At 66.7% G+C, this 43,494-nt stretch carries 41 protein-coding genes, 4 tRNA genes and 1 pseudogene; 28 read left to right on the top strand and 18 right to left on the bottom strand.

What is annotated here, in order from left to right; translation table 11 throughout:
- Positions 1–200: 200 nt before the first annotated feature.
- The 3 genes from JZ791_RS26315 to JZ791_RS46605 all read left to right on the top strand — a co-directional run bounded on the left by JZ791_RS26315 (position 201) and on the right by JZ791_RS46605 (position 2,922).
- Entirely contained in the window at positions 201–1,190 is a 990-nt protein-coding gene (locus JZ791_RS26315; RefSeq protein WP_216897915.1) for an alpha/beta hydrolase, read from the top strand.
- Positions 1,191–1,433: 243 nt separating this feature from the next.
- Positions 1,434–1,646 carry a helix-turn-helix domain-containing protein gene (locus JZ791_RS46855; RefSeq protein WP_368858338.1) on the top strand — a complete coding sequence of 71 codons (213 nt, stop codon included), beginning with the start codon at positions 1,434–1,436 and terminating at the stop codon, positions 1,644–1,646.
- Positions 1,639–2,922 (top strand): type II toxin-antitoxin system HipA family toxin, encoded by a 1,284-nt coding sequence (locus tag JZ791_RS46605; protein WP_216897917.1) that lies wholly within the window; start codon positions 1,639–1,641, stop codon positions 2,920–2,922. Before JZ791_RS46855 ends, JZ791_RS46605 begins: the two co-directional genes overlap by 8 nt.
- Positions 2,923–2,954: 32 nt before the next feature.
- Here the strand turns inward: JZ791_RS46605 and dusB are convergent, their stop codons facing one another.
- Genes dusB through JZ791_RS26340 form a run of 3 tightly spaced genes read right to left on the bottom strand, consistent with a single transcriptional unit; the run spans position 2,955 to position 6,291 of the window.
- Positions 2,955–4,103 carry a tRNA dihydrouridine synthase DusB gene (gene dusB / locus JZ791_RS26330; protein ID WP_216897918.1) on the bottom strand — a complete coding sequence of 383 codons (1,149 nt, stop codon included), beginning with the start codon at positions 4,101–4,103 and terminating at the stop codon, positions 2,955–2,957.
- Between the two features lie 48 nt (positions 4,104–4,151).
- Positions 4,152–5,663, bottom strand: coding sequence for a cellulase family glycosylhydrolase (locus JZ791_RS26335; protein ID WP_216897919.1), 1,512 nt, complete (start codon positions 5,661–5,663; stop codon positions 4,152–4,154).
- A gap of 10 nt (positions 5,664–5,673) precedes the next feature.
- Positions 5,674–6,291 (bottom strand): TetR/AcrR family transcriptional regulator, encoded by a 618-nt coding sequence (locus JZ791_RS26340; protein WP_216897920.1) that lies wholly within the window; start codon positions 6,289–6,291, stop codon positions 5,674–5,676.
- 265 nt (positions 6,292–6,556) lie between these two features.
- On the opposite strand from JZ791_RS26340, the gene JZ791_RS26345 reads away from it, so the two are divergent.
- On the top strand, positions 6,557–7,048 hold the full coding sequence (locus tag JZ791_RS26345) for a beta-class carbonic anhydrase (protein ID WP_216897921.1): 492 nt from the start codon (positions 6,557–6,559) through the stop codon (positions 7,046–7,048).
- Here JZ791_RS26345 and ribB read toward each other — a convergent pair.
- The 4 genes from ribB to JZ791_RS26365 are packed head-to-tail and all read right to left on the bottom strand — an operon-like array spanning position 7,042 to position 10,457.
- Positions 7,042–7,977, bottom strand: a complete 936-nt coding sequence (ribB, locus tag JZ791_RS26350) for a 3,4-dihydroxy-2-butanone-4-phosphate synthase (protein ID WP_216897922.1) — start codon at positions 7,975–7,977, stop codon at positions 7,042–7,044. The genes JZ791_RS26345 and ribB overlap by 7 nt on opposite strands.
- The gene (locus JZ791_RS26355; RefSeq protein ID WP_216897923.1) at positions 7,974–9,437 is read right to left on the bottom strand and encodes a purine-cytosine permease family protein; all 1,464 of its coding nucleotides are present in this window, start codon (positions 9,435–9,437) and stop codon (positions 7,974–7,976) included. The genes ribB and JZ791_RS26355 overlap by 4 nt, the downstream gene beginning before the upstream one ends.
- Positions 9,438–9,496: 59 nt before the next feature.
- Positions 9,497–10,003, bottom strand: a complete 507-nt coding sequence (locus tag JZ791_RS26360; RefSeq protein ID WP_216897924.1) for a flavin reductase family protein — start codon at positions 10,001–10,003, stop codon at positions 9,497–9,499.
- Between the two features lie 28 nt (positions 10,004–10,031).
- Entirely contained in the window at positions 10,032–10,457 is a 426-nt protein-coding gene (locus JZ791_RS26365) for an ester cyclase (RefSeq protein ID WP_216897925.1), read from the bottom strand.
- 344 nt (positions 10,458–10,801) lie between these two features.
- On the opposite strand from JZ791_RS26365, the gene JZ791_RS26370 reads away from it, so the two are divergent.
- From JZ791_RS26370 to JZ791_RS26395, 6 genes are all read left to right on the top strand, one after another.
- On the top strand, positions 10,802–11,425 hold the full coding sequence (locus JZ791_RS26370; RefSeq protein WP_216897926.1) for an amino acid synthesis family protein: 624 nt from the start codon (positions 10,802–10,804) through the stop codon (positions 11,423–11,425).
- Positions 11,422–11,973 (top strand): amino acid synthesis family protein, encoded by a 552-nt coding sequence (locus JZ791_RS26375; protein ID WP_216897927.1) that lies wholly within the window; start codon positions 11,422–11,424, stop codon positions 11,971–11,973. Before JZ791_RS26370 ends, JZ791_RS26375 begins: the two co-directional genes overlap by 4 nt.
- 3 nt (positions 11,974–11,976) lie before the next feature.
- Complete coding sequence (locus tag JZ791_RS26380) at positions 11,977–12,708, top strand: alpha/beta fold hydrolase (protein WP_216897928.1); 732 nt, start codon at positions 11,977–11,979, stop codon at positions 12,706–12,708.
- Positions 12,701–14,188, top strand: a complete 1,488-nt coding sequence (locus JZ791_RS26385; protein WP_216897929.1) for an aldehyde dehydrogenase — start codon at positions 12,701–12,703, stop codon at positions 14,186–14,188. The genes JZ791_RS26380 and JZ791_RS26385 overlap by 8 nt, the downstream gene beginning before the upstream one ends.
- Before the next feature lie 54 nt (positions 14,189–14,242).
- Positions 14,243–15,286: an LLM class flavin-dependent oxidoreductase gene (locus JZ791_RS26390; protein WP_216897930.1), complete on the top strand. Its 1,044-nt coding sequence runs from the start codon at positions 14,243–14,245 to the stop codon at positions 15,284–15,286.
- An 82-nt stretch (positions 15,287–15,368) separates the two neighbouring features.
- Entirely contained in the window at positions 15,369–16,061 is a 693-nt protein-coding gene (locus JZ791_RS26395) for a GntR family transcriptional regulator (RefSeq protein ID WP_216897931.1), read from the top strand.
- A gap of 85 nt (positions 16,062–16,146) precedes the next feature.
- Here the strand turns inward: JZ791_RS26395 and JZ791_RS26400 are convergent, their stop codons facing one another.
- Together JZ791_RS26400 and JZ791_RS26405 are read right to left on the bottom strand one after the other, a co-directional pair.
- A complete protein-coding gene (locus JZ791_RS26400) occupies positions 16,147–17,130 on the bottom strand; it encodes an acyl-ACP desaturase (RefSeq protein ID WP_216897932.1) in 984 nt (327 codons plus the stop codon).
- Positions 17,131–17,478: 348 nt separating this feature from the next.
- Positions 17,479–17,551: transfer RNA gene (locus JZ791_RS26405), tRNA-Lys, on the bottom strand.
- Between the two features lie 948 nt (positions 17,552–18,499).
- Between JZ791_RS26405 and JZ791_RS26410 the strand changes: the two genes are divergently transcribed.
- From JZ791_RS26410 to JZ791_RS26435, 6 genes are all read left to right on the top strand, one after another.
- Positions 18,500–19,159, top strand: a complete 660-nt coding sequence (locus tag JZ791_RS26410; RefSeq protein WP_216897933.1) for a TetR family transcriptional regulator — start codon at positions 18,500–18,502, stop codon at positions 19,157–19,159.
- 107 nt (positions 19,160–19,266) lie between these two features.
- Positions 19,267–19,339, top strand: a tRNA-Glu gene (locus JZ791_RS26415).
- 29 nt (positions 19,340–19,368) lie between these two features.
- Positions 19,369–19,442, top strand: a tRNA-Asp gene (locus JZ791_RS26420).
- A 36-nt stretch (positions 19,443–19,478) separates the two neighbouring features.
- A tRNA-Phe gene (locus tag JZ791_RS26425) sits at positions 19,479–19,552 on the top strand.
- A gap of 595 nt (positions 19,553–20,147) precedes the next feature.
- Complete coding sequence (locus tag JZ791_RS26430; RefSeq protein WP_216897934.1) at positions 20,148–20,324, top strand: hypothetical protein; 177 nt, start codon at positions 20,148–20,150, stop codon at positions 20,322–20,324.
- A 128-nt stretch (positions 20,325–20,452) separates the two neighbouring features.
- Positions 20,453–21,154, top strand: coding sequence for a polyprenol monophosphomannose synthase (locus JZ791_RS26435; RefSeq protein ID WP_216897953.1), 702 nt, complete (start codon positions 20,453–20,455; stop codon positions 21,152–21,154).
- Here the strand turns inward: JZ791_RS26435 and JZ791_RS26440 are convergent.
- A complete protein-coding gene (locus JZ791_RS26440) occupies positions 21,151–22,608 on the bottom strand; it encodes an HAD-IB family hydrolase (RefSeq protein ID WP_216897935.1) in 1,458 nt (485 codons plus the stop codon). The genes JZ791_RS26435 and JZ791_RS26440 overlap by 4 nt on opposite strands.
- Complete coding sequence (locus JZ791_RS26445; protein ID WP_216897936.1) at positions 22,601–24,985, bottom strand: glycerol-3-phosphate 1-O-acyltransferase; 2,385 nt, start codon at positions 24,983–24,985, stop codon at positions 22,601–22,603. Before JZ791_RS26445 ends, JZ791_RS26440 begins: the two co-directional genes overlap by 8 nt.
- Before the next feature lie 214 nt (positions 24,986–25,199).
- Between JZ791_RS26445 and JZ791_RS26450 the strand changes: the two genes are divergently transcribed.
- Entirely contained in the window at positions 25,200–26,561 is a 1,362-nt protein-coding gene (locus tag JZ791_RS26450) for a salicylate synthase (protein WP_216897937.1), read from the top strand.
- On the opposite strand, the gene JZ791_RS26455 is transcribed toward JZ791_RS26450, so the two are convergent.
- The 3 genes from JZ791_RS26455 to JZ791_RS26465 form a co-directional block, all read right to left on the bottom strand.
- Positions 26,562–28,181 (bottom strand): (2,3-dihydroxybenzoyl)adenylate synthase, encoded by a 1,620-nt coding sequence (locus JZ791_RS26455; RefSeq protein ID WP_308163105.1) that lies wholly within the window; start codon positions 28,179–28,181, stop codon positions 26,562–26,564. It abuts the gene before it with no gap.
- Positions 28,182–28,276: 95 nt separating this feature from the next.
- Positions 28,277–28,888 (bottom strand): disulfide bond formation protein B, encoded by a 612-nt coding sequence (locus JZ791_RS26460; RefSeq protein ID WP_216897939.1) that lies wholly within the window; start codon positions 28,886–28,888, stop codon positions 28,277–28,279.
- An 8-nt stretch (positions 28,889–28,896) separates the two neighbouring features.
- Positions 28,897–29,061 (bottom strand): DUF5993 family protein, encoded by a 165-nt coding sequence (locus tag JZ791_RS26465; RefSeq protein ID WP_216897940.1) that lies wholly within the window; start codon positions 29,059–29,061, stop codon positions 28,897–28,899.
- 139 nt (positions 29,062–29,200) lie between these two features.
- Here JZ791_RS26465 and JZ791_RS26470 point away from each other — a divergent pair, with 139 nt between their 5' ends.
- The 4 genes from JZ791_RS26470 (at position 29,201) to JZ791_RS26485 (ending at position 32,747) form a co-directional block, all read left to right on the top strand.
- Entirely contained in the window at positions 29,201–30,079 is an 879-nt protein-coding gene (locus JZ791_RS26470; RefSeq protein WP_216897941.1) for an oxidoreductase, read from the top strand.
- Between the two features lie 105 nt (positions 30,080–30,184).
- The gene (locus JZ791_RS26475) at positions 30,185–30,658 is read left to right on the top strand and encodes a carboxymuconolactone decarboxylase family protein (protein WP_216897942.1); all 474 of its coding nucleotides are present in this window, start codon (positions 30,185–30,187) and stop codon (positions 30,656–30,658) included.
- Positions 30,659–30,944: 286 nt separating this feature from the next.
- Entirely contained in the window at positions 30,945–32,036 is a 1,092-nt protein-coding gene (locus JZ791_RS26480) for a 3-deoxy-7-phosphoheptulonate synthase (protein WP_216897943.1), read from the top strand.
- 66 nt (positions 32,037–32,102) lie between these two features.
- Positions 32,103–32,747 (top strand): LysE family translocator, encoded by a 645-nt coding sequence (locus tag JZ791_RS26485; protein WP_216897944.1) that lies wholly within the window; start codon positions 32,103–32,105, stop codon positions 32,745–32,747.
- A gap of 103 nt (positions 32,748–32,850) precedes the next feature.
- Here the strand turns inward: JZ791_RS26485 and JZ791_RS26490 are convergent, their stop codons facing one another.
- A complete protein-coding gene (locus JZ791_RS26490; protein WP_216897954.1) occupies positions 32,851–34,017 on the bottom strand; it encodes a pyridoxal phosphate-dependent aminotransferase in 1,167 nt (388 codons plus the stop codon).
- Positions 34,018–34,134: 117 nt separating this feature from the next.
- On the opposite strand from JZ791_RS26490, the gene JZ791_RS26495 reads away from it, so the two are divergent.
- On the top strand, positions 34,135–34,707 hold the full coding sequence (locus tag JZ791_RS26495; RefSeq protein ID WP_216897945.1) for a GNAT family N-acetyltransferase: 573 nt from the start codon (positions 34,135–34,137) through the stop codon (positions 34,705–34,707).
- A gap of 4 nt (positions 34,708–34,711) precedes the next feature.
- Here JZ791_RS26495 and JZ791_RS26500 read toward each other — a convergent pair whose 3' ends face one another.
- Positions 34,712–35,143: a MarR family winged helix-turn-helix transcriptional regulator gene (locus JZ791_RS26500; RefSeq protein WP_308163106.1), complete on the bottom strand. Its 432-nt coding sequence runs from the start codon at positions 35,141–35,143 to the stop codon at positions 34,712–34,714.
- Positions 35,144–35,185: 42 nt separating this feature from the next.
- Between JZ791_RS26500 and JZ791_RS26505 the strand changes: the two genes are divergently transcribed.
- From JZ791_RS26505 to JZ791_RS26525, 5 genes are all read left to right on the top strand, one after another.
- Positions 35,186–35,428: a hypothetical protein gene (locus JZ791_RS26505; protein ID WP_216897946.1), complete on the top strand. Its 243-nt coding sequence runs from the start codon at positions 35,186–35,188 to the stop codon at positions 35,426–35,428.
- Between the two features lie 51 nt (positions 35,429–35,479).
- A complete protein-coding gene (locus tag JZ791_RS26510) occupies positions 35,480–37,153 on the top strand; it encodes a DNA repair helicase XPB (RefSeq protein WP_216897947.1) in 1,674 nt (557 codons plus the stop codon).
- 72 nt (positions 37,154–37,225) lie between these two features.
- Complete coding sequence (locus JZ791_RS26515) at positions 37,226–37,903, top strand: DUF3239 domain-containing protein (protein ID WP_216897948.1); 678 nt, start codon at positions 37,226–37,228, stop codon at positions 37,901–37,903.
- 40 nt (positions 37,904–37,943) lie between these two features.
- Positions 37,944–38,588 carry a LysE family translocator gene (locus JZ791_RS26520; protein ID WP_216897949.1) on the top strand — a complete coding sequence of 215 codons (645 nt, stop codon included), beginning with the start codon at positions 37,944–37,946 and terminating at the stop codon, positions 38,586–38,588.
- A gap of 112 nt (positions 38,589–38,700) precedes the next feature.
- Complete coding sequence (locus JZ791_RS26525) at positions 38,701–40,125, top strand: M1 family metallopeptidase (RefSeq protein WP_216897950.1); 1,425 nt, start codon at positions 38,701–38,703, stop codon at positions 40,123–40,125.
- Positions 40,126–40,500: 375 nt separating this feature from the next.
- Here the strand turns inward: JZ791_RS26525 and JZ791_RS26530 are convergent, their stop codons facing one another.
- Complete coding sequence (locus JZ791_RS26530) at positions 40,501–42,918, bottom strand: helicase-associated domain-containing protein (protein ID WP_216897951.1); 2,418 nt, start codon at positions 42,916–42,918, stop codon at positions 40,501–40,503.
- Between the two features lie 96 nt (positions 42,919–43,014).
- On the opposite strand from JZ791_RS26530, the gene JZ791_RS26535 reads away from it, so the two are divergent.
- Complete coding sequence (locus tag JZ791_RS26535; protein WP_216897952.1) at positions 43,015–43,203, top strand: hypothetical protein; 189 nt, start codon at positions 43,015–43,017, stop codon at positions 43,201–43,203.
- Positions 43,204–43,296: 93 nt separating this feature from the next.
- Here JZ791_RS26535 and JZ791_RS26540 read toward each other — a convergent pair.
- Positions 43,297–43,494: pseudogene (locus tag JZ791_RS26540) on the bottom strand (resuscitation-promoting factor); the annotation flags it as partial.

Below are 43,494 nucleotides of genomic sequence, written 5' to 3' on the forward strand. Positions count from 1 at the left end.
CCCACCAACGAACCTCACTTCGTCTCGTGCCGACGATCGGAACCGTGCCGCTAGCAGGTCGATAATAATGATTCCGTCCGGCAAAATGCCTGAACGCCGCCGTTCTGGGCGTGGTGCGGCGGTCGGGTGTGCACCCTAATTGCCCCCTATTGGGAACATTTTGCTCGCTGGAAGGGCGGCCGCGAACTTATTCTCACGGAGTGTCAAGATCACGCTTGAATCTGGCTGTGGCGATCGTCATCGCGACAGTGGCGACGCTGCTGAGTGTCGGGTCGCCCGCGGCACATGCCGCCGCGACCATCGACCACATCGTGCAGAAGACCTCCCGCTGGGAGGAGGTCTACGTGAATTCGCCCGCGATGCAGCGGATCGTGCAGCTCGACGTGCTGCTGCCCGCCGATCAGAGCACCCCGCACCCGACGTTGTATCTGCTCGACGGCGACGCGGCCACGAATACGCAGACGCAGAGCACCTGGACCATCAAGACCGATGTGGTGAACTTCTTCGCCGACAAAGACGTGAATGTCGTTATGCCGGTGGGCGGCGGCGGAACCTTCTACACCGACTGGTTGAAGGACGACCCGACGCTGGGGCACAACAGGTGGGAGACCTTCCTGACCTCCGAGTTGCCACCGCTGATCAATGCCACGCTGCACGGCAGCGGCGTGAATGCGGTGGCCGGGCTGTCGATGGGGGGATTCGCCGCGGCGATTCTGGCGTTCCGCTACCCCTCGCTGTACAAGGCGCTCGGGGTGTACAGCGGCTGCATGTACACCAGCAACCTAGGACAAACCCTGGTACGCACCGCCGTGGCCGACCGGGGCGGTGACGCGGACAACATGTGGGGCGGCGCCCTGAACGCACAGTGGCCCGCCCACGATCCGAGTCGGCATTTCCAGGCATACAAGGGCATGGCCATCTACATGTACAGCGGCGACGGCGTCCCCACCCCCTCCGACCTGGCGTCGTTCGACCCCAACTACACCTACCCGACCACCCTCGCCGCGGCCGAGACGATCGAAATCACCGTCAACACCTGCACCCTGGCCATGAAAACTCTGATGACGGCCGAGAGCATCCCCGCAACCTGGCGAGTAGGCCTCACCGGCATCCACTCCTGGCCCTACTGGCAGTACGCCCTCCACGACTCCTGGCCCACCCTGGCGGGCGGACTGGGGTTGCCCGCGTAGCGCAGGCTCGGATTCTCCGACAGCCCGGCGGCACTGCTCATCGGCTACCTTTCTCTTCTTCTCCGCGCTCTTTTGCCCTGCCGCCATCGCCGGGCGATCGAACGAGCCGTGCGAGCCTCCCCGGCACAGGTGCGCGTACGTGCACCGGTACGTGAGGTGCACGTACGCGCACCTCATGTAAGGTGCACGTACGTGCATCATGATGGAGGTGGCTCGATGTTCACAACCCCACGCGAGGCGGGGATGCTGTTGCGGGCACTTCGTGAGGATGCCGGGTGGTCGCGGACCGAATTGGCTGGCCGAGCCCATGTGTCCAAACGATGGCTTGCCGATTTCGAGAATGGGAAGCCATCGGTCTATATGTCGATGGTGATGGACTGCTTTGCTGCGCTCGGGGCGGGATTCGAAGTCGTGTTGATAAATCATCGACCGGATAGGGGGGCACTCGGTGAATAGCCAATTATCGGTGTTTATGGACGGAGTCCTATGCGGGCTTATAGAGCAGACTGCCGCTGGCGATATTCGGTTCACATACGACGATGAGTATCTACGACGTGACGATCCGACTCCACTGTCGCTGTCGATGCCCCTTGCGGTAAAAACCCATAAGAAGCGGTCGATCCTGCCTTTTCTTGATGGTCTGATCACAGACAACGATACGGCGAGAACGGCAATTGCCAACAGATTCGATGTTAAGTCGAGCAACGCGTTTGCGATGCTTTGTCATATCGGTGCAGATGTGGCCGGCGCGCTACAGATTCTCCCAGACGGCGTGCCCCCTACGGATGGAAAAGAGGGCCGTGGCGGATATTCCGTCTTGACCGACGGCGATGTCGCGGATCTGCTGTCGGCTGTGCGAGAAGAATACCGTGACGGCCGCACTTCTGCCGAGGCTGTCGGCCGCTTCAGTTTGGCTGGTGCGCAGCCGAAGGTAGCACTACTGCGCACCGAGGGGGAGCAGTGGGCAATTCCGCACGGCTCGACGCCGACGACGCACATTCTAAAACCTGTTTCAGGTGATTTCGCGCGCATCGACATCGTGGAACATATGACAATGCGGGCCGCAGCGCTGATGGGTTTGGAGGTGGCCGCGACGCGTCTGCGAACCTTCGGTGCGGAGCGGGCGTTCATCACCGCGCGGTATGATCGTATTTCGATTCGCGGGGTGTGGCATAGGTTGCACCAGGAGGATCTGGGGCAAGCACTGTCCGTCCCGCCTTCGAAGAAGTATCAAAGGCAGGACGGCGGCCCGGGGGTAGGAGCGGTCGCGCAGCTATTCCGTGGGCTTCCCCGACTCGAGGATCGGTCGGTAGCGGCGGATGCGTTCTTTCAAGCGCTGATGTTCAATGTGACACTCGAATGCACAGACGCGCATATCAAAAACTATTCGGTGCTGCTCGAGGGGCGTTCGGTGAAGCTCGCGCCGCTGTACGACCTGGCCACGTATGCGCCGTACAAACGTCCTGGATTGACGCCGTACTCTGCTATGAAGATCGGACAGGAATACCGATTCGACAAGATCGGTATTGCGCAATGCCTCGACACGGCAAAGGCTCTGGGCGTTGACCTCGAGTGGGCAAGGGATACGGTGCAGCATTTTCGTCGCGATGCGGTCGGTGCGTTCGAAACCGCACGCGACGAATTGATCGGCACTGACTCCGACGCGACGGCTTTCGCAACCGGCGTGCTCCAGTCAGTCGCGCGGCTTCCAGGTTTGCGGGACGACATCTGAACTCCGCATGACGGCGCAATGGCGCAGGTAGCTTATCCGCCGCTGTGCATGACGTCGGCGGCCGTGGGGACGGTGGCGTCTTCGGGGTTGTCGAGCCAGCCTTCGGGGAGGGTGACTTTGGGTTGGGGGGAGCCTTGGCGGCCTCGGGGGCCGGTGGCGGCTTCGACCGGGAAGGGGATGGTCGGGTCGAGTTGGGTGACGAGGTCTTCTATTTGGGTGAGGCTGGAGACCGTGGCGAATTTGCGGCGGAGGTCGCTGCCTACGGGGTAGCCCATGAGGTACCAGGCCATGTGTTTGCGGATGTCGCGCATGGCTTTGTCTTCGCCGTCGTGTTCGGTGAGGAGTTGGGCGTGGCGTAGGAGGATTTCGCCGACGCGGCCGAGGGTGGGGCCCTCGGGGATGGGTTGGTCGCGCAGGGCGGCGGAGAGTTCGGCGAACAGCCAGGGGCGGCCGAGGCAGCCGCGGCCGACTACTACTCCGTCGCAGCCGGTTTCGGCGATCATGCGCAGGGCGTCGTCGGCGGTGAAGATGTCGCCGTTGCCCAGGACGGGGATGGTGGTGACGGCTTCTTTCAGCCGGGTGATGGCGGTCCAGTCGGCTTGGCCGGAGTAGAGCTGGGCGGCGGTGCGGGCGTGCAGGGATACCGCGGCGGCGCCTTCGGCCTCGGCGATGCGGCCGGTGTCGAGGTGGGTGTGGTGGTCGTCGTCGATGCCGATGCGGAATTTGAAGGTGACGGGTACGTCGCCGGCGGCGGCGACCATTTCGCGCACGATGTTGGCGAACAGTCGCCGTTTGTACGGCAGCGCCGCGCCGCCTCCGAGCCGTGTGACCTTCTTGACCGGGCAACCCAGGTTCATATCGATGTGGTCGGCCCAGCCCTCGCCGACGACGATGCGTACGGCCTCGCCGAGAGTCTTCGGGTCGACGCCGTAGAGCTGCATCGAGCGGGGGCTCTCGTCGGGACCGAAGGCCATCATGTGCAGGGTCTTCTCGTTGCGCTCGACCACGGCGCGGGCGGTGATCATCTCGCAGACATAGATCGCGTCGGGACTGCCGAACTCCCGGCACAGGGTGCGGAACGCGACATTGGTGATGCCCGCCATCGGCGCGAGCACGACCGGCGGATCGACCTGGTAGGGGCCGATCCGCAGTCCGGCACGTGTCTCGGCAACGGCAGTCATGCTCTCCAGTGTCTCAAACCTTCGACAGTGGCAGGAATCACATGGCTGTCACCGGGGAGCGATGGTCACGGAGACGTCGTGGTTCGGGCCACCGGGCCCGGCTGCGATCTCCACGACTCGCGCGGACGGCGGCGAGACGACACGACCGCCGTCCACGCGGACCGTGTACCCGTGGGGATAGTGGCGTTGCGGCACGAAAATCGTCGTCAGGGCGCCGGGATCCAGACGTGCGCCGGCGGGTGCGCCGGTCGAATAGCCGAGCGTCATCACGTTGGTCGCACGGTCGAAATGGTAGGCGCGCGGAGTGCCCGCGACGGCCTGCGCCCACGGGACCGAGAGTGCGTCGAGCTTGGCCTGCTTGGCATTGGCCTCCGAGGCCGGTTCATGCTCGTTCACCAGCAGGCCCTGCGCCGCGGAGTTGGCCGGGTCCTGCGGCGTATAGGCGTAATACGCCCAGTATGTCCACGACCAGAAGTGCTCGTCGGCCAGATCGACGAACCGGGCATTGTCGGTATCGACGTCGCTCGCGCCGAATTCGGACAGGAATCCGGGTGCGTTGAACCGCTCGACATCCGCCGCCGCGCTCGCGACGGCCGGGAGCTCCTGTGCGGGGCAGACCACGTCGCTGCCGGGCGGCGGGGTCACTCCGACCACTCCCGCGCCGAGCAGCGGAAAGCAGTAGGCATGAAAGTTGTACCCGACGCGGGAGTCGTCGAACGGCGGCAGCGATGTGCGGGAGCCCGTGGTCGGATCCGACTCGGGGAAGATCACGTGCGTGTCGCCGGCGCCACGCAGAGCGGCGATCGCCGTGCGATAGAACCGGGCGAGTGGGCCCTGCTCGAACGACGGGCAGCCGGTGGCGAACTGCGGGCAGCCGAACCCGCTGCCGGGGTAGGGCTCGTTGAGCGGATCGATGCCCACGATGTTCGCGCTGCCCGCGCTCGCGTCCAGCATCCGGACGACGTGCTGCCAGGCGCGCAGGAAGTGGGTTTGGATGCCTACCCCGTCGGACGCGGACTTGTTGTCCCAGAATGCCTGGAAGTCGTCCTGCGCGTTGTGCGGATTCGCGCCGAGGGTGGCCCACTGCGGTGCGCCGTCGCCGGTGCTGTTGCCGAGCTGCGCGATTCCCGCCGTTCGGCTCCAGCTGTCCTGATGGAAATCGATCAGCGTGCGGATGCCGTGCGCGGCGAGCAGGTTGTCGAGCGAGACGATCCGCCGGATATAGGCGTCGTCGTAGACGCCGGGTTTCGGTTCGACCGCCTCCCAGATGAAACCGATTCGCGCGGCGTTCAATCCCTCGGTCGCCAGCAGCGCGGCATCGGCGTCACCGAAGTTGAACGGGTAGTACGGCGCGGTCTTGCGCACCAGATCGACGCCGTGCACGCTCACGACCCGGCCCTGCTGGTCGACCAGCCATGTGCCCGCCCGGGTGACGGGGGACGGGGAATCGGCCGATGCCGACAGCGGCGTGGCCAGCATGGCGGTGACCATAGAGGCCGTGACCGCCAAGGCCAGGATCATCAGGCGGCGGATCGGCCGGACGTGTGCGCGATATCGCATGGGGCACTGCCTATCTAGAGATGTTGGTGGCGAGAAGTTTGATTGCCGCGCGGTCCCACTCGGTCACCAGGTCGAACTCGTCGGGGAAGCGCAGCCACTGTTCCTCCAGGCCGGCCATGAGGGCCAGCAGTTGACGGGCGGTGGCGCGTGGTTCGCCGACGGTATCCAGGTGGGCGATCATCTGGGTGAAGACCTCGACGACATGCAGGTCGCGGGCGCGGAAGTAGTCGTATGCCGGGTGTTCCCGGTAGAGCGCCTCACTGCGCAGGACCGTGAACAGGCGCACGAGTTCGGGCTGTTCGCTGTTGCGCACCACGATCTCGTGCAGCACCCGCCACACGTGTTCGAGCGTCAGCGGATCGGTCAGCTCGTCGAGATCGCCCTCGACGCGGTCGATGATCGCCTCGGCGTCACGCCGGTCTCGTTCGTCCAGCAGCATCATGAGCAGCTTTTCCTTGGTGCCGACATGGTGCAGCACCCCGGCCACGGTGAGTCCGCAGCTGTCCGCCAGTTCCTGAACGCTGAACCCGTAATACCCGCGCTGCCCCACGATCCGGGTCGCCTCGTCCAGAATCTGCCTGCGCCGCTCGGCAGTTCGCATCCGGGTAGCGGGTGTTTCGGTCATCATCGCCGACTCGTCTCGACCTTCTGGCTCCGTTACTTACTAAGTACTTAGTAAGTAACGGAGTATAGACACTCTCGCGCCGTCGCGACAGCAGTTCTCGCTCTGAGAGTGTCTCGGCGTGGGTGGCCTCGGGCGCTGTCCATGTCTGTGGAGGCAACACGCCAGTGTTCGACTCCGGGTGGTTCTATCGGTCGTGGTCTCGCAGGCGGGTTGGGATGGTGGGTGCGGAGATTCGCATATAGGCACCCATTGATCGGAGGTCGGTCGTATGAGCGTGACCGATGAGTACCTGGCCAACAACGCGCAGTACGCGCAGCAGTTTTCCGGGCCGCTGCCGTTGCCGCCGAGTAAGCATGTCGCCGTGCTGGCGTGTATGGACGCGCGGCTGGATGTGTATCGGATTCTCGGAGTGAAGGAGGGAGAGGCACATGTCATCCGCAATGCGGGCGGCGTGGTGACCGACGACGAGATTCGATCGCTGGCGATCAGTCAGCGGTTACTCGGTACCTCCGAGATCATCCTCATTCACCACACCGACTGCGGGATGCTGACCTTCACCGACGACGAGTTCAAGCGGAGCATCCAGGACGAGACCGGTATCAAGCCGGCCTGGTCCGCCGAGGCGTTCGCCGATCTGGACGAGGATGTGCGCCAATCCCTTCGGCGGATCCAGGCCAGCCCCTTCATCACCAAGACCTCCTCGCTGCGCGGCTTCGTCTTCGATGTCGCGACCGGCAAGTTGAACGAAGTGGCTCAATAGGCTTCGTCGTCGACCAGTTCGCAGATCCGGGTCTCGGGAGAACCGAGAAATCCGGCGCGGGCGACGATCTCGCGCAATGCCGGATCGGCGAGGAAGCGTTCGGCCGCCGCGCGATTCGGGAATTCGGTCAGGACGGTCACCTCGTCGCCGAGGCGAAAGATCCGGTGTCCGGTGGCGCCGTGCGCGCGGCGATTGTCCTGATGTCCACCGAAAACCGAGCGCCAGGAATCGAAGTCGCGGACTCGATGCCGGGTGATGAGGGTGGTCGAGCGTGGCGCCTGCTGGGCGCGGCGCCGGACGAGGTCGGTGATGGTCAAGCGGTGCAGACCGTGCTCGGTGCAGAACCGGTCCAGATCGGCGCCGCGGGAGAGGGTTCCGTCGTCGTTGAGGATCTCGCAGACGACCCCGGCGGGCCGCATCGCGGCTATCGCTGTCAGTTCGATCGCCGCCTCGGTGTGCCCGGGCCGCTCGAGCACCCCGCCCGGACGGGCGCGCAGCGGCAGCACATGACCGGGGCGGGACAGCTGCTCGGCGTGCGTATCGTCGGCGGCCAGCAGCCGGATCGTCCGCGCGCGGTCGATGGCCGAGATGCCCGTGCTCACACCGTCACTCGCGTCGACGCTGACCGTATACGCCGCACCCCTGGGGTTTTGGTTGATCCCGCACATCGGCGGGAGCAGCAGGGCGTCGAGCCGTGCTCCGGTCATCGGCACGCAGAGCATGCCGGATCCGTATCGAATCGCGAAGGCGACGAGGACGGACGTCGCGCACTGCGCGGCGAAAACCAGGGCGGCCTCGTCCCGGCGGTCGTCGATCACGACCACGGCCCGTCCGGCGGCGATCTCGGCCGCGGCCCGCTCGACGTCGGTGTCACCGACGTCGAGGGCCGGATCCGGCATCGGGATGCGCTGGGGGATCGTCGAGGTCATCGCGCATCACCCAGAGGTGCCGTGACGCCCATCTCTGTACCGGTGAGAGGCTGTACGACAGTAGATTTCGCGCCCATGCGCAGTCCGGGCAGGCGCCAGGTCAGCAGATAGACGATACCGGCGACCACGAACCCGACGACGTAGGTCAGATCACCCCAGCCGGGATGATGCACACTCACCCACCCGCGGTAGAACGACAGGTTCCAGAACGGCACCGATGCGATCACCCCGGCGGCCCACGCGACGAAGCCCCAATTCAAAACCCTTGTCTCGTCGTAGAGTTCGCCGATTCGCGACTTGTCCTTACGCCCGCCGACGAAGTAGTCGCCCAGCAGCGCCGCACCGAACGGCGCGATCAGATACGCGCCCAAGAACAGGAAGTTCTTGAACTTGGCCTCGAAACCGGCATCGGCCCACAGACTGATGATGTACGCGACGGCGCAGATGACGATGACCGCCGTGCGCCGGCTGACCGGAATCCGCAGTGTCTGAACGGATATCGCGCCGCCGTACACGTTGAGGAAGTTCTGGGAGAACGACGAGAGCAGCACGACCAGCAGCGCCACCGGAGACCAGGAACCAGTCAACCGGGCCAGCGCGTCGATGGGCTGCTCTCCGGACATCGCGGACCCGCCCAGCAGCGCACCGGCGATACCCAGCCAGGACAGCGTGATGAAGTTCCCGGCCACCGTGTACGCGCCCGCGCGCCGGGCGGTGCCGTCGTCGTCGGGCAGGTAGCGCGAATAGTCCGAGGCGAAGGGCCACCAGGCGATCAGGAACGACAGGAAGAAGCCCGCGAACGTGATCCAGCCGCCGACGCCGCCGATGTAGTACGACGCGTGGGTGTTGGCATGGAAGCCGACGGTCTTACTGTGGGCGATCGAGACGACCGTGATCAGGACGAACCCGACGAACAACACGACCGACAGGATCTTCTCCAGGAAGTGGATCATGTTGTAGCCGAACACGGCCACCACCAGCTGGACCGTCACCAGTACCAGCGCGGAGAGCCAGTACGGGACCGCGGGTGCGAGCCGGTGCACGGCCTGCGCGCCCAGGATGATCGTCACCGCCGCCCATCCGATGCCCGCGAAGATATTGATGTATGCCACGGGCAGGAAGTTGCCGAAGAATCCCAGCGGTCCGCGCGACTGGATCTGCTGCGGCACGCCCAGACGGGCGCCCATCTGCGACAGAATGCCCATCACGGCCGCGCCGACCAGCGAACCCAGCACGATGGCCGTCACCGCCGCGGTCAGCGACAGGCCGTAGGAGACCGCCGAGAAGCCGAGCACCATGATCGGGAAGTTCATGCCCGCGGCGAACCAGATGGAGAACTGGGAGCGGGGAGTGCCGTGGCGTTCGACGTCGGGGATGTGGTCGACGCCGTACGGCTCGACCGCGGCGACCTTGTTGCGATATTGCCGGTCGTCGGTGTCCGAAGACGGGGTCTGCGGCATTGGGGACCTCCGATATGCCATTTATTGCTGTGGCAGAAGAACAGTGGGATGGGTATCGCTCAGGCGAGCGGGGCGAGTGAACCGCCGTGGAAGAACGCGCCCGCGCTGTAGACCATCGGCGTCCGATCGCTCGCGTCGGCGTGGCGGACGCGGCAGATGAACACGGTGTGGGTGAGCGTCTGTAGCCGCTCGCGGATCTCGGCCTCCATCCGCGCGCTGCTGCACTCGATCAGGGGACTGCCGAACGGGCCTGGCCGCCAGTCGATTCCGGCGAACTTGTCCTCGGATTTGGACGCGAACCGTCCGGCTACCGCGCGCTGGTCGGTGGACAGGATGTTGATCGCCAGGTGATCGGCCCGGAAGAGGCAGTCATGGGTGTTGGAGGTGCGCTGCACGCACACCATCACCGTCGGCGGGGTAAGGGAGACGCTCGCGAAGGCGTTGACCGCCAACCCTTTCGGCGTATCCCCGTCCATCGCGGTGATGACGGTGACGCCGGTGACGAACTGCCGATTGACCTGCTTCATCAGGTCGATGTCCACGTCCTGCGACGATGCCTGCGACATGTGGTGCTCCGTATATCTTGCTGGGGTTTCAGTCCTGGCCCAGGCGGATGATGCCGAGGGCCGACAGCAGTGCGCGGGGATCCCACGTCACGAATTCCTCGACGATGCAATCGTTTTCGAAGCGGGCGAAGGTCGCCCCGCTGACCTCGACCTGTCGGCCGGTGGTGGGTATGCCCATGAACGTGCCGGTGTGCGCACCGGTGCTGTGCCAGCGGATCGCGGCCCGATCGCCGTCGAGCACGATGTCGTCGATCGTGGTCGTCAGATCGGGAAAGGCAGCGCGTGTGGTCACGATGGCGGCCTTGAAGGTTTCGCGATCCTGGGCGGGCCCGTGGGCGCCGTGGCGGCGGTATCGCGGGCTCAGCAGGGTGTCGAACGCGTCGACCTCGCCTCGGTCCCAGGCGGCGCTCCACACGGTCGCGAGCGATTCGCGCCGGGCGGTGGTGTCGGTCATGTCCTGTGCTCCTGATCGGGTTTCGTGGTCGGGACGCGTGCTGCGATGCGCATCGTTCGAGGAGGGCATCGCGAGGATTCGGGAGTCCGCACCACTGACAAGGGTGCGTGTACTGACCGTGGCGGCTTCAGCGTGTGGCCTCTGCCATGCAAGAGATTATTAAGCGCGTCACATCCGCGTGTCAACGGCTTCGGGCTATTCGATCGGCGATGAGCTCGCTGTCCTGCCACAAATAGCTAATCTACCTCTACTGATGCGCCATCCTGACGCGGCGGGTCGCCCCGGTCGTCTAATTCGTGATGCATCCTTGACCCACCGTGTGATCCACCTCTAGTGTTCCTTGCATGCAAGCTTGGAGTCGCATTGGGGCGGGACCCACCATCCGCAAGCTGTCGCTCTATCGGGAGGAGACCGTGACCGAGGCCGGGCAGGCGCCCGCGCGGCCGGCTTCTCGCGCCAGTGTCGCGGCCGTGGTCGCCAATCCCTGGGTGGGCACCGCCGCGACCACCGACCTGTCCGCACAGGTTCACGAGCTCGCACCACTGCTGGCGAAGCTGCTGACCGACCGGCTCATCGACGCCCTCGGCGGCGTGGACCGGATCGAGGCGTTCGGCAAGGCCGCGATCGTCGGCACCGCCGGCGAGATCGAACACGGCGGTGCGCTGATCCACACCCCGTACTTCGGGAATCTCATGCGCGAGTTCCTCGTGGGCTCATCGATCATCTGTTTCGCCGACGCCCGTGCCGACGCCGGCGAGCAGCTCATAGTTCCCTTGTGGCACAAGGAACATGCCGCCACGCGCAGCCACTATCAGACCGTGAGCGTGCGAGTGCCCGACGCACCGCGCGCCGACGAACTCGTCATCGTCGCGGCCGCGGCGACCGGGCCCCGCCCGCATCCGCGCATCGGCGACCGCACCACCGACCCCGCAATCACCGCCCGCACATTGGAGGCAGTCCTGTCATGAACGTCCGCAAGATCGTTACCATCGTCGAGGAGATCCTGACCGAGGGCGGCCGCCCGGTGGCGCCCGCCGCGCGCGTGGCCATCGTCGCCGCCGTGATCCAGAACCCCTGGGCCGGAATGGGTTTCGTCGATGATCTGGGTCCGGGTATCGACGACAACGCGTCGGCGATCGGTGAGCTGCTGGCCCCGCGGGTCATGGCCGCGCTGGACGCGCCGGCGCAGGCGTACGGCAAGGCCGCGATCGTGGGTCTGAACGGGGAGATCGAGCACGGCTCCGGCCTGATCCACACCCTGAAGTTCGGTGACCACTTCCGGAACGCCGCGCAGGCCTCGACGCTGCTGCCCGCGGTCGAGAAGCGCGGCCCGGCCGGGATCGTGTTCGATATCCCGCTCAAGCACATCACCGATGCCACGATCCGCTCGCACCATCAGACCGTCGAGGTGCGTATCGCCGACGCACCGCACCCGGACGAGATCGTGATCGCGCTGGCCGCGGCCGCGCAGGGACGTCCGCAGCAGCGCCTGGCGCCGTTGTCGACCGAGAGGTGATCCATGACAACGCCGACCATGGTGCTGCTGCACGGTGTCGGGCTCGACCACACGATGTGGGAGCCGGTCGCGGCGCTGCTGGCCGACCGGTTCACCTTGGTCATCCCGGACCTGCCCGGGCATGGGTCGCGACCCGCGGCCGCGGAGGGCACAACACTCGCCGACCTCTCTGAGGGGGTGGCCGGCGAAATACCTCCCGGCTCGCATCTGGTGGGCTTCTCGCTGGGTGCGCTCATCGCCCAGCATCTGGCGCTGCACCGTCCGGAACTCGTGGCCACCCTGACCTCGGTCAGCTCGGTATGCCGGCGCACCGAGGCCGAGCGCGAGGCCGTGCTGGGCCGGTTACGCACCGCGCGAACCGATTTCGCCCGCAGCACCGCCGCATCGATCGCCCGGTGGTACGACGGCACCGACGTCGCTCCCGAATGGGTGAGCAGGACTCGGGCGGTGCTGGCGGCCAACGATATTGGATCCTTCGTCAATTGTTACCGCGTATTCGCCACGGCGGACGCCGAACTCGCGCCGGTACTCGGTGAGATCACCGTGCCCGCCCTGGCCATTACCGGAAGCGAGGATCCGGGTTCCACGCCGGAGATGACGCATCGGCTGGCCGCAGCGCTGCCCGACTGCCGCGCGGTGATCGTCCCGGACGCACGGCACATGCTTCCCATCCAGCGCCCGCGCGAATTCGCCGACACCATAACCACTTTCATCGGAGCGCACGCCCATGTCTGACCTCGAGCAATTGCAGCACTTCATCGGCGGGCAGCACGTGGCCCCCGAGTCCGGTGAGTACTTCGAGAGCACCAACCCGGCCACAGGACAGGCGCTGTACCTGGCTGCCCGCGGCACCGCTGCCGACATCGATCGTGCTGTCGCGGCGGCGAAGTCGGCGTTCGAGGACGCCGGGTGGCGTGATCTGAGCCAGACCCGTCGCGGTCGTCTGCTGCGCCGTCTGGGCGATCTGATCGGTGAGAACGCCGAGGAACTGGCCCGGATGGAGGTGCTGGACAACGGAAAGCTGTTGCGCGAGATGCGTGGACAGCTGGCCACGGTGCCCGAGTACTACTATTACTACGCCGGATTGGCCGACAAGATCCACGGCGAGGTCGTCCCGACCTCCGACCGCGCGGTACTCAACTACACGCTGCGCGAGCCGCTCGGGGTGGTCGGTGCGATCACTCCGTGGAACTCCCCGCTCACCCTGACCACCAGCAAGCTCGCGCCCGCGCTGAGCGTCGGGAACACCGTGGTGATCAAGCCCTCGGAGCACACCTCGCGTTCGGCGCTGCGCCTGGCCGAACTGGCCTTGGAAGCCGGATTCCCCGCCGGCGCGGTCAATGTGGTCACCGGGTTCGGCGCCGAGGCCGGTCAGGCGCTGGTCGATCACCATGATCTGGCGAAGATCTCGTTCACCGGCAGCACGGCGACCGGTGCGCGCATCGCGGCGGCCACGGCCCGCCGGTTCATCGGCTCGACCCTGGAGCTGGGCGGGAAGTCACCGAATATCGTCTTCGAGGATGCCGATGTGGCCAACGCCGCGATGGGCGTTGTCGCGGGAATCTTCGCCGCCGCGGGGCAGACCTGTATCGCGGGCAGTCGTGTGTTCGCCCATCGCGCGGTCTACGACGAGCTGCTCGAACGAGTCACCGAGCGCGCCAAGACGATTCGGATCGGCGATCCGCTGGCCCCGGAGACCGAACTCGGGCCGCTGGCCTTCGCCGCACAGCGCGACAAGGTCGCCGGCTACGTCGATCTCGGTCGCGACGAGGGTGCGCGAGTGCTCACCGGCGGGAAGGCCGGCGACGGTGGGCTGGGCGGGTACTTCTACGAGCCCACGGTGCTGGTCGACGTCGACAACGATATGCGGGTGGTCCGCGAGGAGATCTTCGGCCCGGTCGTGGCGATCATGCCGTTCGAGACCGAGGACGAGGTCCTGCGACTGGCCAACGACACCGACTACGGCCTCGCGGCCGGCGTGTGGACGACGAATTTGGCTCGCGCGCATCGGGTGTCCGCACGGCTGGACGCGGGCACGATCTGGGTCAACACCTACCGTGCGATGTCGCCGATGTCTCCGCGGCAGGGTTTCAAGAGCAGCGGCGTCGGCGTCGAGCACGGCACCGAGACAGTCAAGGAATACACCCGGCTCAAGAGCGTGTGGATCAACACCAGCGAGGAGCCCGTCGCGGATCCGTTCACCATGCGCAGCTGAGTTCGGCCGCCCCGCACACATATTCGCAAAGTTTTTCGTAAAGGAGGAGCAGCAGTGAGGTTTTCGCTGTTCGTACACATGGAGCGCTGGGACGACAGCGTGTCCCACCGGCAACTGTTCGAGAATCTGACCGAGCTGACGCTCATGGCCGAGGCCGGCGGGTTCGAGACCGTGTGGGTCGGTGAGCATCACGCGATGGAGTACACGATCTCGCCCTCGCCCATGCCGCTGCTGGGGTATCTGGCCGGGCAGACCTCGACGATCCGGCTCGGTGCGGGCACGATCATCGCGCCGTTCTGGAATCCGATCCGGGCCGCGGGCGAGTGCGCGCTGCTGGACGTGATCAGCAACGGACGCATGGAGGTCGGCCTGGCCCGCGGCGCGTACCAGATCGAATTCGACCGCCTCGCAGGCGGTCTGTCCGCCACCGAGGGCGGCAAGCACCTGCGCGAGTTGGTGCCCGCCGTCCGCGCGCTGTGGCAGGGCAACTACGCCCACGACGGCGAGATCTGGCAGTTCCCGACCGCGACCAGTGTCCCGAAACCGGTGCAGCAGCCCACGCCGCCCATGTGGATCGCCGCCCGCGACCCCGACTCACACGACTTCGCCGTCGCCCAGGGATGCAACGTCATGGTCACCCCGTTGATGAAGGATGACGACGAGGTAGTAGACCTCAAGCGCAAATTCGATACCGCCGTGGACAATCACCCCGAAGTGCCCAAGCCTCAGATCATGGTGCTGCGCCACACCTATGTCCACCCGGCCGACGAACCGGACGGCTGGCGGCCCGCGGCCGAGGGCATCCAGAAGTTCTACCGCACCTTCGATGCCTGGTTCGGCAACAAGACCACTCCGGACAACGGGTTCCTCGAACCGAGCCCGGAATCGAAATTCGCCGAGCGGCCGGAGTTCTCGCCCGAATCGCTGCACAAGACCGCGATGATCGGCACACCCGCCGAGGTCATCGATCGGCTGAAGTTCTACCGGGACCTCGGAGTCGACGAATTCAGCTTCTGGACCGACAACAGCCTGTCGCACGAGCAGAAGCGCAGGTCCCTCCAGTTGTTCATCGACGAAGTGGTTCCCGCGTTCCGCTGACACCACCAGGAGATCTCGCATGTATACAAGTGCCGGTACGGTAGCGGTGACATCCACTGGGACACCGCCGAGGGGGTAAACGATGGTCGCCACGTCACGCAGGCTCGACACCAGCAACTTTCAGGAGCGGGCGGCCGACGGACTGCGGGAGATGATCATCTCCGGCGAGCTCGCCCCCGGGCAGCCGCTGTCCGAGATCTCCCTCGCGGAGACGTTCGGGGTCAGCCGCACGCCCATCCGAGAGGCGTTGAAGCAGTTGCAGATCGAGGGTCTGATCGAAATCAGGCCGCGGATCGGCACTTTCGTCTCGGTGCCGTCCCGGCGCGAGCTCAACGAGCTGTTCGAGATGAAGCAGCTGCTCGAGGGCGGCGCGGCGCGGCTGATGGCCGCCCGCGGCGACATTCCGGAACTCGCGGCGATGCGCGACAACGTCCACGAGTCCGATATCGCCGTCGCGGAGGGGAACGTGGAGCGCTATGCCCAATTGGTGCACGAGTTCCACGAGATCCTCATCGCGGGTGCGGACAACGGGAAGCTGGCCACCCACTACCGCCTGCTGATGAACCAGCTGGCCTACGGGCGCCTGGTGAAAACCTCACTGGCCCAACCGGGACGCTCGCTCGAGTCCGAATCCGAGCACCACACGGTCCTGGAGCTGATCATCGCCAAGGACGGCATCGGTGCGGAGAACTGCATGCGCCGGCATGTGCATGCCAGTCAGCAGGCCCTGATGTCCCAGCTCGAAACCTGGCCCCCGCCTGTGCCTACGACATAGTGCCCGAGTGCCGCCTACCGGATTCGGTAGGCGGCACTCGGCTTTTCGTCTGGATCGGCCGCTTCGAGCCGACGGACGGGTGAACTCAGTGGACGGAGGCGCCGGTGAGTTCGCGCTCGCGCTTGGCGGCCTCGCGGGCGAGCATGCGGTCGCGCTGTTCCTCGAAGCGCACGACGTCCTTGCTCATCTTGTCGAGGAAGGCGGCCAAGCGATCGCGGATCTCCTCACCACGGGGGGTGAAGTCGGTGCGCTCGAAGATGTCCCACTTCTTGAGCACCGGCTGGATGACCTCCTCGAGGTGCTGGCGCAGATCGTAGATGCCGTGTTTGGCCATGAGCACGCCGTTGCGGCGGAAGTTGGGCATGCCCGCACCGGGCATCTGGAAGTTCTCCAGAATGAGGGTGATGGCGTCGATTGTCTGATCGGGGGACAGGTCCAGCGCCGCGCCGCACATGTTGCGGTAGAAGATCATGTGCAGGTTCTCGTCGGCCGCTACGCGCTGGAGCAGGCGGTCGGCGATGGGGTCGTCGCAGACCTTGCCGGTGTTGCGGTGCGCGACCCGGGTGGCCAGTTCCTGGAAGGTCACGTAGGCGACCGAGAACAGGAATCCGGCCTGGCTCTCCAGCAATTGATCGGCCGGGGAGGCGAAGCCGTTGGTCATGTGGATCATGCGGGCCTGCTCGAGGGCGACCGGGTCGACGCCGCGGGTGACCACGAGGTAGTCGCGGATGGCGATGCCGTGGCGGTTCTCCTCGGCGGTCCAGCGGCCCACCCAGGTGCCCCAGGCGCCGTCCTGGGAGAAGTTCTCGGCGATCTCGCGGTGATACGAGGGCAGATTGTCCTCGGTGAGCAGATTGGTGATCATGGCCGCTTTGGCCAGCTCGCTCAGTTTCGACTGCTCCGGATCCCAGTCCACACCGCCGAGTGCGGCGAAGTTACGGCCCTCATCCCACGGCACATAGTCGTGGGGGTGCCATTCCTTAGCCAGCGAGAGGTGACGGTTGACGTTCTCCGCGGCAACCGGCTCCAACTCCGTCAGTAGCTCGAGTTGAGTCAGATCCCTTGCCATATTTACGCCCTTCAGTCTCGTCCTGCCATGGTGCCCGTCGCCCCCCTCTCGATCGTGCACTACCCCGTGCCCTCCGGCCGTACGCTGCCGCCCATACCTTACGGCACCGTAGGTGTGATGCGAAACGCACCGGAACCCGTTTTTCCGCTCGGTGATGGAACTCATACGTCCAGGCGGCGGGGTGGAACCCGCTACGAGTTTAGGCGTACGTGCCCTCTCATAGGGATCGTCCCTCACCGCTGTGGCGCTACACATATGCCTCGTCCGGTGGGAGACAGGTGATCCCACCGCGAACTCCCCGTGGACGAAGCGACCGGCCGCAGACGTCGCCGCGGCCGGTCGATGGTGTGCCCCCACCAGGGCTCGAACCTGGGACCTGCGGATTAAAAGTCCGTAGCTCTACCAACTGAGCTATAGGGGCGCGGTCCGCAAGTCTAATGGGCCGATCGCGGAAGTGGTAACCGGTATCCGGCCGATGCGCTGAGTGTGGGTGTTTGTGCTGGTAATCGGAGTCTTGCGGCATTCGCGGCGGGCGCGTCTGCGGGATTGCCACACATCCGCGAGTGATCGGTCTCGTCGGCCGACGCCCTATTCCGCCCTTCCCCTGCCTCACTCCTGCCTCGGCGAGCACGCCCCGCACGCCCCGCTGCGACCTCCGAAGGCCGAGTTCAGTGTTCGGGGTAATCCCGTTCGCTCCAATTTGTTTCGGCGGCGAAGTGTGTCAACATCTTCCAATCACGGTGCGTGGCAAGGTAATTGACAATGAAGGCGAGCATGATGAAATCAACCGGCCGGCGACGGCTCGTCGGCGGTCGGGTCTGCTGAGCTGAATGGTTAGCTGGCGAGCCGGGAAGGTCCGGCGGGGAACCTGCTGTGGCCTGGTGGAATTCGCGAAAGGAGCCACCCTGAAATGAGTAACCGAATATTTGCCCCAAACGGAGGAAAGGTGATTTGGCGAACTGACTTTCCGGTACGGCTCACGATGGACATCGATAGCGGGTACGGTGACCCGTTGGTGAATTCCGGAAGAACCGGGTGTGCCCCGGTGGGAGGGGATTCGGCCTATGGTTGATGTGCCCGCATGTGTCGCGACCGGTTTGGCCGTTCGCGAGGCCTTGGAGACCGCGTCGCAGGAGGCAGATCCGACACGAACAAAACGCCCGGGTGCGCACCCCCTGCGGCGCACCCGGGCTTGCAGAACTATACCAGCTGGTGTGTTTCCGGTTTTCTCCCGACTTTCCGTACTTGAAGTTTGAAAAACCGGTCGGTAGCCCGGATCTTAGTATTCAAAAAATCTCATAACTCGCATCGAGGACTGTTCCCAACGGGGGGTCCTGTGGCGGTAAGTAGCTTCGGAGGCGTTTCGAGCATGGCACGGCAGCAAGAGCGGGCCCGCCGGACTCGCGCGGCGATCATCAGGTCGGCCGCGGTCGAATTCGGGAAAAGCGGCTATGCGGCGGCATCGTTGAACCGCATATTGGAAGGGTCGCGCGCCACCAAGGGGGCGATGTACTTTCACTTCGACTCCAAGGAAGATCTGGCGCGCGCGGTCCTGGACGCCGCGGTCGAGCGGTATCGGGCGAGCACTGAACGATGGCTCGCCCGAACCGATCTCGGCGCCCTCGACATCCTGCGCGGGATGCTCGACGAGATCGCGTTGCGCCTGGACAACGACATCATCATCCAGGCGGAGTTCCGGCTGATCATCGAGCCGGAGTTCTATCGCGACGTGCAGGCCGGGGGCGGGCGCATCCTCGGACGCGCCGTACGGCTGCTGGCCGTGCGCGCCATCGACCAGAAGCAGCTGCGCCACGACGCGGATCCGGACCGGTTCGCCCGCACGCTCACCGCGTCGCTTGCCGGACAGCGATACATCACCGACCTGGCCGGCGGCCCGGTCGACCTGCGTGCCCGGTATACCGAGGCGCTCGAGGTCATCGTCGAGTCCATGACAACCCCCGAATGGCTCGATGAGTTCCGTGTCAGCGGCTGGCGGGCCGCCGCACGGCTGGAAGATCTCAACGTCTGAGTAGCCGGGGCCCTGACCAGCCGATTTGGGTTTCACGGCGCAGCTGTCATAAGCTATCCCAGCTCCCAACGGAAGCCGTTGAGAAACGGACCGGAGAAATCCGGCGGGCCCCCTTCGTCTAGCGGCCTAGGACGCCGCCCTTTCAAGGCGGTAGCGCGGGTTCGAATCCCGTAGGGGGTACGGTCATGCGACCGTTGAGAGCAGAGCAAGGCCCTGTGGCGCAGTTGGTTAGCGCGCCGCCCTGTCACGGCGGAGGTCGCGGGTTCGAGTCCCGTCAGGGTCGCAAGACTGTATGTAGGCATTCGGTTCGGGTGCCCCCGGCCAGGTAGCTCAGTTGGTACGAGCGTCCGCCTGAAAAGCGGAAGGTCGCCGGTTCGATCCCGGCCTTGGCCACCTTCTCAGGGTCTTCCCCTGTATGCGGGCACGCCCTCCCCATGTCCGGGAGGGCTCCGTCCCCGGATCCCCTGGTTTCTCGGCGGTGGCCTGGTTGATCTCGGTTTCGGCTTCTAGTGATCGATTCGCCATCTGGTTCTCATTCCAACTGGATTCTCTGCATGAGGTGATCTCATTCGGGCGGGAATCAGGACTCCCGTTCGGGTGGAGGTCTCCGTTGGGTTTATCTCGATCTTGGTGTCGTCGGGATGGTTGAGCCACTCGGGTTGCGGGGATGTGGCCTGTAATTGGATTGGGCGGGGCGTACCGATCAGTCGGACGTGGTTGGGGGAAATCGGCCGGGGTTCTGTGGGAGGGGCTTTGTGCTCTATTTTTTCGGTGGGTGGGGTTAATTGTTCGAGCTTGATGTCACGTGTTGAAACTATTTGTCGTGTCATGTTGTTCCGGGGGTGGATGGGCGATTGAGTTTGGGGTGGGTGGGATGTGTAGAAGCGCAATGGGATTAGGGGGTGGATGGGGGATATACGGGGCGAGTTCGGTTCGGGATTAGGGGAGGTTGTTATGCCGGATTCGAGGGGAGTGGGATCATGATCACATGGGTGAGCCGGATTCGGATTGGTACTTCTGCCTGAAGCATCGGCGGGCCGAGCAGAGTAAGCGGTGCTGGTTCGCGGATCGTATGGGGCCCTATCCGGATCGGGTTACTGCCGAGCGGGCGCTGGAGATCGTCCGGGAGCGTAATACGCGCGGGGACGCGTACGACGGCGGCTAGAGCGGGCGGATAGTGCAGGTCAGCCGGGCCACACGACCCCGTGTAACGTGGATCCGCTACGGTCTGTGAGAACACGCGACGTGCGCGGGCAATCGAGCGGAGGGTGACCCTTGAAGGTGACCGTTGTGGTGCCGACCTACAACGAGCGGGAGAACCTGCCGGTGGCGGTGGATCGGCTGACCGCGCTGGCGATCGCGGATCTGCACATCCTCGTCGTCGACGACAACTCACCCGACGGCACCGGTGAGTTCGCCGACAAGCTGGCCGCCGAGCGGCCGGAAAATCTCGGCGTCCTGCACCGCACCGAGAAGGACGGGCTCGGCCGCGCCTACATCGCGGGCATCACCCGGGCGCTCGACGAGGGCGCGGATGTCATCATCCAGATGGACGCGGATCTGTCGCATCCGGCCGATGTCATTCCGGCCATGCTCGACAAGCTGGAAACCTCCGGCGCCGGTGTGGTGCTCGGATCCCGCTACGTGCCGGGCGGGTCCACCGCCACGGAGTGGAAGTGGTACCGCAAGGCGCTGTCGGCCTGGGCCAACTTCTATGTCAACGCGATCCTGCGGATGGGCGTCAAGGACGCCACCGCCGGATTCAAGGCGTGGAAGGCCGATACACTGCGGGCCATCGACGTCGCCTCGATTCGCAGCAACGGCTATTCGTTCCAGGTCGAGATGAACTACCGGACCATCAAGCGCGGCGTTTCCATCGCCGAGGTGCCGATCCGATTCGAGGAGCGCACCAAGGGCGCGTCCAAGATGAGCCTGAAGGTACAGCTGGAATCCGCCGCGATGCCGTGGAAGCTGTTGTTCGGCAGGCAGGTCTAGCGAGCCGGTTCCCCGGCCGGTGCGGGCCAGTTCAGCAGCGTGTCCACGAACAGCTGACGCACCCGTTCGACCTGGGTGTCCAACTCGTCTGCGGCCCAGCCGCTCACATCGATCGGCGGCAGCACCGCCACGTCGACGACGCCGCGGCGCACGATCGCGGAATTGCGCCAGGCGATCTCGCCCGCATTGCGGATGACCAGTGGAACAACCGGCACCCCAGCCTGTCTCGCGATATGGAAGGCCCCCTTCTTGAACGGGCCGATCCGCGGCGTCAGGGATCGGGTGCCCTCCGGGGCGATCACCACCGACAGACCCCCTCGCAGGGTGCTCACCACCGGTGCGAGCGCGGCCCGCGCGCCCGCGGAGTCCGACCGATCGATGAAGGTCGCACCCGCGAAACGCAGCAGCGGCCCGAAGATCGGATTCGCGGTGATCTCCTGCTTCACGATTCCGGTGAAACCCCCGCCCAGGACGGCGGCCAGCACCACCATGTCGAACTGGCTCTGGTGATTGAAGGCGAAGACCGCCGGACGCGGTGAGCGGGCGTGCTGCGCGCCGGTGACCCGAACCCGCACACCGCCGGCCCGCAGGGTGGCCGCGGCGGCGTGGGTGATCATCGAATCGACCATGCGCCGCCGGTCGCGGGTGGCGGACGCCAGCGCGACCCCGAACGCGGCGCCGCCCAGCAGACCGGCGAAACCGCTTGTCGTGCGGGCGATGTCACGCGGCCCGGCATCATCGCGTGGGCGAAAGCGCAGGATCGGCCACTCCCGGTCGGCGGCGTGCGTCGCCATCCGTGGATCCGGATTCACCGCCGTCGGATGCCCCATCAGTTCCAGCAGGGGTAGGTCGGGTGCGGCATCGGCGTAGCCGTGACCCTGGGACAGATCCAGACCGTGCGTGGCCGCGAACCGCTGTACGGCATCGGCCTTTCCGTTGCGCCACAGCGGTTTTCCATCGACATGGCCGGTGAGTACGCCCTCCTGCACGGCCATCGGGGTGTAGAGCACGTGATGGAAGCCCAGTTCCCTTGCGGCGGGCTGCGCCTGGAATCGGGTCAGGCAGGTGGCCAGGATCAGGGTGTGCCCCGCGGCCTCGTGCGCGCGGATCAGCCGCCACGCCTCGGGATAGAGATGGCCGTAGATCGTGCGGCGAAACAGTTCCTCGCCGAGGTCGGCCAGTTCGGTCTCCGGATGCCCTGCCCAGGAGTGCATCATGTGCTGCAGGAACCGTTCGTACTCGCCCTCGGCGCGGGCGCCGCGGATACTCCACAGCAGAGTTTCCGTCAGCCTGGCGTCGATTCCCCGCCGCCGCAGCTGTCCGGTGATCGCACCCGGAGTGAAGCCGTGCACGACGGTGCCGCCGAAATCGAAGATCGCCGGAACCCGCGGCCCCTGTGGGCCGGAGCGCACGGCGGCGATGGCCTCGTCGAGGGACCGTGACGTCTCAGCCATGGCGGTTCGACGGGTCCTGGGCGGCGGCGCGCGAGATCCGGTCGCCGATGGTACGCAGTTCGTCGGCGAAAGCCCGACGGCGGCGGCGCAATTCGTCCGTGTCGACGGTGCTGCCCTCGGCGACGAGCAGCCCGTGGTTGTCGGCGAGTTTCAGCGCGCTGGCGAACAATTCCGATGACACCGACTCGTGGCTGTGCAACTGCTGTTGCAACAGCATCTGCTGCCCGACGGCCAGGCATTCATCGATGAACTGCTTGCGATCCAGCACGGCCGGATCCTGGGCGGCCAGCCGTTCCGCCACCACCAGCTGCGCGTCGAAGAACGAGCGCAGTACGCGGTGGGCCATGATGAAGCCGGAATCGGCCAGGCGGGCCAGAATGTCGGCCCCGACGGTTCCGTCGGCGGTGCGGCTGTGCCACTGCGGGTCCGCCAGCAGCATCTCCGCGGTCATCTCGGCGGCGAACTCGGCGCGCTCGGGGAAGAAGAACTCGAACTTCAGCAGATCGCGCAGCCGATACGCCGCGTCCCAGCCGGCCTCCAGCTGGGCGCCTTCGGGCGCCTCCACCGCAGCCAGAACCGCCAGCTCGAGGATGGCACGATTGACGAACCAGTGCACGGCGCTGTTGCGATAGAACGCGGCCTCCAGATATGCGCCGGACTGGATCGAATACACCGGTTCCAGACCGCCGCGGTAGACCGTCACCACCTTCGCCACCGACAGCTGGTCGAGCACGACGGCGAGGCCGTGATCCTCGTGCAGGGTATCGAGCTCGCCGCTGGGCAGCGCCCGACGCCGGATGTAGCCGAGCACCGGCTCCAGCGCCATGCGTACCTCGCCGAGCGTCAGCGCGCGCTCGTGCACACCCAGCAGCACCAGTGTGACCAGGGCGTTGAGGGTTATGGGTGTGACCGCGTTGATTCCGACCGCGACCTCGAAAGCCAAGCGCTGCACGGCCTTCCGCTCCAATTCCTGGACCTCGGCCGACAGTGGTTCGGCGGGACCGGGATCGGGGGTCAGCGGGTCGCCGTGTGCGCTCAGGTGTTCGCGTGCCGACAGCGGCTCGCCGAATCGTACGTAGACGTGTCCGGCCGAATGCTGTTGGTTGCGAATGTATTTCGCCAGCCACGGCAGGTTCTCGGCCTTCTTGACGCCGCCTACCTGCTCGGTGGCGATGGCGCCCAGTTCGTTCAGTCGTTCGTAGGTGATCGAGACCGGCACCAGCATCACATCCTCGATGCGGCGGGAACGGATCGCGGCGGCGAGATAGTTCAGCAGGCCGTAGCGCGGCGGTCGGAGCTTTCCGGTCCGGGTGCGGCCGCCCTCGAAGTACCACTCCATGTTGAACCGCTTGGCCAGCAGATACGCGAAGTATTCCTCGACCACGGCCTTGTACACCGCGTCGTCGCCGAAGCTGCGGCGAATGAACACCGCGCCGGTGCGCCGGGCGATCGGGCCCATCGGCCAGAACCGGAGGTTCGCGCCGCCGATCACATGATTGGGTGGAAAATCATTGCGGGCCAAGGCATCACCGAGCACGAAGGCGTCGACATACGAGCGGTGCGAGGGCAGGAAGACCAGGGGGTGACGCTGATTGAGGCGGCGCAGACCCGCCAGGCCGGACGTATCGGCCTCGACCTGCCACGCCGAGGCGTGCACCGGGCGCATGGCCTGGGTGAACAGGTCCGAGACCAGACGGCTCTGTGCCGCCACCAGTTCGCGCAGCCCCTTCTCCGCGCGGCGATACACCTCGCGCGAATTCGTGCCGGAATCCGCGGCGATCGCATCGAGGCGGCGCAGGAATTCCGGGGAATCCAGAATCTCCTCGACGACCAGTCGCGGCACCTTGTAGCGGTCGCCGATCACGGCGCGTTCGGCGCGCTCGAGCGCGACGACCCCGGCGCGAACGATGGCCCGCGCGAATGATTCCGCGATTCGGGCGACCGTCGGGTTGTTTGCGCGCAAGTCACTCAGCCGCGCGGGCTGACCGGTGAGCACCAGATGGCGATCGGGTGCGGCGTTGACCAGGCGTCGCTGTAGCAGCCGACGCGGGCTGCGTGGATTGCTGAGCGTGACCAGATCGGTAAAGGTGGTGCGGCGCACGCCATCTCGCTCCGGCGGTAGCCACAGTACCCGGATCGGCACCACCAGTGGATCGTCCCGGCGCTCGACCAGCCGTGCCGCCACCGCGCCGGCGTCCAGATCCAACTGGGTGACCGGCGCGTCGACGCCGAGTTCCGCCGCGATTCCGCCCTCGGCCAGCCATCCGCCGATCAATTCGCGCTCCACGGACGAGCCGGCGTCCACCAGCGCCACCACCGAGTGCGGCGCGTCGGCGGGGGTTGCCGGTGCCGGAAGGTCGGCACGGTGATCGATCATGGGGGACCTCCATCGGATGACGCTTCCCCATTGAAGCCCGGCCGGAGCCTTTCGCGCAGGAGGTTGGGCCAGGTGCGCCGAGAACTGGGACGGTCGGCGGGGTGGGTGAGCTCAACTCGTCGTCATATCAGTGTGCTCGCCGGCACACCGCAAGCAAATCAGGTAATGCTAACCTCACTCGAGATAGTAAGGTGAGCATAACCTTGGAGGATCGGTGTCGACCACGGACGAGCGCGTACGGATCGGATATGAGATGGATCCAGCGGCGGTGAGCACCGCGGATGGTCGCGGTACCGGGGGACTCGATGCGGCGGCGGCGATGGCCGCGCTGGCGGGCGCCGATTGGTTCGGGGAGTACGTGATGTACGAACGCCCCGGTGAATGGGTTTTCGCCGCCGATCCGCTCGGTAAAGTGGAGCTCGACGCCGAGGAATTACGGATGGATCGGTCGGGGCATGTCAGCGCGCGGGCGTGGGAGGGCGGTCCCGCGCACGTGCTGGATCGGGCGCTGGCCGAGCTGCCGCTTGCGGGGCGGACGGCCTACGGCTGGATCGGATTCGAGTTCTGCGCCTGGGCGTTGGACGCCACCGCGCACCTGCCCGCACGAACTGCGCTGGCACACCTGATGGTTCCGCGCATCGAGGTGCGTATCGATACCGCCGGGGTGCGGGTGGCGGGTGCGACGCCCCGCGAGACGGCGGACATTCACGAGCTTATCGCCGCGTCGCAGGATGCCCCGGTCCCGCAGGCGCATCCGGTGGACATCGCCGCGGATGCGTCCGGCTACCGCGACCGGGTGGTCCGGGCGGTCGGCGAGATCCGGGATGGCCGATACCAGAAGGTGATTCTGTCCCGGAAGGTCGAGCTGCCGTTCCCCGTCGATGTGCCCGCCAGCTATCGGCTGGGGCGGGCGCACAACACTCCGGCACGGTCGTTCCTGTTGCGCCTCGGCGGACTGGAGGCCGCCGGTTTCAGTCCGGAACTGGTCGTCGCCGTCGACGACGACCGTACGGTGACCACCGAACCGCTGGCCGGTACCCGGGCCTTCGGTCGTGGCGCGCAGGCGGATGCCGCCGCCCGGTCGGACCTGGCTTCCGACCCGAAAGAAATTGTCGAACACGCGATTTCGGTGAAGACATCATTCACCGAGATCGCCGCCGTCGCGGAGCCGGGCAGTACGGTGGTGTCGGACTTCATGGCGGTGCGCGAGCGCGGCAGCGTGCAGCACCTGGCCTCCACCGTGCGCGGGCGACTGGACGCGGGCCGGACCCCCTGGGAGGCGGTGGAAAAGCTGTTTCCCTCGGTGACCGCTTCCGGAATTCCCAAGTCCGCCGGGGTCGATGCGGTGTTCCGCCTCGACAACGATCCGCGCGGGCTGTATTCCGGTGCGGTGGTGACGGTTTCCCCCACCGGGGCGCTGGAGGCGACGCTGGTGCTGCGCGCGGTGTATCAGAGCGCCGACGGCGCCTGGCTGCGAGCCGGGGCGGGGATCGTGTCCCAGTCCACCCCCGCGCGTGAATTCGAGGAGACCTGCGAAAAGCTGAGCAGCGTAGCGCCTTACATCGTGCGTGCCTAGTCACAGGGTGGCGCGCAGGGCCTTCTTGTCGATCTTGCCCACGGCGGTGAGTGGCAGGGTGTCGGCCGTCCGGAGCAGGTCGGGGTGTTTGTAAGGGGCCAGGCCTCGGATGGTCAGGAACTGTCTGACCTCGGCGAGAGTGAGTGCGGCGGCGAGCGCCTTGCGGTCGAGAACGAGTACGGCGCAGACCTTCTCGCCCAGCCCGGGATCGGGGAGGCCGACGGCGGCCGCGTGGCGCACGGCGGGATGGGCGAGCAGATGTTCCTCGAGCTCGTCGCACGAGACGTTCTCGCCGCCGCGGTTGATCACGTCCTTGATCCGGCCGGACACGATGAGATGGCCGCTCGACAGCCGGCGCACGAGATCACCGCTGCGGTAATAGCCGTCGGCGGTGAACGAGCGCGAATTGTGTTCCGGTGCGCGGTAATAGCCACGAAGTGTGTAGGGACCTCGGGTCAGCAGCTCGCCCTCGTCGCCGGGGGCGACATCGCGGCCGTCGGTGTCGACGACGCGGATCTCGTCGGCGGGCGACAGGGGCCTGCCCTGCGTGGTGCACACGATGTCCTCCGGATCGTCGAGGCGGGTGTAGTTCACCAGCCCCTCCGCCATGCCGAACACCTGTTGCAGTGTGGCTCCCAGCGCGGGGCGTACCGTGCGGGCATTGGTCTCGTCCAGCCGGGCGCCGCCCACCTGTAGCAGCCGCAGCGAGGAGAGGTCGGCCTCCTCCCATTCGGTTGCGGCGCACCATAGCTGGGCCAGTGGCGGCACTACCGATGTCACCGTGACACGGTGGCGTTCGATGGCGGCGAAGGCGCATTCCGGGCTGGGGTCGGTGACGAGGGCGATCGCGCCGCCGGTCGCGATGGTGCCCAGAATTCCCGGGCACGACAGGGGGAAATTGTGCGCGGCGGGCAGAGCCGCGAGGTAGACGTCGTCCGGGCCGAGCCCGCAGATCTCGGCGCTCGCGCGCGCGTTGTAGCCGTAGTCGTCATGGGTGCGGGCGATGAGCTTGGGCAGACCCGTCGTGCCACCCGAGACCAGCATCAGCGCGATCTGGTCCGCGGCGATCTCCGGCAGCGAATCGCCCTCGCACGGTATCGAATCCAGCGCGGTGAACGGCCCCGGGTCGCCCAGGACGAAGACGTGTCGCAGTCCCGGGAGCCGGCCGCACACCTCGGCGGCCAGTTCCCTGTAGTCGAATTCGCCGATCTTATCGACCGTGAAACATCCCACGGCGCCGGACAATTCGGCGAGGTGTTCGATTTCCGCGCGGCGATGAGCGGGCAGCGTCAGTACCGGGATCACCCCGGCGCGCAGGAGTCCGAACAGCACCACCGCGAACTCGGGCACATTCGGCAGTTGCACGATAACTCGATCACCGGATTCGATACCCGCGGCGAGAATTCCGCGGGCCATGCGGTCGGCGTCGGCGTCCAGTTCGCGATAGCTGCGTTTCCCGGCGGCGTCCACCAGCGCGGGCCGATCCGGCCAGCGCCGAGCCGCCGAGCGCAGTAGTCCGCCCAGCGATCGGCCTGTCCAGTATCCGGCCGTGCGGTATCGGCCGGCGAATTCGGTGGGGATGGGTGTGAATCCGTCGCGTGCGGGTGAGTTCGATGTCACGGGTCCTGCCTCGGTGTCGCGCCCCATGCCCGGCATGAGAAATATAGGTTAGGCAACCCTATATCAGAGGAGCGCGCTGCCGCCGCGGCGGCGAATCAACCGATCAGGTCCAGGTCGTGGAAGAGTTGGTAGCGATCCGGCTCGGCCGGCAGGAACCAGTGCAGGCCCTCCAGTGCGAACACCGACACCACATTGAGCGCGATCACCACACCGAGCAGGGCGAAGCATGCCCTGCCGACCAGGCGATGCGGCGCAGCCGGAATGGTCTGCGCCCCGGTGCGATCCGACACCGACAACACCGCGCCGATCGCGGCGATCGCCGCGACGAAAAGAATCAACGCCCACACATACGAGCGCAGCCCGAACACGGGCGTTCCGTATCCCGGATCGCCCGGAAGAATATGCAGCATGGTCTGCCGCCACGATGTGAAGCCGCCCGCGGCGCAACCCAGCAGTGCCAGCCCCCAGCCCGTGGTGTAATCGCTCGCCTCGAGTTCCCCGTTCATGGCGTTGCGGACGATATAACCGCCGCCCAGCCCGGCCAGCAGCATGAATATGCGCTGTATCAGGGCCAGCGGGCACGGGTACTCCCAAGCGAGGAATTGCAGGGCCAATCCGCCGCAGACCACGACCGCCCAGCCTGCCAGGAACAGACACGCCAGCCAGAATTGAATGTGTCCCGACAAGGACTCACGGCGCTCGATCATCGACAAATTCACCACGTCAGCCCCAGGCCCAGTCCGCCGGCAATGTGATGCCGCAGCAGCAGGCAGGTGAATATGAACACGATCCACCATCCGCTCGAGACCGCCCTTCGGGATCGCTGCTGATACATCATCGCGAGGGTCGCGAGCAATCCCGCGAAGAGCAGCGTGTCCATGCCAGCGGAGGCTACCGTTCGCCGAGGTGGTCGCGTTGTGCACGCGCCGTCGAGTCCATTTCCTTTTTGCAACAAGCAAACTACAGGCAAATATGGACGGATTATCACGGGTTCCGGGTGGGGATCTAGACTCCTGTCTGTGAGCGGCTGGGATACTTCCGACATCCCCGACCAGAGCGGCCGGACGATCATCGTCACCGGCGCCAACAGCGGGGTCGGCGCGGCGACCGCACGGGCACTGGCCGGAGCGGGTGCGCAGGTGATCATGGCGTGTCGCGACGAGGTGAAGGCGCGGGCGGTCGCGAACACCATCGGCGAGCGGGCTCACGTGCGCCGCCTGGATCTGGCCGACCTGGCCTCGGTGCGCGAGTTCGCCGACGGAGTCGAGCATGCCGACGTGCTGATCAACAATGCCGGGGTCCTGGCCGTGCCGCTGGGCCGCACGGCGGACGGCTTCGAAATGCAGATCGGCACAAACTATCTCGGGCACTTCGCGCTGACCGGGCTGCTGCTGGACAAGATCTCGGACCGGATCGTCGCCGTCTCGAGCGTCGTGCACAGGTGGGGCCGGATCGATGTGGCCGACCTGAACTGGGAGCAGCGCCGCTATCGGCGCGCCGCCGCCTACTGCCAGTCCAAGCTGGCCAACCTGATGTTCACCCGCGAGTTGCAGCGCCGCCTGAGCGCGAGCGGTTCGCCGAAGATCGCCGTGGCGGCCCACCCCGGTTATGCCGCAACGGGTCTGCAGTTCCATACCGAGTCCTTCGTCAACCCGGTGATGGCGCTGGGCAACCGGCTGCTCGGCCAGAGTCCCGAAATGGGCGCTCTGCCCAGCCTGTACGCGGCCACCGCCGCCTCGGTCACCCCGGGCGGCTTCTACGGTCCGACCCGTCTGGGCGGACTGCGCGGACATCCCGGCCCCAGCGGCTCCTCCACGGCCTCCAAGGACGAGGTCACCGCCCGCCGCCTGTGGGACCTGTCCGAACAGCTGACCAAGGTCAGCTACCACTTCCGCTGAGGTGACGCGGGTCATGATCCCGGGTGTCACAGTTCGTCGCGACGCCTCGTCCTCCTGGTAGAGCGCCGCCTGACCGGGCGGGCGCACCGAGTGGAGGACACCGTCATGGAATCCCGTTTGGATATGTTCGCCAACGACACCCTCGCGAAGGTCATCAAGCGACTGGGGAGTGTCGGACAGGTATTCGAGAACTCGACCCTGCCCAAGGCCACACAGCAACTGGTGATGCTGCGTGCCAGCCAGATCAACGGGTGCGGATTCTGCGTGGATATGCACTCCAAGGACGCCGTGGCCGACGGGGAGACCTGGTTGCGGCTCAATCTGGTCGCCGCCTGGCCCGAGGCCACCGTGTTCACCGAGGCCGAGCGTGCCGCGTTGGCGCTGGCCGAGGAGGGCACCCGGCTGGCCGACGCGCACAAGGGGGTCAGCGACGAGACCTGGGCACAGGTGCGCAAGCACTACGACGACGAGCAGATCGGCGCGCTGGTCTCCGTGATCGCGGTCATCAACGCCTACAACCGGTTCAATGTGATCCTGCGCAATCCGGCGGGCGGCTACGAGCCCGGGATGTTCACGTAGGGGTTCGCGATATTCGGCCCGGCACAGGATCTTTCGATCCGGCCGGGCCGCGTCGCGTCCGGGGCGGCCCAGGTGTGGCGGTGGTCATGGCTGGGGCGGCCTCGGCGATCCGCCCCGCGAGCCTGGTACAGTCGCCTCCGTGCAGCGCGTGTATTTCTGGTTTATCTCCCCGGCCCTGGGTGGGCCGGTCGGTGAACCGCGCTGACCTTCTTCCACTCCGAGCCGGATATGCCGGCTCGACGGGAATTCCTCATCGTGGCCGGCCAGAGATGACAAGGACCACACGATGACAACCGCAGCCGATGTCGACGCACCACATTCGGACCTCGACGACCGCCGCACCCTGAGTATCAGCCCGCTGGTGTCGCCCGCCGATGTGCGTCGCGCGCACCCCGTCGATGACGGGCTCGCCGATATCGTCCGTGCGGGCCGCCGAGCCACGGTCGATGTGCTCAACGGCGTCGACGACCGCCTCATGGTGATCGTGGGCCCGTGTTCGGTGCACGATCCCGAGGCCGCCCTCGACTACGCGCGCCGCCTGGCCGCCAAGACCGCCGAGGTATCCGACCGGCTGCACGTGGTGATGCGGGTGTACTTCGAGAAGCCGCGTACCACGCTGGGCTGGAAGGGCCTGATCAACGATCCGCACCTGGACGGCACCTTCGACATCGACACCGGGTTGCGGCTGGGGCGGCGGCTGCTGGTCGACATCACCGCGCTGGGCCTGCCGGTGGCGTGCGAATTCCTCGACCCGATCACTCCGCAGTACATCGCCGATCTGGTGTCCTACGGTGCGATCGGGGCGCGGACCGCGGCCAGCCAGGTCCATCGGCAGCTGGCCAGCGCCCTGTCCATGCCGGTCGGGGTGAAGAACGGCACCGACGGTGATGTGCAGGTGGCCGTGGACGGTGTGCGCGCGGCCGGGGCCAGCCATGTATTCCCGGGGACGGATCTGGACGGCCGATCGGCGCTCATCCGCACCTCCGGCAATCCGGACTGCCACGTCATCCTGCGCGGCGGCAGCAATGGCACGAATTACGACGCGGCCTCGGTCGCCGAGGCGTGCCTGCGGCTGGAGAAGGCGCAGCTGCCGCAGCGGGTGGTGGTCGACGCGAGCCACGGCAACAGCAACAAGGACCACAACCGTCAGGTCGACGTCGTCACCGATGTCGCCGGACGTCTCGCCGCCGGCGACCGCAGCGTCGTCGGGGTGATGATGGAGAGCTTCCTGGCCGCCGGTCGTCAGGACCTGACCCTCGGCCGCGCCGCGGACCTGGTCTACGGACAGTCCATCACCGACGCGTGCCTGGACTGGGACACCACCGTCGTTCAGTTGGACGGCCTCGCGGCCGCCGTTGCCGCTCGACGGGACGGGTAGAAGACAGGCCAGTTCTCGGCGATTGGCCCGCGACAGTGGATCGTTCGGCAGTCCAGTATGGGTTTCATGATCGGTACGACTGCGATAGTGGGTGTGGTGATCGCCGCGCTCGGGCTGGTGCTCACCCCGGGGCCGAACATGATGTACCTGGTGTCGCGTACCGTCTCGCAGGGGCGTCGCGCCGGGCTGGTGTCGCTCGCCGGTGTCGCGGTCGGGTTTCTGTGCTATCTGGCCGCGGCGGCTGCGGGGATCACCGCGATCTTCGCGGTCGTACCGGATCTGTATCTGGCGCTGAAGATGGCGGGCGCCTTGTATATCGGATGGTTGGCGTGGAAGACGTTGCGGCCCGGCGGCACATCGGCGTTCGCGCCTCGTGAGCTGCCCGCCGATCGGACGGGCAAGCTGTTCGGGATGGGTCTGCTCACCAACCTGCTGAATCCGAAGATCGCGATCATGTACATGGCGCTGATTCCGCAGTTCGTGGTGCCCGCGCACGGCCGGGTCTGGTTGCAGAGCCTGTGCCTGGGCGGGGTGCAGATCGCCGTCGCGCTGACGGTGAACGGCCTGATCGTCCTGGGTGCGGGCGCGATCGCGGCCTTCCTGGGCGATCGGCCGCTATGGTTGCGGGCACAGCGCTGGGTCACCGGAACGATGCTCGGCGCGATCGCGGTCCTGCTCGCCTCGGACCGCGCCCGCCCCCTGCCCGCCTGAGTTCGCCCACCCGGCGGGCCCATCGTCTCGCGGGGGCCCCGGACGGAGGTGGTCCTGGAGTTCCGTCCAGCACTCCAGGACCTCCTTCGTCCGGGGATCCGGGTTACCGCGGGCCGTGCAGGCGCCGGATACCCTCGGCGATCGTCTCTTCCTTCTTGCAGAAGGTGAAGCGCACCAGGTGATTCCAGGAGGCCTTGTCGTCGGCGAAGACGCTCAGTGGCACCGCGGCAACGCCGAGGCGCTGCGGCAGTTCCCGGCAGAAGTTCAGCGCGTCGTGCGCGCCGAGCGGGGTGATGTCAGCGCAGACGAAATAGGTCCCGTCGCTGCGCTTGACCCCGAATCCTGCCTCGGCCAGGGCCTTCGACAGGCGGATTCGCTTGTCCGCCAGAGTGTCCCGCAGTGTCGCGACCCAGGGCAGCTCATGTTCGAGGGCGTGCGCGATCGCGGGCTGGAAGGGGCCGCCGCCGACGAAGGTCAGGAACTGTTTGGCCGCGAGCACGCCATCGATCAGCGGCGCGGGGCCGCACGCCCAGCCGATCTTCCAACCGGTGACGCTGAAAGTTTTTGCCGCACCGGAGATCACGACGGTACGTTCGTACATGCCTGGCAGGGTGGAGATGCTGATGTGCTCGTGTCCGTCGAAGGTGAGATGTTCGTACACCTCGTCGGTCACCACCAGGAGATCGTGCTGCCGCGCGAGATCGGCGATGGCCTGCAGATCGGCGCGGGACAGTACCGTCCCGGTCGGATTGTGTGGTGAATTCAGCAGCAGCGCACGGGTGTTCGGAGTGATCGCGGCGCGCAGGCTGTCCAGGTCGAGGGCGAACCCGTCGCCGTCGGGGACTAGCCGGGCAGTGCGCCTGTTCGCCCCGGCCAGGGCGACGGCCGCCGCGTACGAGTCGTAGTACGGCTCGATGAGCACCACTTCCTGTCCGGGTTCGACCAGGCCGAGGATGGTCGCGGCGATCGCCTCGGTGGCGCCGACCGTCACCAGCACCTGATTGTCCGGGTCGTATTCGGTGCCGTACCGGGTCGCGCGGTCCCGGGCGATCGCCTGGCGCAACGCCGGGACGCCGCGCCCGGGCGGGTACTGGTTGAACCCCCCGGCGATGGCGCGTTCGGCCACCGCCAGCATGGAGGCGGGACCGTCGGAATCGGGAAAACCCTGCCCCAGATTCACCGCATCGTGGCGCACGGCCAGCTCGGTCATCTCGGCGAAGATGGTCGAGGCGAAGGGGCGTAGGCGGGTGACGGTGGGGGTGTCCTGCATGGTCACAACCTATCCTGTGCCAGGTCGCGGTCGAATGGCATGGTCACGCCGTCGGTGACGGCGCATGCTCACGAAATTGCCTGTGCCGCCGCATCGTCCGCGTGACAGCATGGCTGAATGGAGGATTACCAGCTGACCGACGGTGTCGTCTGGCTCTCGCGTCCCACGTCCGCCGACATCGACGGCATCGTCGAATGCTGTCAGGAGCCGTCCATCAGCCGGTGGACGACCATCCCGGTGCCCTATCGCCGTGTGCATGCCGAGAAGTTCCTGGACGGGGTCGTGCAGGGCTGGGCCGAGGGCCGACCCACCTGGGCGCTGCGGGAGACCGCCGGCGGTCCGGTGGCGGGCATGGTCGATCTGACGCCGGAGGGTAAGGACCGCACGGGCGGGCAGATGGGGTTTTGGCTGGTGCCGCGGCTGCGCGGGCGTGGACTGATGAGCCGGGCGGTGGGGCTGGTGTGCGAGTTCGGGTTCCGCCCCGACCGGCTCGGGCTGGTGCGCATCGAATGGCGCGCGATGGTGGGCAATCATGCCTCGGCCGCCGTCGCGCGGCGGGCCGGATTCCGATACGAGGGCAGGCTGCGCCTGGGCGGCCCGCAGCGCGGGGTGCGGCACGACGTCTGGATCGCCGGGCGCCTGGCGACCGATCCGATCGGCCCCGCCGCCGAGTGGCCGCCCGGGGTGTGATCGATCAGTCATCTCCCACGGCGCCGTCCGCGACGGGCAGGCGTGCGGTCAGGTGATCCAGGACCGGCGCCAATCGGCCCAGCTCCGTGAGGTGCAGCTCGCTGAGCGACTCGATGCGCTGTGCGCCGAGTGCGGTAGCGACCAGCCGCACTATGCGGGAGTCCTGTTCGTCGCGGACCCGTGCGACCAGCCCTGCCGTCACCGCCCGATCGATCAGCCCGACGGCGCTGTGGTGGCGCACGGTCAGGTAGTCCGCGATATCGCCGATCGTCGGGCCCTGGTCGTGCTGGTGGCCCGTGACGGCGAGCAGCAGTTGATGCTGTGTCGCGGTCAGGCCCACCTGCCTGGCTCGCTCCTCGCTCCAGCGTTCGAAACGGCGCAGGGCGGTGCGGAAGTTCAGGAGTGTGGCGTAGTCACGGGGCGTCAATTGGGGCACGTAAATATCGTAGTACGATATTTATGGAAGGAGTGTGAGCTCATGACACTGGAGATTCTGGCTTTTACCCTGGCCGCGCTGTATGGGCTGGCGGTGTTCGTGGCGCTGTTGGTCGGCTGGGCCGAGTTACCCGACCCGCCGGTCTCCACCAGCTGTCGCCGTTGTTCCAGGTGGATGATCGACAGACGTCACCAGTCCTTCCCGCTGTGCCATCGGTGCCGTCGTGAGGTAGCCCACACCCACCAGATGCGTCGGGACCTGGACTTATCCGAAATTCGCCGGTGATCGATCCGTGGTAGGCGCCAGGATGTCGGTCCCCGCCGATATCCTGGCGCCATGCCCCACGACGACCAGCAACCCGGGCCACTCATCGTGCAGAGCGACAAGACCCTGCTGCTCGAGATCGACCATGTTCAGGCCGATGCCGCGCGGCAGGCCATCGCGCCGTTCGCCGAGCTCGAGCGCGCGCCCGAACATGTGCACACCTACCGGGTGACGCCCCTGGCGCTGTGGAACGCGCGAGCGGCGGGGCACGACGCCGAACAGGTGGTCGATGCCCTGGTGACCTATTCGCGGTACGCGGTGCCACAGCCGCTGCTGGTGGACATCGTCGACACCATGGCCCGGTACGGGCGCCTGCAGCTGACCAAACATCCCGTGCACGGCCTGGTACTGGTCAGCCTCGACCGAGCGGTGCTGGAGGAGGTGCTGCGGCACAAGAAGATCCAGCCGATGCTCGGCGCGCGCCTCGACCCTGACACGGTGCAGGTGCACCCATCCGAACGTGGCCGCATCAAGCAGATGCTGCTCAAGATCGGCTGGCCCGCCGAGGACCTGGCCGGCTACGTCGACGGCGAGGCGCATCCGATCGAGCTGGACTTCGCCACCCACGAGTGGCATCTGCGCGACTACCAGGAATTCGCCGCCGACTCGTTCTGGGCCGGCGGTTCGGGCGTGGTGGTGCTGCCGTGCGGCGCGGGTAAGACCATGGTCGGCGCGGCCGCGATGGCCAAGGCGCAGGCCACCACGCTGATCCTGGTCACCAATACCGTGGCCGGGCGGCAGTGGCGACGCGAGCTGCTGGCGCGTACCTCGCTCACCGAGGACGAGATCGGCGAGTACTCCGGTGAGCGCAAGGAGATCCGTCCGGTCACCATCGCGACCTATCAGGTCGTCACGCGCAAGACCAAGGGCGAATACCGGCATCTGGAGCTGTTCGACAGCCGCGATTGGGGCCTGGTCATCTACGACGAGGTGCACCTGCTCCCGGCCCCGGTCTTCCGGATGACAGCAGACCTGCAATCCCGCCGTCGCCTGGGGTTGACGGCCACCCTGGTCCGCGAGGATGGTCGAGAGGGCGATGTGTTCTCGCTGATCGGGCCCAAACGCTACGACGCGCCCTGGAAGGATATCGAGGCGCAGGGCTGGATCGCCCCGGCCGACTGCGTCGAGGTGCGGGTGACTCTCACCGACGCCGAGCGCATGGCGTATGCCACCGCCGAGCCGGAGGAGCGCTACAAACTGTGCTCCACCGCACGCACCAAACTCGCCGTGGTGGAGTCGATCCTGGCCCGGCACAAGAACGCGCCCAGCCTGGTCATCGGCGCCTATCTGGACCAGCTCGACGAGCTGGGCGAGCACCTGCAGGCCCCGGTCATCCAGGGTTCCACCCGGACCAAGGAGCGCGAGGCGCTGTTCGAGGCGTTCCGTAACGGTGAGATCCCGGTGCTGGTGGTGTCCAAGGTGGCCAACTTCTCCATCGACCTGCCCGAAGCATCGGTGGCGGTGCAGGTTTCGGGCACCTTCGGCTCCCGTCAAGAGGAGGCGCAACGTCTCGGGCGTCTGTTGCGGCCCAAACACGATGGGGGACAGGCGCATTTCTATTCGGTCGTGTCGCGAGACACCCTCGATGCGGAATACGCCGCGCATCGGCAGCGTTTCTTGGCCGAACAGGGGTATGCCTATCGCATCACCGATGCGGACGACCTTTTGGGGCCGCCCATAGGCTAAGGTCGCGACGCACGGTGGCGGACACCTTTTATCCGGAGGCATCATCTCCACAAAAGTGTTAGGAATGATGACGTGCGACGCTTCGAATTCCCGGTGGATCGTGGGCACGCACGTGCGGTGAACCAGGTGGTTGCCGATACCAGGCGGCTGCGGCTCAGTGCGTTCATCGCCGTGATCGTGCTCGGGTTGTGCACCGCTGTGCTGATCTGGTTGAACCACCCGTATTCGTTCCTGCTGGCCATCGCCACGGCCCTGGGTACGGTGACGGCACTGTTCGCGGCATTGTGGACCCCGCACCGCGCCCGCATCGAAAAGCTGTACGCGGAGGGCGAACTCGTTCCCGCCGTGGTGTCGGAGCGGCTGACGCGCGGCGCTGTTCTCCTGATCCTGGTCGATGTGGCCAAGGCGGACGCGGACCCGCGATACGCGCTGATCACCCGGAAGGTGCGCGCGCTGCCCGGGCATCTGATCCAGCCCGGCGAACAGGTGCCATCGGTCACGGTGCGCGCCGATCGCGCCCCGCTGTCCACCGGCGGGCTGGGGCAACCGGTGAGCGCCATGCCGGTCGCCTGGGGCACCCGGGATCCGGCCGTACTCGAGCGCGCGCGTGCCGCGATTCCCCAGGCCGAATGGAAGCTGCTGGCAGACAATCTGGATCTGGCCGAGAAGGTGCGACACGCCGATGCCAAGCGATTGCTGCTGGATCCGCATCAGCTACCGCAGGAACTGCGCGGCGAACCGTCGCGGTAGATCGGGTGAAATACGTTGCGCGCCTTCTTAGACTGAGGCGATGATCCCCGCTGCCAATCTGCTCGCCTTCTTCGTGGCCGCGACGGTCATCATCGTGATTCCGGGTCCGGGCGTACTGTTCACCATCGGCCGCGCGCTCACCAACGGTAAGCGGGCCGCGCTGGTATCGGTGCTGGGGCATGCGTTCGGCGTGCTGGCGATGGTCGTGCTGATCGCGGCCGGACTCGGCATGTTGGTGGCGGCGTCGGCGATCGCGCTGACCATCATCAAGATAGGCGGCGGGCTCTACCTGATCTACATAGGCGCCCAGGCCATCCGGGAGCGGCGCTCGCTACGTGCGGCGATGAACACCACGTCGAGCGCGCAGCCGGTGCCCCACCGCCGGGTGCTGCGGCAAAGCTTCGTGGTCGGGGTGACCAACCCGAAGGCGCTCGTGTTCTTCTCCGCCGTGCTGCCCCAATTCGTGGATCGAACGAGCGGTTCGGTGCCGTTGCAGATACTGATCCTGGGTTTGATCTTCCTGGCGATCGCGCTGGTGTCCGACAGCGCCTGGGCGCTGGCGGCCGGTGTCGCCCGTGACTGGTTCGCACGCTCGCCGCGGCGGTTGGAGGCGGTCGGCGGTGCCGGGGGAGCGATGATCATCGGCCTCGGTGTGAGCGTGGCCGTATCCGGCGCCACTAGCTGATCTCACCCGTAAGCCCTGGTGCGTCGGCGCCGTACCGGCTTTGCTGCGGGTTAGCATCGACCCCTGATCGGCACGCTGTGCCCGGAAGGGGTGGAGGAGTTTGCGTAACTGGATGTGTGCGCTGGTGGTCGGCGTGCTGGCGGCGAGCGCGCCGGTCCTGCCCGCACAGGCGTTCGTGCCCGTGCAGGTCGCCTCCTCGGGCACACAGCCGCCCACCGATCCGCTGGTCGGCGCGCCGGGACTGGGCGATCCCTACTATCCCGACGACGGCAACGGCGGCTATCACGTCGAGCACTACGCCGTCGCCATCGACTACGACCCGCCGACCCGCACACTGACCGGCACGGCGCGGCTGAGCGCGGTGTCCACGCAGCCGCTGCGCGAGTTCGACCTGGATTTCAACGGTCCGGCCGTCCAGCAGGTCACGGTCGATGATCTGCCCGCCGGTTTCGCCTCCGCCGGGAAGCACAAGCTGGTCATCACTCCGGCGCTGCCGATTCTGCCCGGACTGCCGTTCACGGTGACCGTCCGATACTCCGGTATCGAGGCCGACACCCCGGACGCGGGCTGGACCATATCCCCGAGTGGCGGCGCATTCGCCGCGGGCGAACCGCATTCGGCGGCCACCTGGTATCCGCTCAACGACACCCCGCTGGACAAGGCCACGTTCGATCTGACGGTGACGGTTCCGCGGCAGTGGCAGGTGGTGTCGAACGGGATGCGGATCCGCGACGAGGTGAACGGCCCGAAGCGCACCGTGCAGTGGGCCACGCGGCATCCGACCCTGGGATACCTGACAACGGTCGCGATCGACCACTTCGAATTCCTGAATCAGCGCCGGGCCGACGGAACCCCGCTGATCAGCGCCTTCGCTCCGCAGGCCGGATCGCGCAAGGCGCTGGAGCGGCGCCTGCCGGAGGTTCTGGACTTCCTCGAATCCCTCTACGGCCCCTATCCTTTCGAGAGCGGCGGCGGAATCTACGTCGACACCGATCTGCATTTCTCGCTGGAGACCCAGACCCGGCCCATTTACGCCCCCTGGACCGATCTGAACACCGTGGTGCACGAGAACACGCACCAGTGGTGGGGTGACTCGATGTCGGTGCGCCACTGGTCCGATGTCTGCCTCAACGAGTGTTTCGCCAGCTATACCGCCGACTATCTGTGGCCCGAACGCAAGGAGGGCAAGGACGTCGACGCGCAGTACCGCATGACGATCGCGAAACTGCGGGACAATCCGAAGTTCTGGGCGATTCCGCTGCAAAATCCGGGCGCCGGAAGGGAATTCACCGCCGTCTACTATCGCGGTCCACTGTTCCTGCATGCCCTGCGCCACCTGATCGGCGACGGCGTGTTCTTCCCGGCCGTCGCGCGGTTCGTGCAGTCACACGCTGACGGCCGGGCCTCGATGCCCGAATTCCGTCGGTTCGTGCAGGACACGACGCACACCGATCTGTCGGGCTTCTTCGCCGCCTGGCTGGACGCTTCGACACCGCCGCCGGACCGATACCTGTACCCGGGCTCGCTGCACGCCTGATGCGCGCCTGGACCGCCTGTGCGCGTTGGACATCCGAATATCCGGCGTAACGACCGGGTGCCCGGGGTCGACATCGTCAGCGACTGGATTGACCGAACAGTCCGCCGTCGAGTTGGCGCGCGACAGTGTCAACGATTGTGCATACAATCTCCGCAGGATCAGTTCGAGGGAAGGCCGGAACAAGTGAATATCATGGGACTAATGCTGCTGTCCGACGATTTGGGCCGATCTCTCGGCTACCTCATGCTCGGCATGTACGGGCTGACGCAACAGTATCCGAACCAGTGAGCGACAGGCCGTGGCGATTGTGAGTCGTCCGCGGTCGGCGGGTATCGGGCAGGTACCCGGCGGTCCAGCGGGCTGGTGAGCCGCGGTCTATTGCTCGACCAATGCGACCGACGCGATGCGGTGCAGCGTGAAATGCCGCACCGCACCCGTCACCGGGTCCAGAGCGTCCAGTTGGCCGCTTGCGACCTGGAGCGGTTCGACGATGCGCGCAGTAGCGACGCCCTGTGCGTCCACGTACCCGATGTGCACCGGTCGCCGGACTCGAACGGCCAGTTGTAACAGCGCCATGGTGGCCGCGGTGCTGGTGCGGGTGCCGTCGGCGCGCACCGCCTGTCCGCTGCGTGTCTGTGCCGCCTTCTCACCGGCGCGCAACTCTCCCACCAACATCCGCAGTTGTTCGGTGCTCGGTGGATTCGGCCGCCAGGCATTGCGAGCGTTGGGCCGGCCCGGGATGCGGGCGCCGCGCGGGCGCAGATCCACGATCGCACCGGACGAATCCTCGCCCGCCGGAGTGAATCCCGCCGCGCGCAGCTGATCGAGCACCTCGCCGAGCGGAGCCTGGGAGATCGCCACGGTGGGTGCTACTGCGCGCAGGGCCAGCTGCGCGGATACCGGTGCGGCCAGTACCTCCGCCAGCAGGGCGGGATCCTCACTGCGGATGAACGATTGCGCCATCCCGGCCCGTAGCCGACCGTGCCGCCGGGCCACGTCGTCGATCAGATAGGTCAGCGACTGCGGGATCGGGGTGCGCGAGTGCGCGGCGAACAGCTGATGCAGCTCCGCCGCGGTCATCCCGGCATCCAGCGCACGCCGTACGGAGTGCTCGCCGATCCGGTAGACCGTCGCGGCGCCGGCCGATTCGATATCGGTGACCAGCTCGATCCGGCTCTGGAGATCGGGCACCAGCGGGCCGGGCGCGATCACCGTCAGATCCGCCTGCACCAGAACGTGATCGATCGGTTCGGGCAGCGCGGCCTGCATCTCCGCCTCGGCATTGCCCAGACCCGCCACCGCGGTGCGCGCCGCTGTTTCCGGTTCGCCCTGCGGCGCCGAACCATGGAGCAGGGCCCGCCCCGCGGAGGTCAGTGCCCCGCGACCCGCGACACCGAGCGCCGCCGCCTCCGCGAGGGTGCGCTCCACCGCGTCGGCGTGGAAGTGCCTGCGCTTACGGGGTTGTCGCCAGGCCAGCAGGCGGGACAGGTCGGCGGCACTCACCGCGCTGCCGGCCGGGAATTCGGCCAGCAGTTCCAGGATCGCCCGGCGATCGGCGACCGCGTGCATGGTGCGCAGCTCCACCGACAGCGCGGCCAGCGGTTTGTCGTTGGCATCGCGCAGGCCGATCATCCACGGAAAACGGTCCAGCTCCAGCCAGGCGTGCGCGAGCACCACCCAGCGGCGGGCCGCGGGGCCGTCGCGCCAGCCGTCGGCGGACGTGGTCGGCGCCCAGTAGTCGTCGGCCGAATCGTCCGGCGGTGGTTCCGGAATCCCCTTGTCCAGCAAGCGCGCCGCGACGAGCACCTCGGCCAGCAGACCGACGCGGGCTTCGTCGATACCGGACTGTTTGGCGACCCGGCGCAGTTCTCGCACCCCGAGCCCGCCCGAGCGCAGTGCCGGCGCCGGCGTCTGGCCGAGGATCTCGAGGATGTCGCCGCAGTGCCGCAGCAGCTCGCCCACCTCGACCGCCGCGGCGGCATTGACGTCGGTGGCGGAGTATTTGACCTGCTGTGGCTTCGGGGGGACCAGTGCGTGCGGATCGGTGACCGGCTCGCCGCGCAGCACCTGACCGACCGCGGGCGGCAGTTCGACGGTCTCCTCGTCGACCCAGTTCAGCAGCCGGTGTGTCAGCAGCCGCTGAATCGGACGATCCGGTGATGTTCCGGTGGCCGCGTCGCGGGTGCGGCCCCGCGGACCGGTGGCGGCGAGTTTGTCCAGCAGGGCCTGCTCGGCGGCGCCGATCTCGGCCAGCACCGCGATGATCTCCGGCTCGGTCAGCGCGTCGGGGAGTTCGGTGGTGCTGCCCAGCGGCCATGGCAGCGCATCCTTCGCGGCTGCGGCCAGGTGCAGCTGTTTGTCGCCCCAGACCACGGCGCGTGCGGTGAGGCGGGTCACGGCGGCGTCGACGGTCTTGGCGGGCACCCGGTCGGCGAGCAGGGCGTGTAGCCGTTTGCGGGGTAGGGGGGTGGCCGTGCGCCCCGGGAAGCTCGCATCCTGCACGGCCAGGGTCTCGATGATCGCGAATTCGAGGGTGTCCAGCTCGTCGCAGATCCGGAAGACCGATGCGCGCTGTTCGGCGCGGGCGGCCAGCACCGTCATCGAGGCGGGCAGCGGCACGGCCAGATCGGGCCGCAGCTCCAGCAGGTCCACGAGTTCGTCGTCGCTGCGGGCTGTCAGCCAGTCGGCCAGGGGGGTGGTAGTGGCGCCGTTGACCGAGCCGCGGGATGCGGAGCGTTGTCCGGCGGGGCGATCGTCCCCGGCCCGGGGCGCTGCGTGGTCGGTCGTGGTCATCTCATCCAGCGTACGGCTAGGCGCTCGGGGCCGCTCCTGGTATCACGCGGGCCACGCGGCGTGCCGGACACCCCGGGCTCGTGCCAGAATGATGCTGTGGTGAACAAATCGAAGAAACCCTACGTCGACAACGGTTGGCCGAGTGTCCCCAATGGCGGCCACGCCGTCTCCGAGCTGTCGTCGTCCCGTTCCGGTGGTCTCTCGCCCTTCGGTGAGGACACCGAGTTTCCGTTGCCGGCCGAGCAGATTCCGTACGTGCACCCGCACACGGTGATCAACCGCTGAGTCGAACATCGAGAAAGGCCCCGCATCCTCGAGGATGCGGGGCCTTTCTTCTGTGACTGGGGGGCTCGAGTGTGACTGGGGGGCTCGAGGAGATCAGCCGTTGGGGATCAGGTTCTTGTTCGCCTCGAAGAAATTGATCACGCTGGGGTCGAGCTTGACGCCGCTGGCCTTGGCGGCCTGGTAGGCGGTCATGGCCTGCTGCGGCAGCTGGTAGCCGCGCTGCTGCGCCATGGTGATGCCCTTGTCGACCGCCTGGAAGACCTGCTGGCTGCCGTCGAGGGGGTGTTGGAC

Origin of the sequence: Nocardia alni (assembly GCF_019038435.1) — a bacterium.
Classification (GTDB): Bacteria; Actinomycetota; Actinomycetes; order Mycobacteriales; family Mycobacteriaceae; genus Nocardia; species Nocardia alni.

Bases quoted from the DNA above. Each gene is read 5' to 3' on its own strand.
- JZ791_RS46855 (WP_368858338.1), top strand. From the start codon at position 1,434: ATGCTGTTGCGGGCACTTCGTGAGGATGCCGGGTGGTCGCGGACCGAA.
- dusB (WP_216897918.1), bottom strand. From the start codon at position 4,103: ATGACTGCCGTTGCCGAGACACGTGCCGGACTGCGGATCGGCCCCTAC.
- JZ791_RS26335 (WP_216897919.1), bottom strand. From the start codon at position 5,663: ATGCGATATCGCGCACACGTCCGGCCGATCCGCCGCCTGATGATCCTG.
- JZ791_RS26340 (WP_216897920.1), bottom strand. From the start codon at position 6,291: ATGATGACCGAAACACCCGCTACCCGGATGCGAACTGCCGAGCGGCGC.
- JZ791_RS26345 (WP_216897921.1), top strand. From the start codon at position 6,557: ATGAGCGTGACCGATGAGTACCTGGCCAACAACGCGCAGTACGCGCAG.
- ribB (WP_216897922.1), bottom strand. From the start codon at position 7,977: ATGACCTCGACGATCCCCCAGCGCATCCCGATGCCGGATCCGGCCCTC.
- JZ791_RS26355 (WP_216897923.1), bottom strand. From the start codon at position 9,437: ATGCCGCAGACCCCGTCTTCGGACACCGACGACCGGCAATATCGCAAC.
- JZ791_RS26360 (WP_216897924.1), bottom strand. From the start codon at position 10,003: ATGTCGCAGGCATCGTCGCAGGACGTGGACATCGACCTGATGAAGCAG.
- JZ791_RS26365 (WP_216897925.1), bottom strand. From the start codon at position 10,457: ATGACCGACACCACCGCCCGGCGCGAATCGCTCGCGACCGTGTGGAGC.
- JZ791_RS26370 (WP_216897926.1), top strand. From the start codon at position 10,802: ATGCAAGCTTGGAGTCGCATTGGGGCGGGACCCACCATCCGCAAGCTG.
- JZ791_RS26375 (WP_216897927.1), top strand. From the start codon at position 11,422: ATGAACGTCCGCAAGATCGTTACCATCGTCGAGGAGATCCTGACCGAG.
- JZ791_RS26380 (WP_216897928.1), top strand. From the start codon at position 11,977: ATGACAACGCCGACCATGGTGCTGCTGCACGGTGTCGGGCTCGACCAC.
- JZ791_RS26385 (WP_216897929.1), top strand. From the start codon at position 12,701: ATGTCTGACCTCGAGCAATTGCAGCACTTCATCGGCGGGCAGCACGTG.
- JZ791_RS26395 (WP_216897931.1), top strand. From the start codon at position 15,369: ATGGTCGCCACGTCACGCAGGCTCGACACCAGCAACTTTCAGGAGCGG.
- JZ791_RS26400 (WP_216897932.1), bottom strand. From the start codon at position 17,130: ATGGCAAGGGATCTGACTCAACTCGAGCTACTGACGGAGTTGGAGCCG.
- JZ791_RS26410 (WP_216897933.1), top strand. From the start codon at position 18,500: ATGGCACGGCAGCAAGAGCGGGCCCGCCGGACTCGCGCGGCGATCATC.
- JZ791_RS26430 (WP_216897934.1), top strand. From the start codon at position 20,148: ATGGGTGAGCCGGATTCGGATTGGTACTTCTGCCTGAAGCATCGGCGG.
- JZ791_RS26440 (WP_216897935.1), bottom strand. From the start codon at position 22,608: ATGGCTGAGACGTCACGGTCCCTCGACGAGGCCATCGCCGCCGTGCGC.
- JZ791_RS26445 (WP_216897936.1), bottom strand. From the start codon at position 24,985: ATGATCGATCACCGTGCCGACCTTCCGGCACCGGCAACCCCCGCCGAC.
- JZ791_RS26460 (WP_216897939.1), bottom strand. From the start codon at position 28,888: ATGATCGAGCGCCGTGAGTCCTTGTCGGGACACATTCAATTCTGGCTG.
- JZ791_RS26465 (WP_216897940.1), bottom strand. From the start codon at position 29,061: ATGGACACGCTGCTCTTCGCGGGATTGCTCGCGACCCTCGCGATGATG.
- JZ791_RS26475 (WP_216897942.1), top strand. From the start codon at position 30,185: ATGGAATCCCGTTTGGATATGTTCGCCAACGACACCCTCGCGAAGGTC.
- JZ791_RS26480 (WP_216897943.1), top strand. From the start codon at position 30,945: ATGACAACCGCAGCCGATGTCGACGCACCACATTCGGACCTCGACGAC.
- JZ791_RS26485 (WP_216897944.1), top strand. From the start codon at position 32,103: ATGATCGGTACGACTGCGATAGTGGGTGTGGTGATCGCCGCGCTCGGG.
- JZ791_RS26490 (WP_216897954.1), bottom strand. From the start codon at position 34,017: ATGCAGGACACCCCCACCGTCACCCGCCTACGCCCCTTCGCCTCGACC.
- JZ791_RS26495 (WP_216897945.1), top strand. From the start codon at position 34,135: ATGGAGGATTACCAGCTGACCGACGGTGTCGTCTGGCTCTCGCGTCCC.
- JZ791_RS26505 (WP_216897946.1), top strand. From the start codon at position 35,186: ATGACACTGGAGATTCTGGCTTTTACCCTGGCCGCGCTGTATGGGCTG.
- JZ791_RS26510 (WP_216897947.1), top strand. From the start codon at position 35,480: ATGCCCCACGACGACCAGCAACCCGGGCCACTCATCGTGCAGAGCGAC.
- JZ791_RS26520 (WP_216897949.1), top strand. From the start codon at position 37,944: ATGATCCCCGCTGCCAATCTGCTCGCCTTCTTCGTGGCCGCGACGGTC.
- JZ791_RS26525 (WP_216897950.1), top strand. From the start codon at position 38,701: ATGTGTGCGCTGGTGGTCGGCGTGCTGGCGGCGAGCGCGCCGGTCCTG.
- JZ791_RS26530 (WP_216897951.1), bottom strand. From the start codon at position 42,918: ATGACCACGACCGACCACGCAGCGCCCCGGGCCGGGGACGATCGCCCC.